This is a genomic window from Acidicapsa acidisoli, assembly GCF_025685625.1.
Taxonomy (GTDB): Bacteria; Acidobacteriota; Terriglobia; order Terriglobales; family Acidobacteriaceae; genus Acidicapsa; species Acidicapsa acidisoli.
Genome location: NZ_JAGSYI010000003.1, coordinates 805,771 through 863,441 on the forward strand (window position 1 = coordinate 805,771; position 57,671 = coordinate 863,441).

Annotated in this window: 45 protein-coding genes and 1 pseudogene (2 of these 46 only partly in view); 19 read left to right on the forward strand and 27 right to left on the reverse strand. The window is 58.2% G+C overall.

The window, feature by feature from the left end; genetic code table 11:
* The 3 genes from OHL23_RS21225 to OHL23_RS21235 form a co-directional block, all read left to right on the forward strand.
* A protein-coding gene (locus OHL23_RS21225; RefSeq protein ID WP_263353967.1) for an AbrB/MazE/SpoVT family DNA-binding domain-containing protein crosses the window boundary here: on the forward strand, window positions 1-263 show its 3' portion. Its footprint begins 31 nt before the window's first position; 263 of the gene's 294 nt are visible here — the last part of the coding sequence; the start codon falls outside the window, past its left edge; its stop codon occupies window positions 261-263.
* Complete coding sequence (locus OHL23_RS21230; RefSeq protein ID WP_263353968.1) at window positions 260-694, forward strand: PIN domain-containing protein; 435 nt, start codon at window positions 260-262, stop codon at window positions 692-694. The genes OHL23_RS21225 and OHL23_RS21230 overlap by 4 nt, the downstream gene beginning before the upstream one ends.
* A 117-nt stretch (window positions 695-811) precedes the next feature.
* Window positions 812-2,434 carry a cellulose synthase family protein gene (locus OHL23_RS21235; RefSeq protein ID WP_263354135.1) on the forward strand — a complete coding sequence of 541 codons (1,623 nt, stop codon included), beginning with the start codon at window positions 812-814 and terminating at the stop codon, window positions 2,432-2,434.
* Window positions 2,435-3,214: 780 nt separating this feature from the next.
* Here the strand turns inward: OHL23_RS21235 and OHL23_RS21240 are convergent.
* On the reverse strand, window positions 3,215-4,645 hold the full coding sequence (locus tag OHL23_RS21240) for an amidase (RefSeq protein WP_263353969.1): 1,431 nt from the start codon (window positions 4,643-4,645) through the stop codon (window positions 3,215-3,217).
* Window positions 4,638-8,093 (reverse strand): FG-GAP-like repeat-containing protein, encoded by a 3,456-nt coding sequence (locus tag OHL23_RS21245; RefSeq protein WP_263353970.1) that lies wholly within the window; start codon window positions 8,091-8,093, stop codon window positions 4,638-4,640. Before OHL23_RS21245 ends, OHL23_RS21240 begins: the two co-directional genes overlap by 8 nt.
* A gap of 160 nt (window positions 8,094-8,253) precedes the next feature.
* Between OHL23_RS21245 and OHL23_RS21250 the strand changes: the two genes are divergently transcribed.
* Genes OHL23_RS21250 through OHL23_RS21260 form a run of 3 tightly spaced genes read left to right on the forward strand, consistent with a single transcriptional unit; the run spans window position 8,254 to window position 11,689 of the window.
* A complete protein-coding gene (locus tag OHL23_RS21250) occupies window positions 8,254-9,387 on the forward strand; it encodes a polysaccharide biosynthesis protein (RefSeq protein WP_263353971.1) in 1,134 nt (377 codons plus the stop codon).
* The gene (gene neuC, locus OHL23_RS21255; RefSeq protein WP_263353972.1) at window positions 9,384-10,553 is read left to right on the forward strand and encodes a UDP-N-acetylglucosamine 2-epimerase; all 1,170 of its coding nucleotides are present in this window, start codon (window positions 9,384-9,386) and stop codon (window positions 10,551-10,553) included. The genes OHL23_RS21250 and neuC overlap by 4 nt, the downstream gene beginning before the upstream one ends.
* The gene (locus tag OHL23_RS21260) at window positions 10,550-11,689 is read left to right on the forward strand and encodes a DegT/DnrJ/EryC1/StrS family aminotransferase (protein WP_263353973.1); all 1,140 of its coding nucleotides are present in this window, start codon (window positions 10,550-10,552) and stop codon (window positions 11,687-11,689) included. The genes neuC and OHL23_RS21260 overlap by 4 nt, the downstream gene beginning before the upstream one ends.
* A 235-nt stretch (window positions 11,690-11,924) precedes the next feature.
* Here OHL23_RS21260 and OHL23_RS21265 read toward each other — a convergent pair whose 3' ends face one another.
* Entirely contained in the window at window positions 11,925-14,555 is a 2,631-nt protein-coding gene (locus OHL23_RS21265; RefSeq protein WP_263353974.1) for an FG-GAP-like repeat-containing protein, read from the reverse strand.
* 175 nt (window positions 14,556-14,730) lie between these two features.
* On the opposite strand from OHL23_RS21265, the gene OHL23_RS21270 reads away from it, so the two are divergent.
* From OHL23_RS21270 to OHL23_RS21280, 3 genes are read left to right on the forward strand one after another with little or no spacing between them, the layout of a single operon-like run.
* Entirely contained in the window at window positions 14,731-16,104 is a 1,374-nt protein-coding gene (locus tag OHL23_RS21270) for an aminopeptidase P N-terminal domain-containing protein (protein ID WP_263353975.1), read from the forward strand.
* Window positions 16,101-16,469 (forward strand): hypothetical protein, encoded by a 369-nt coding sequence (locus OHL23_RS21275; RefSeq protein WP_263353976.1) that lies wholly within the window; start codon window positions 16,101-16,103, stop codon window positions 16,467-16,469. The genes OHL23_RS21270 and OHL23_RS21275 overlap by 4 nt, the downstream gene beginning before the upstream one ends.
* 4 nt (window positions 16,470-16,473) lie before the next feature.
* Window positions 16,474-16,860 carry a hypothetical protein gene (locus OHL23_RS21280; protein WP_263353977.1) on the forward strand — a complete coding sequence of 129 codons (387 nt, stop codon included), beginning with the start codon at window positions 16,474-16,476 and terminating at the stop codon, window positions 16,858-16,860.
* 72 nt (window positions 16,861-16,932) lie between these two features.
* Here OHL23_RS21280 and OHL23_RS21285 read toward each other — a convergent pair whose 3' ends face one another.
* From OHL23_RS21285 to OHL23_RS29210, 12 genes and pseudogenes are all read right to left on the reverse strand, one after another.
* On the reverse strand, window positions 16,933-17,751 hold the full coding sequence (locus tag OHL23_RS21285; RefSeq protein WP_263353978.1) for a porin family protein: 819 nt from the start codon (window positions 17,749-17,751) through the stop codon (window positions 16,933-16,935).
* Window positions 17,752-17,930: 179 nt separating this feature from the next.
* A complete protein-coding gene (locus tag OHL23_RS21290; protein WP_263353979.1) occupies window positions 17,931-18,680 on the reverse strand; it encodes a 3-keto-disaccharide hydrolase in 750 nt (249 codons plus the stop codon).
* Window positions 18,681-18,775: 95 nt separating this feature from the next.
* Window positions 18,776-21,955 (reverse strand): Rne/Rng family ribonuclease, encoded by a 3,180-nt coding sequence (locus OHL23_RS21295; protein WP_263353980.1) that lies wholly within the window; start codon window positions 21,953-21,955, stop codon window positions 18,776-18,778.
* Window positions 21,956-22,531: 576 nt separating this feature from the next.
* Window positions 22,532-23,629, reverse strand: a complete 1,098-nt coding sequence (gene rodA / locus OHL23_RS21300) for a rod shape-determining protein RodA (protein ID WP_263353981.1) — start codon at window positions 23,627-23,629, stop codon at window positions 22,532-22,534.
* Window positions 23,629-25,824 (reverse strand): penicillin-binding protein 2, encoded by a 2,196-nt coding sequence (gene mrdA / locus OHL23_RS21305; protein ID WP_263353982.1) that lies wholly within the window; start codon window positions 25,822-25,824, stop codon window positions 23,629-23,631. The genes rodA and mrdA overlap by 1 nt, the downstream gene beginning before the upstream one ends.
* A gap of 178 nt (window positions 25,825-26,002) precedes the next feature.
* On the reverse strand, window positions 26,003-26,524 hold the full coding sequence (gene mreD, locus OHL23_RS21310) for a rod shape-determining protein MreD (protein ID WP_263353983.1): 522 nt from the start codon (window positions 26,522-26,524) through the stop codon (window positions 26,003-26,005).
* A gap of 2 nt (window positions 26,525-26,526) precedes the next feature.
* Entirely contained in the window at window positions 26,527-27,795 is a 1,269-nt protein-coding gene (gene mreC / locus OHL23_RS21315) for a rod shape-determining protein MreC (protein ID WP_263353984.1), read from the reverse strand.
* A gap of 10 nt (window positions 27,796-27,805) precedes the next feature.
* Window positions 27,806-28,870, reverse strand: a complete 1,065-nt coding sequence (locus tag OHL23_RS21320; protein ID WP_317891713.1) for a rod shape-determining protein — start codon at window positions 28,868-28,870, stop codon at window positions 27,806-27,808.
* A gap of 218 nt (window positions 28,871-29,088) precedes the next feature.
* On the reverse strand, window positions 29,089-33,615 hold the full coding sequence (locus OHL23_RS21325; protein WP_263353985.1) for a choice-of-anchor D domain-containing protein: 4,527 nt from the start codon (window positions 33,613-33,615) through the stop codon (window positions 29,089-29,091).
* A gap of 1,048 nt (window positions 33,616-34,663) precedes the next feature.
* A complete protein-coding gene (locus tag OHL23_RS21330; RefSeq protein ID WP_263353986.1) occupies window positions 34,664-35,326 on the reverse strand; it encodes an outer membrane protein assembly factor BamB family protein in 663 nt (220 codons plus the stop codon).
* A 15-nt stretch (window positions 35,327-35,341) separates the two neighbouring features.
* Window positions 35,342-36,343, reverse strand: a pseudogene (locus OHL23_RS29205) (pyrroloquinoline quinone-dependent dehydrogenase); the annotation flags it as partial.
* Entirely contained in the window at window positions 36,276-36,752 is a 477-nt protein-coding gene (locus tag OHL23_RS29210) for a hypothetical protein (protein WP_449701820.1), read from the reverse strand. The pseudogene OHL23_RS29205 and the gene OHL23_RS29210, both read right to left, overlap by 68 nt.
* 136 nt (window positions 36,753-36,888) lie before the next feature.
* Between OHL23_RS29210 and OHL23_RS21335 the strand changes: the two genes are divergently transcribed.
* The 7 genes from OHL23_RS21335 (at window position 36,889) to OHL23_RS21365 (ending at window position 41,669) form a co-directional block, all read left to right on the forward strand.
* Window positions 36,889-37,080, forward strand: coding sequence for a hypothetical protein (locus OHL23_RS21335; protein ID WP_263353987.1), 192 nt, complete (start codon window positions 36,889-36,891; stop codon window positions 37,078-37,080).
* Between the two features lie 332 nt (window positions 37,081-37,412).
* A complete protein-coding gene (locus tag OHL23_RS21340) occupies window positions 37,413-37,769 on the forward strand; it encodes an ArsR/SmtB family transcription factor (protein WP_263353988.1) in 357 nt (118 codons plus the stop codon).
* Window positions 37,747-38,247: an SRPBCC family protein gene (locus OHL23_RS21345; RefSeq protein WP_263353989.1), complete on the forward strand. Its 501-nt coding sequence runs from the start codon at window positions 37,747-37,749 to the stop codon at window positions 38,245-38,247. The genes OHL23_RS21340 and OHL23_RS21345 overlap by 23 nt, the downstream gene beginning before the upstream one ends.
* A gap of 400 nt (window positions 38,248-38,647) precedes the next feature.
* Entirely contained in the window at window positions 38,648-40,138 is a 1,491-nt protein-coding gene (locus OHL23_RS21350) for an aldehyde dehydrogenase family protein (RefSeq protein WP_263353990.1), read from the forward strand.
* Complete coding sequence (locus OHL23_RS21355; RefSeq protein WP_263353991.1) at window positions 40,072-40,503, forward strand: BrnT family toxin; 432 nt, start codon at window positions 40,072-40,074, stop codon at window positions 40,501-40,503. The genes OHL23_RS21350 and OHL23_RS21355 overlap by 67 nt, the downstream gene beginning before the upstream one ends.
* Entirely contained in the window at window positions 40,475-40,795 is a 321-nt protein-coding gene (locus OHL23_RS21360) for a BrnA antitoxin family protein (protein WP_263353992.1), read from the forward strand. Before OHL23_RS21355 ends, OHL23_RS21360 begins: the two co-directional genes overlap by 29 nt.
* Window positions 40,796-41,018: 223 nt before the next feature.
* A complete protein-coding gene (locus OHL23_RS21365) occupies window positions 41,019-41,669 on the forward strand; it encodes a PadR family transcriptional regulator (RefSeq protein ID WP_263353993.1) in 651 nt (216 codons plus the stop codon).
* 221 nt (window positions 41,670-41,890) lie between these two features.
* Here the strand turns inward: OHL23_RS21365 and OHL23_RS21370 are convergent, their stop codons facing one another.
* From OHL23_RS21370 to OHL23_RS21390, 5 genes are all read right to left on the reverse strand, one after another.
* Entirely contained in the window at window positions 41,891-42,463 is a 573-nt protein-coding gene (locus tag OHL23_RS21370) for a hypothetical protein (RefSeq protein WP_263353994.1), read from the reverse strand.
* Between the two features lie 40 nt (window positions 42,464-42,503).
* Entirely contained in the window at window positions 42,504-43,286 is a 783-nt protein-coding gene (locus OHL23_RS21375; RefSeq protein WP_263353995.1) for an enoyl-CoA hydratase-related protein, read from the reverse strand.
* A 27-nt stretch (window positions 43,287-43,313) separates the two neighbouring features.
* Window positions 43,314-43,736, reverse strand: a complete 423-nt coding sequence (gene nusB, locus OHL23_RS21380; RefSeq protein WP_263353996.1) for a transcription antitermination factor NusB — start codon at window positions 43,734-43,736, stop codon at window positions 43,314-43,316.
* Entirely contained in the window at window positions 43,733-44,629 is an 897-nt protein-coding gene (gene ribH, locus OHL23_RS21385) for a 6,7-dimethyl-8-ribityllumazine synthase (protein WP_263353997.1), read from the reverse strand. The genes nusB and ribH overlap by 4 nt, the downstream gene beginning before the upstream one ends.
* Before the next feature lie 146 nt (window positions 44,630-44,775).
* The gene (locus OHL23_RS21390; RefSeq protein ID WP_263353998.1) at window positions 44,776-47,178 is read right to left on the reverse strand and encodes a hypothetical protein; all 2,403 of its coding nucleotides are present in this window, start codon (window positions 47,176-47,178) and stop codon (window positions 44,776-44,778) included.
* A gap of 332 nt (window positions 47,179-47,510) precedes the next feature.
* Between OHL23_RS21390 and OHL23_RS21395 the strand changes: the two genes are divergently transcribed.
* The gene (locus OHL23_RS21395; RefSeq protein WP_263353999.1) at window positions 47,511-47,726 is read left to right on the forward strand and encodes a hypothetical protein; all 216 of its coding nucleotides are present in this window, start codon (window positions 47,511-47,513) and stop codon (window positions 47,724-47,726) included.
* Between the two features lie 56 nt (window positions 47,727-47,782).
* Entirely contained in the window at window positions 47,783-48,094 is a 312-nt protein-coding gene (locus OHL23_RS21400; RefSeq protein ID WP_263354000.1) for a hypothetical protein, read from the forward strand.
* Window positions 48,095-48,203: 109 nt separating this feature from the next.
* Here OHL23_RS21400 and OHL23_RS21405 read toward each other — a convergent pair whose 3' ends face one another.
* From OHL23_RS21405 to OHL23_RS21425, 5 genes are all read right to left on the reverse strand, one after another.
* Window positions 48,204-50,237 (reverse strand): S9 family peptidase, encoded by a 2,034-nt coding sequence (locus OHL23_RS21405; protein ID WP_263354001.1) that lies wholly within the window; start codon window positions 50,235-50,237, stop codon window positions 48,204-48,206.
* A 154-nt stretch (window positions 50,238-50,391) separates the two neighbouring features.
* Entirely contained in the window at window positions 50,392-51,000 is a 609-nt protein-coding gene (locus tag OHL23_RS21410; RefSeq protein WP_263354002.1) for a hypothetical protein, read from the reverse strand.
* Between the two features lie 127 nt (window positions 51,001-51,127).
* Entirely contained in the window at window positions 51,128-51,943 is an 816-nt protein-coding gene (kdsA, locus tag OHL23_RS21415; RefSeq protein WP_263354003.1) for a 3-deoxy-8-phosphooctulonate synthase, read from the reverse strand.
* Window positions 51,944-52,040: 97 nt separating this feature from the next.
* Window positions 52,041-52,334, reverse strand: coding sequence for a hypothetical protein (locus tag OHL23_RS21420; protein WP_263354004.1), 294 nt, complete (start codon window positions 52,332-52,334; stop codon window positions 52,041-52,043).
* Between the two features lie 234 nt (window positions 52,335-52,568).
* The gene (locus tag OHL23_RS21425) at window positions 52,569-54,233 is read right to left on the reverse strand and encodes a CTP synthase (protein ID WP_263354005.1); all 1,665 of its coding nucleotides are present in this window, start codon (window positions 54,231-54,233) and stop codon (window positions 52,569-52,571) included.
* Window positions 54,234-54,426: 193 nt separating this feature from the next.
* Here OHL23_RS21425 and OHL23_RS21430 point away from each other — a divergent pair, with 193 nt between their 5' ends.
* Window positions 54,427-54,942 (forward strand): O-acetyl-ADP-ribose deacetylase, encoded by a 516-nt coding sequence (locus OHL23_RS21430; protein WP_263354006.1) that lies wholly within the window; start codon window positions 54,427-54,429, stop codon window positions 54,940-54,942.
* A 5-nt stretch (window positions 54,943-54,947) separates the two neighbouring features.
* Here OHL23_RS21430 and OHL23_RS21435 read toward each other — a convergent pair whose 3' ends face one another.
* Together OHL23_RS21435 and OHL23_RS21440 are read right to left on the reverse strand one after the other, a co-directional pair.
* Window positions 54,948-55,736: a hypothetical protein gene (locus tag OHL23_RS21435; protein WP_263354007.1), complete on the reverse strand. Its 789-nt coding sequence runs from the start codon at window positions 55,734-55,736 to the stop codon at window positions 54,948-54,950.
* Between the two features lie 141 nt (window positions 55,737-55,877).
* On the reverse strand, window positions 55,878-57,671 hold the 3' portion of the coding sequence (locus OHL23_RS21440; protein WP_263354008.1) for a TonB-dependent receptor. It continues 975 nt past the right edge of the window; the window shows 1,794 of its 2,769 coding nt (coding positions 976-2,769); the start codon falls outside the window, past its right edge; it ends in the stop codon at window positions 55,878-55,880.

Genomic DNA, 57,671 nt, shown 5'->3' on the forward strand with positions numbered 1-57,671 from the left:
CCGTCGTCATCCCCGCCAAGCTGCGCAAACGGTACAAGCTGGACGAGGGCAGTCCCATGCTCATCGAAGAGCGCGAAGACGGCATCCTCATGCGTCCTGCCATCACCCCCACCATCGAGGTCGAGATCTACACCCCCGAGCGCCTCGCCGAGTTCTTCCTGAACAACGCAATGGATGACGAGGATTATCTCGATGCGCGCAAGGAAGTGGAAGCCATGGGCATCGATCCGGACTCAATTGACCACCTGCGCTGGCCTAGATGAAGCATCCTCACCTGCGTCCCATCCGGTTGTTCCTTGACGCCAACGTCCTGATTTCGGCTTCCTGGAAAGACAACAGCAAGGTCACCAGGCTCTGGCGTATTCCAGACATTGAATTGATAACCTCCGATTACGTCCTCACTGAGTGCAAGCGCAACCTTCATCCCGGCGAGCAACTAGATAGACTCAGCATGCTTCTCAAAAGAGTGAGGATTATCGATTTCCCCAAGACACCGATTCTGGCAGACCCAACGCATCTACCAGAGAAAGATCAGCCTGTGCTTGCCTCTGCCATCCTTGCAAGAGCGGACTTCCTCGTGACAGGGGACCGAAAGCACTTTGGAGTCTGGTATGGCAAAACGATCCTCGGCTTGAGAGTTGAACCGCCAGCAAGATTCCCTGAGGCGCTCGAAGAGGCCGGTAGCAGCGACTGATTCCAGTTGCGCTACTTGCCGTATCATGAACCAGGGGAGAATTTCCGGAGGCCCGTTCTGTTCGCTGCGATCGCAACCAATCTGAACCTCGCCAACAGTCTCTTTTTCCGGCTGCCGATGGCGCTTCATCTGGCCCTGTTCGCCCCCCAGAATGGCTGGCGTCACTTTCTCAGGTCGCAGTACGCCGACCAGACGTTTAAGGGGCTTTACACCTGGAACGCCTTCGACGCCACCCTGCTGATCCCGTATTTCGCCGTGATGATCATCCTGGCCATCTACGGCATCCACCGCTACACGCTGGTGTACCTGTACTACAAGCATAAAAAGGACTACAACCCCAACCCGCCCGGCTACTTCGACGAACTCCCGCGGATCACCGTGCAACTGCCCATCTACAACGAGCAGTTCGTCACCGAACGCCTCATCGAAGCCATCTGCGCCATGCAGTACCCCACCGACAAGCTCGAAATACAGCTTCTCGACGACTCCACCGACGAAACGCAGCAGGTCGCCGCCGATATCGTCGCGCGATACGCCGCCCTCGGTCACCCCATCGTCTACATGCACCGCACCAACCGCCACGGATTCAAAGCCGGCGCGCTCGACGCGGGCCTGAAAGTGGCCAAAGGCGACCTGATCGCCATCTTCGACGCCGATTTCGTTCCGCCCACCGACTGGCTCCTGAAGGTCGTCCACCACTTCACCGACCCAGCCATCGGCATGGTCCAGACCCGCTGGACGCACCTCAATCGCGACTACAGCATGTTGACCCGCATCGAGGCCATCCTCCTCGACGGCCATTTCGTCCTCGAGCACGGCGCGCGCGCCCGCTCCGGCGATTTCTTCAACTTCAACGGCACCGCCGGCATGTGGCGTCGCGCCGCCATCACCGACGCAGGCGGCTGGCAGCACGATACCCTCACCGAAGACACCGATCTCAGCTACCGCTCGCAGCTCGCCGGATGGAAGTTCAAGTACCTGCCCGAAATCGAATGCCCCGCCGAGCTGCCCATCGAGATGACCGCGTTCAAGACTCAGCAGGCGCGCTGGGCCAAGGGCCTCATTCAGACCTCGATCAAGGTCCTGCCGCTTATCTTCCGCTCCAACGTCCCGCGCAAGATCAAAATCGAAGCCGTCTACCACCTCACAGCCAACATCAGCTACCCGCTCATGGTCGTAATGACCGCGCTCCTTATCCCCTCCATGATCGTGCGCTTTTACCAGGGCTGGTTTCAGATGCTGTTCATCGACTTGCCGCTCTTCACGGCATCGACGCTCTCCATCGCAGTCTTCTATGTCGTAAGCCAGCGCGAACTCTTCCCAAAATCCTGGCTCAAGACCTTCCTGTACCTGCCCTTCCTCATGGCCCTCGGAATCGGACTGACCGTAACCAACACAAAAGCAGTCATGGAAGCTCTCTTCGGCATCAAGAGCGCCTTCGCCCGCACGCCCAAATACTCCGTCGCTAAGAAGGGCGAAAAATCCAAGGCCGGCAAGTACCGCAAACGGCTGCTGCTGACGCCCTGGGTAGAGTTGGCCATCGGCTGCTACTTCGCGCTGGCAATCGTGTATACCTTCATGAATAACAACTTCTTCACCGCGCCGTTTCTCGTGCTCTTCGTCATCGGCTACTGGTACACCGGCCTCATGAGCCTCCTGCAAGGCCGCTTCGAACGCTGGAAGTCCGGCAGCACAAACACCGACGAATCCAGCCCCAAACCCTTCCCAGTTGGCGTTTAGCGCGCTTTCACTTAACATTCCAAAAACACTTCGGGTGCCCCACCCTATGTGCACACTTTGCACATTAGGGTGGGAGACCACCACGCAAGCACCAACTTAAGAATCAGTTCCGCTTTGCCGATAAATCAACCGGAATCCGGACTTTGGCTGTTTGCACGAGGTGCTCCGCCCCTGCAAATGTCGGAGGAGAAGCTGGCAAAGAGTCACGTGTTCCACTTCTTCGGTTCTAACGTCGATACGCCTCACCTTATTGAATCTCGATTCGCTCTTGGGTCGGGCAAACCTATCTCCTTGTAGAATGACCGGGCCGGATACCCGGCGTCTCGCCATCGCTCCGCGCGATCTTTGAGTCTCTCGATCCACTCATTTTCAACGTTTTTCAAATTCTCATCTATGGGCCAATTGGGCGCCGTCTCGATCAGATGCAGCAGCGTCCAACCCAGCCCAAAACAACCGTCGATACCAAAGACCTCCGTTAGCACCTTCGCTTCCTCATCAGTCACCGGTTTTTCTATCGACAAAAGCAATTGCTGGTACTTTTCGAGAAGGGGAGACGGATTTTGGATCGACTCTTCCTCGGAGGGAAGCCGTCCCATTCTTGATAGCTCTTTGACTTCATTTCGTACCATATTTGCTCCATACGTTCTACTTCTCGAGCGAGATCCCGAACAGATATAAATCATCAGCCCCGAACGAAAGACATTTCGCCTGGAGGGTCAGCTGCTCGGAACCTACCTCCCAGAAACTGGCCGGAGAGATCACCCTCCGGCTCGCATCCTATCAACTCGTCGTCTGTTTCATCGCCATCGGCGGATGCCGATACCCAAAAGCCTCATCCAGCACCCCCGCAACCGCAAGCGCAACCTCATCCTCATAAGGCCGCGCCACCACCTGCACCCCAATCGGCAACCCCTCCGCCGACCGACCCACCGGCACCACCGCCGCCGGAGCGGCAAGCACATTGAACCACTGCGTATGCCGCACCGCATCGAGATAAGCCACTTCCCTGCCCTCAACCGTCCAGCGTCTCTCCCCATGCCTGAACGCAGGAATACTCGCCACTGGACAAAGCAGGACAGGATATCTCTCCATCTCCCGCAGCGTTCGACTGCGTACAAGGTCAAGCTGAGCCCATCCACTCAGCAAATCAGCCCCGCTCAGATCACCCTCCGCCCGCGCAATCCCGAGAAACTCCCGAAAAATCGGACTCAGCGTACTTTCCTGCCCGTGAATTGTCGGCTGGTAAAAGGTAGCTCCGCAACTCACAAAAAACTTCCACCACAACTCGCGCAGCAGTTCCAGCGTGCGCGGCCGAAACGTCTCTACGCGAAACCCCGCGTCCTTCAACGCACAAACAGAGTCCTGAATTGCCCGGCGCGTCTCAGCCGTCATCGGCACCAGCCCATCGTCTTCAAAATACCCAATCGTCCGCTCGCGCAAATCCGCTAACTTCGGCTTCAGCAACGGCACAGGCGCACTCGCCGGATCGAGAGCATCATGCCCCGCAAGCGTCTCAAACAGCAGCGTCACATCTTCAATCGTTCGCGCCATCGGCCCAACCGCCCCAAGGATCGAAAACGGCCCCACACAAGGCGGCAGATGTCCTCGCCCCGGCACCCGTCCCGGCGTCGGCTTCAGCGAGCAGATACCCGTAAAATGCGCCGGCAGCCGCACCGATCCACCACTGTCGCTGCCCAACCCCGCCGCCGACATGCACGCCGCAATCGCAGCCGATTCCCCGCCACTCGACCCACCCGGCGACCGCTCCAGATCCCATGGATTATTGGTTCGCCCATGCAGCAGATTGTCCGTCTCATACGCCATCAGAAACTCAGGACAATTCGTAGTCCCTAGAATCAGCGCCCCCGCAGCGCGAAGCCTCGATACAACCTCGGCATCTTCCTTCGCCACATCCCCGCGATTGATCGTGCTCCCAATCTCACACAGATAACCCGCCGTCGAGATAGACGACTTGATCGTCACCGGCAGCCCATGCAGCAGACCCATGGCACCATCAGCCCTATCCGCCGCGTCCAGCACCCGCGCCTGCGCGCGCACCCGCTCCGCATCAAAATCCACAATCGCATTCAGCACCGGATTGAGCCGCTCAATCTGCCGAATATGCGCCTCAGCAAGCTCCGCAACCGAAACCCTGCCAGCCCTCAAAGCCTCCAACTGCCGCGCAGCCGAAGCGAGCACCAACTCACTCATGCGCGCCCGCCTTTGTGATTGGCGAAAGCGCAGTATCCGAAGGCGTAGAAGGCCACAACCGATAATCAAACAAGAACGAATGCGCAGGCTCGCCGCTGTCAAAGCGGTCATTCCAATCCAACTGATACTCAATCGCCTTGCGATCCGCCGGATACGACTCACTCTGCGGATACGGATAAGTGCTCATCTGATGAAACGGCAACTGCGAAACCGTAAACGGCGAAGCGTCATAAAAATCCATATCCTTCACATACCCGTTCGCATAGAAGAAATAGTCCCGCTTCCAGTGCGGCGGCAACGGCGGCAAAGCCCCAGCATCAAACTCCGCAGCAATCTCTTCCCCGCTGCCAAAGATCGCAAACTGGTCATCAACAGCATTCAGCAGCGGAGTAACATCGCCCAGCCGCGTATAACTTCCCCGCTGGCGCTGAAATGGCCCAGTCAGACTAACCTCGTCATAGTTGTAACTCAAATCCCCAGGACTCGCGCCCTCAATCTGCCGCGGATACCCATGGAACCTCAGCCGCGCCTGAGCCAGCGGAATCTCCGTCTCATGCACCGCAGCCTTCTGATTCGGCCCATCATCCACCAGTATCTGGTCCCAATAGATCTGCAGATTGGTCATAATTCGAATGCGATGCGCCCCCACCGGCAGCTTACCGCTCAAATCCACAACAATGGTCCGCTCAAGCCCCGCCGGAAAGCCCATCTCCTTATCGATCCGTTGCCAGCTTCCATCCGCCAACTGCGCCTCAACATACGGCGAAACCGGCGCAATCCCCGCCTGCCATGCCGAGTACAAAGAAGTCGCGCTGAAATACTCCACATACCCCGTCAACAGCAATCGCAGCGGCGCATCCCGGCGCACACTCCCTAACTCCAGCTCCAGCGAATGCTCCTTCGCAAAGCCGTCATAAGGTAGCTTCGTAAAATCGCTGACGAACTTATGATCCCGCGCAGCCAGCAAGCTAAGAACATTGCGCCCTTCGCTGTCCCACACGCCCGCAGGCAGACGCGCCGCCCCGCTGACAACCACACCACCAGAGGCAAACGGCGGATCATCCAGAAAGCGCTCATCCGGATAAACCTCAGTCCCCTCCGGATGATCAATCGCCCGCAGCCGCAACTGGTCAATGTAATTCACCTCTTCCATCGGCTCCGCAAAGCGCAGGCTAAGTCGACCATTCGTTTCCGCTAACTGCGAACCCTCCACCTTGATCCACTCATCCGCACGCGGAATGTTACGCCGCTCCGGCGTAAACCAATGCCCCACCACCGCAGCGCCAATCGTATCCGTGACCAACCCATAATGCTTACCATCCCAAGCAAACAACACAGGGCACGAACTCCCGCGGCGATCCGCCTCCGTATAATCCACCACCGGCTTCCGAGCCACATTGATCTCATCCTGAGGCACGCCCGTAGGCCATAACAACCGCAGCAGATCGACTCCATCCGCATCGCCCAATCCGATCAACACCTCAGGCGGTCCCTGACTTAGATACCCCGACGCACCCGCTATCTCCCACTTCTGCCAGTTATCCCGCGAATAAGCCTCTACCTTAACGCCAATCGCCGTCTTGTTATCCGCAAACCCAGTCAGCTTGATCCGCACAGAATGGTTCCGGTTCCCACCTTCATTCTTCAGCCACACCGGCTCACCACTCGCCGAAGTCACAATCAGATCCGCCGCACCATCCCCATTCACATCCATCGCAATCAACGCCCGCGGATCCTTCAACTCAATGTGATCCAAACCAAGCGACTTGCTAACATCCTCAAACCCGCCGTCACCCAGGTTGCGAAAAACGCGCACCTCCGCGCCATGCTTCGTCTCGACAACGGCAGCAAAATCCACCCATCCGTCGTTGTCGAAATCAATCGGCGTCACCCCCCACGCTGCAGTTGCGTCCCGCATCGGCAACGCAACCGGCTCAAAGCTCTTCCCATCTTTGTTGCGCCAGAGACTCAAGCCGGGAGCTATCGATTGCGTCACCACCAAATCCATCCAACCGTCTTTGTCAAAATCAAGCGCCGCCACACCGACCGAATTCGCAGCCCCACCCGCCGCTGCAAACGGCTCCACGTTGAACTTACCCTCGCGCGGATTGAGATAGACCGTCGGCGCCGAACCATCGCCCGCAACCACCAGATCCACCGCCCGATCGTTGTTCACATCTGAGAGCAAAGCTGCTCTCGTATGCCCCCCGCCGCCCAATCCCGCAGACTCCGTCCACTCCGTAAACGTCTTGTTGCCGTTATTGCGCCACAGCACATTCGAGGCCGAGCCAGCCTGCAGCGGCGACCCCGTCACAAACAGGTCCAGATCTCCATCATGGTCATAATCGACGAACGTAATTCCCTCGGGACGATTGCGAGGCGCAATGCCCGCAGCCTGCGTCACATCCTCAAAGCGGCCATGCCCAAGATTGTGAAATAACACCAACCGGTCCTCAAGCGCCACGGCAAGATCCGGCAACCCATCCCCATCAAAATCTCCCACAGCGCACGAAACAGCATGACCCGAAAGCCCCAACCCAGCCTTCTCCGCGGCAAACTCTTCAAAATGCCCATCACCATGGCTGCGCAGTACGCGGATCGCCTGCGGACCGCTCTCCATCAGCACCAGGTCATAGATCCCATCCCCTTCCACATCCATCACACAAGCGCCGCCGCTGCTCCTCTCCGCATCCCGGCTCGCTGCCCCAGCTATAAATAACTGCCGCGTGAAATGAACCGAAATCATCGCAGATTGCGCCTTCCGCTGCTCATTCACTGCAACCGCCGTCGAGTAGCGCCCCTGATCGCCGTAACTCAGTCCCAGAGCCGAAGCAATCTTCGTACTCGTCAGATGCTGAAAGCGCACAAAATGCGGCTTCGCGTCATCAGCACGCCCCGAACGCTGCAATGCTCTCGCCAGAGCGAACTCCGACGAAGCATGTTGCGGATTCCTGTCGAGCGCCTTCGTAAACACAGCAATCGCTTGAGGGAACTGCTTCTGATCCTGCAAACAGACGCCCTCAAAGTAGAGCGAATCCGCATCCGACGGATCAAGCTCCACCGCCCGCTGGAAACTCGCCAGCGCCGCCGACACATCGTTCGCCGCCCTCTGCACCAGCCCAAGGTTGTACCAAACCCTAGGATTGCCCGGCGCAAGCACCTGCGCACGCTTCAGCGCAGCCTCTGCCTCCGTCAGCTTCTGCAGATAAAGCAGTGCAATACCGTCATTCAACGCCGCTTCAGCCAGCGTCTTGTCCTTTGCAAAAGCCTGCGAAAATGCGGCTTCCGCGCGCTCATTCTGCTGCTGATTCATCAGCGCCACGCCATTGTTATTGAGCCGGATAGCCTCGGCATCATGATTCGCGGCCGCCAAAGCCGATCCGCAAAAACCCGCCGCAAACACGAGAGAGAGAGACGCACAGAACAATAGAGAAGAACGAATTCGCATTTCCAGACTTCCTTTAAGAACAAGAGGCACAAACAAGGCTGCACAATGGAAACAACAGTGTCTCAAATCCCAACGGCTTTCGGCATCCCCGAAACCGCCGCACATAGTAACCGTCCTTGCTCACCTGCACCCCGCGCGGCCAAACATCTATACTGAGGCCGTGCCTTCCGTTCCCCACTCAGCTTCCAAAGACACCGCCATCGACTGGTACACCTTCCTTGCGCGGCCTCGCTTGCCATCTCCAGCGCCCGCATCGCTTGCGCCACTCCGAGACACCTCCGTCCTCGTCACCGGAGCAGGCGGTTCCATAGGCTGCGCCCTTAGCCTCGAATTGGCCCGGCTGCAACCGCGGCAACTACTGCTCCTCGACGCCTCCGAACAAGCCCTCCATCGATTGCAGTCCTTGCTCGGCGCTTTCGTCTCCACGTCAAATTGTCATCTCATCCTTGGCAACATCGTTGATCTTCTTCTTCTCGAAGAGCTATTCGAAGCCCATCGACCCGACTTCATTTTTCACGCCGCCGCCCATAAGCACGTATCTCTCCTCGAAGGCCATCCCCTCGAAGCCATCGCCAACAACTCACTCGGCACCCTCACGCTGGCGCAGTGCGCAAAGCATTCCAGCCGCATAGTCCTTCTCTCCACCGACAAAGCCGTCACGCCCATCAGCATCCTCGGAGCAACCAAGCGCATCGCCGAACGAATCACACTAGCAAACAACGGAGTCGTCGTCCGCCTCGGCAACATTCTCGGTAGCGAAGGCAGCGTAAGCGAAACTTTCTTGCGTCAGATCCACACCGGCGGCCCAATTACAGTCACCGACCCCGAAGCACAACGCTACTTCCTCACCCTCGAAGAAGCAGTCGACATACTGCTCACCTCAGCCGTCGCCGCGCCAAGCGGAAGTACGCTCGTCCCTCTCCTCGCCCAACAAAACTCCGTAGCATCCCTCGCCGAGTTCCTCATCGCCGCATCGCCAAACGGCGTAAAGCCAGCCATAAAACACACCGGCCTGCACCCCGGCGAAAAGTTCCGCGAAGCTCTCTGGTCAGACAGCGAGCAACCGTTCCTAACCCAAAGACACGGCTACTTCGAGATCAACGAACCAATGCTCGACCACTCGTCGCTACGACAAGACCTGATACATCTCGCCGAAGTCGTGCAAATGCGCGACCTCCCACGCGCGATCGAGATCGTCCAGAAGCTGGTTCCCGACTACGACCCCAGCGAATCAATCATGCAGCGTATCCTAAACACGACTCAGCGAACATTGCAGCAAGAGACACAATCATGACCCGCCGCATCGCAGTCGTAACAACCTCACGCGCCGACTACAGCCACCTCTACTGGCCTCTCGTCGAACTGCAGCAACATCCTGAAGTCGAACTCGGCGTCATCGCGCTCGGCGCTCATCTCTCCCCGGAATTCGGCAGCACTATCCATGAAATTGAAAAAAATGGCTTCCCCATCCTCGCCCGCATCGAGTGCCTTCTCAGCTCCGATTCAGACACCGGCATGGCCAAGACCATCGGCCTCGCAACACTCAGCCTCGCCGACACGCTTACGGCATGGCGTCCCGATCTGCTGCTCCTCATCGCCGACCGATACGAGATGCTCGCGCCCGCATCCGTCGCGCTCGCCCTGCGCATCCCCATCGCCCACATCGAGGGCGGCGAAGTAAGCCAGGGAGCCATCGACGACGCCGTGCGCAACGCACTAACCAAGCTCGCGCACATCCACTTCACCTCCACCGCAACAGCTCGCAAGCGCGTGATTTCGATGGGTGAAGAGCCATGGCGCGTCCATCACGCCGGAGCGCCGTCGCTCGATCACCTGCGTCGCAGCACATTGCTGAGCCATCAGGCCATCGAGCAGCGCCTTAATATCCATCTGCAATCGCCAACCCTGCTCGTCGCCTACCATCCCGTAACCATCCACCGCGAAACCACACAGGAAGCAGAAGCTCTCTTCAACGCGTTGCAACAAGTGCAAGGCCAGATCCTCTTCGTCTATCCCAACTCTGACGCAGGCAGCCGCCAACTCATCGAGCGCACGCAAAGCTTTGCAGCCGTAAGACCCGATACGCATATCTTCGTCAATCTCGATGCCGTTACCTACTGGAGCCTCCTGCAATGCGTAGACGCGCTCGTCGGCAACTCCTCCAGCGGCATCATGGAAGCCGCGTCCTTCGCGCTCCCCACAGTCAACGTAGGCATGCGCCAGCAGGGCCGCGAACGCGCCCGCAATATTCTTGACGCAGCGCCCGAAACCACCGCGATCCTCGCCGCAATTGAACAGGCGCTCAGTCCCGCCTTTCGCGCATCCCTCGCAGGCATGACCAATCCCTATGGAGACGGCCACGCAGCCAAGCGCATTGTCCAGGTGCTCGCCAACGCGAACCTAGCCAATCTCCTGATCAAAGCTCCGGTGCCCATAACAAACATCGCAGAGGAACAATGAGCCTCCGCATACCGCTCTCATCACCCGACATCACAGAAGTAGAAATCGAAGCAGTAACCAGCGTCCTGCGCACCAACTCCCTCAGCCTCGGACCAAAGCTCGTCGAGTTCGAAGAAGCATTCGCAGCGTTCCACGGCGCGCCTCACGCCATCGCAGTAAGCTCCGGCACAGCCGCGTTGCATCTCGCCATCCGTGCTCTCAACATCGGCGTGGGCGACGAAGTCATCCTCCCATCCTTCACCTTCATCGCCGTCGCAAACGCAATCCGCTATGAAGGCGCAACGCCCGTCTTCGCCGACATCGATCCCATTACGCTGAACATCGACCACGTATCCGTCGAAGCAGCCATCACCACGCGCACCCGCGCCATCCTCGTAGTCCACACCTTCGGTATTCCCGCCGAAATGAACGCATTGATGCAGATCGCCAGCCGTCATCGACTCGCCATCATTGAAGACGCCTGCGAAGCCATCGGATCAACCTATAACGATAAGCTCGTCGGCACATTCGGAGACATAGCTGTCTTCGGCTTCTATCCCAACAAACAAATCACCACCGGCGAGGGCGGTGCAATGCTCGTCCGCGACACCCACTTAGCCAACCGCATCCGCGCCCTGCGCAACCAGGGCCGCTATCCCTCCGGCGACTGGCTTCAGCATGCCGAACTTGGCTATAACTATCGCCTCTCTGAAATCGCCTGCGCGCTCGGCATCGTGCAACTACGCCGTCTTCCCACAATCCTCGCACAGCGTACACGGGTCGCAAGTAGTTATCACGATCTGCTCGCACACCTCGACGGTATCCTTCTTCCACCGCTCTATCTTCAATCCCGCACCGTCAGCTGGTTCGTCTATATCGTTCGTCTCGCCGAACAATCCACATCCGCCGAACGCGACAAAGTTCTCGACGCATTGCTGCAAGCCGGCATCGGCTGCGCACGATACTTCGCGCCCATCCATCTCCAACCCGCCTACCAGCAACTTCCCGCCGCACAGCAGGCAAGGCTACCCGTAACAGAAGCCATTGCAGAACGCACTCTCGCGCTTCCCTTTTTCAATCAACTGTCATTCGCAGACGCAGCGCAAGTCGCAGACACACTCAAAGCCGCAATGGCCGCAATCACCGCTGATCGATAACACTCTGCACAAGGTCCGCAAGCTGCCGCGGCATAAACTGATTGCCCTCCAGATTCGCCGCCTGCTCCCGTTGCGATCCAGCACCACCGTATGCAGCGTATGCGTGATGAGCTCTTCGTTGTTCCAGAAATTCATCCCAAACATCGTGGCCACCCGATGAATCTCATCAACCGGCCCAGTCAGAAATGCCACACCTGCGCATCGTGCTGCCTCGTCCGAGTAACACCATCCGCCTTCACCTCGCCGCAGCTGCCAACTTTTTCGATCCAAGTTGATAAGTATGTCGATCAAGCCGTGTGTATTCGCTGGAAAATTCCTTGATCTCAAGGAACTGATCTTTTCCTACTGCGTTGAACTGCTGTCGGGTCTTCGTCGCAGGCCACCACACTTCGATACGAATGTTACTCGCGCCATGCCCCAGCCCGATAGCCTGCTCCATCGGATTCCCGCCGAAAGAACTCGTCTGGCCAACCGTGCGATAAATCGACCGCGTAGCGCCCTTATCATTCTCAACCGTAACTTTAATCTCCGCACCAATCGCCGCGCGATTACTCTTCACGCCGACAAGACGTACATTGATCCAGTCATTGCCATTCCCCGGATTGCGGAACAACCGCATCACATGCTTGTCCGCAGGCACAGCGCCTCCCATGTTTGCGACAATGTCCTGCTGCCCGTTTCGTTCCAGATCCGCAAAGGCAATGCCATGCCCCTTGTGTATCTCTCCCGTGCCGGAAACCGCCGTCACATCGACAAACCTCTTCCCCTCGACATTCTTTAAGAGCTCATGCGGCATTACAGAAACAAAGGAGGGATCGCCCATGCCAAGATACATGTCCAGATACCCATCATTGTCAATATCGCCAAAGTTCGAGCCCATCGGCAAGTACACCTTGTCCAATCCAACCTTCGCGGTCACATCCTCAAAAGTTCCGTCATGCATGTTCCGATACAGCTTCGGCGTCTCCACCGTAAACGGCATCCCAAGCGCGCTCCGCATAACTTCGTCCACCGAGCTGTAGTAGTCCGTCACAAATAAATCCGGCCATCCATCGTTGTCATAGTCAAAGAACCACGTCGCAAAGCTCTGAAACGGAGCCTGCACGCCGGCCTGCCGCGCGATTTCAGTAAACGTGTTGTCATGATTGTTGTGATAGAGAAAATTGGCGTCGCCCATATTCGAAACATAGAGGTCGACATATCCATCCCTGTCATAATCCGCGGCAACCACGCCCTTGCTGAATGAAGTCTTGTCGATTCCCGCCGCATGCGAGATATCCTCAAACGTACCGTCTCCTCGATTGTGAAATAACTGACTCGGCCCCTTCTCATTCGCAATAAACAAGTCGACATAGCCGTCATTATCGATATCCGCCCACACCGCAGACTGGCTCTCGCTCACGCTATCGCCTAACCCGCTCTGCTCCGTCACATCCGTAAATGTCCCGTCGCAGTTATTCCGCAACAGCGAACGTCGCATGGGAAACTCCCACCCGCCGCGCAACACCAGCAGATCCATACACCCGTCGTTGTTGTAATCAGCCTCCACAATATTGAGTCCACCCAATTGCCCCGTCAATCCAGCCTGCGCGGTGCGGTCGCTAAACGTACCGTCGCCATTGTTATGAAAAAACTGAAGCTGCTCACACATATCGTTGCTCGACGCGATCACGTCGAGCAGTCCATCATTATCGAAGTCATCCACAATGATCCCGCCCGAACTCTTGAACGCATTCAAGCCCGCACCCGGAGCCACATCCGTAAAGCGTCCAATCCCCTGCAAGCCGCCTTCCTTCGGAGCGAAGGCAACCTCTGGAACCAGGTACTTCACCGGCACCCCGGCCGGATACTGTCCCAGCGAAACATACGCGAGATTAAGCAGCCACTTCACCTCCATGTCATCCGGCTTCTGCTCGAGATAACTCTGAAAGTATTGAACCGCCAGCTTTGAATTTTCCTGCTTTTCAAAGTGCTCGTGCTTATCCATCGGCGGGAAGATATCGATGCTGCCCGAATTCCGGTACGCACCGTTCTCCATCTCCGCCAGATGCAGATAACTCACACCCAAGGTCTCCTGAAGATACGGCACCGATCCGGGAAAACTGGCCTGCGCAACCTTGTACGCGCTCTGCCATGCATCAATCGACTCCTGCATATCACCCCGATAAGCCCGCAGCGCAGCCAGCGCCGAGTACCCATCGATCAGGTCGCGCGGTGGCACCTCGCCTGCCGGTTGCGCCGCGGCTTGCGTGAGCAACTGCTCCATACTATGAATCGCCTCCTGCATGGACTTCCTGCGTATCTCGCACGGCACACTCAAGCTGCGTTCCCACCCCTGCGGCTTTGCATATTGCTCAAAGACGGTCTTGGCCTCGCCGTTCCCTGAAACCACAATGCTCTGGCGCACCGCATGTGCCGCGTGCATCGCGGCAAATCGCGTCTTATCCAGATCGGGCCGGTTAGGCGCCTTCGCAAAGACTGTCAAGACCGCGAACCCGCTCGGTATCCGCATCACATCGCTCAGTCCGCCTGGCTTCACTCCGCGCAGCCCATCGCGCAATTCAACCCGCAGCGCCTCTGGATTCATTCGCCCCATGTATCCACCCTCAACCGCCGTGGAGTCGATGGAGTTTTCTTTGGCGATCACGCCAAAATCCATCCCCGCCCGCAATGCCTTCAACGCCTCGCCAGCCTGCTCCTCCGTCTTCGTGACGATGATTCCAATCTCCTTCTCGTTCGAGCCTTGCGTCTGCTGCGCAAAACCAATCGTTGCTGTAACAAGGATCATCCAAAACGCAAACAGCGCGCGCACGGTTCTCTGATTCTTCCACGAGTGCAAATACATCGGGTTCTGAACAAGAAGCATCGGTTCCTCAGAGAATTCGGCGCAAAGATGAATGGAATCCGGGTACGCAGCGAAGGTTAGACAATCGCGGGATGCATTGTCCAGCGCCGAAAGATCGACAAGTGACGCTCCACGCTTTGTACCAGCTTGTTTGTCCAGGCTTGACACGCGCCAGCTACTTGGAGAGTCTTATCGCATGTGTCAACTTACCCGGAACACTCTCCAGCATCGCGTTTCACTGCTTGCCTTCCTGATTCTCATCCTGGCTGCGCCACTCGCACACGCTCTTGAGAAGCAACCTGTCTCCGTCTACCACACGCGGCGCGTAGCTCTCGCTGAGAAGCTGCAAGGCGGAGTTACAGTCCTGTTTGCGGCCGAAGAGCCATTGCTTGATTTCATGCCCTACCGCCAGGACGAAGACTTCTACTACCTCACCGGCTGGAACGAGCCCGGCGCTGCACTGATGATCGTGGCCGACGCACCAACAGCAGCTCAGCCGCGCAGCTATCATGAAGTGCTCTTCCTGCCGACGCGCAATCTGCGCATGGAAAAGTACACCGGAATCAAGCTGGACGCGGCCACGCCAAACGCTGCCAAGACAGCGGGCGTCGACGAAGTGCTGCCCATGACCGACCTGCCCATCCAGCTCAACAAGCTCATTTCAGCCGACCGACGCCTTGGATCCAACATCTGGACCCAGCCCGATGCCGCGCAGGCCAAGGCATTGATGGGATGGACCGCAGCAACACTGGGCGACGCGACCACACCTGCTGCGCACGACGTCACCAGTCTTACCATGCAACTGCGCGTTGTCAAAGACGCAGGCGAACTCGCGCTTCTAAAGAAAGCCGCCGACGCCTCCATCGCCGCGCAGCGAGTGATGATGCGCAGCACCAAACCCGGCGTCACCGAGCGCGCCATCGCCGGCAAGATCCTTGCGAAGCTCATGGAAGACGGCTGCGAACGTCCATCCTATGCGCCAATCGTAGGCGCAGGCATCAACTCCACTACGCTGCACTACTCCGACAACTCAGCCACGCTTGCCGACGGCGATATCATGGTCGTCGACGCAGCCGGCGAATACAGCATGTACGCCTCCGACATCACGCGCACCGTTCCCGTAAACGGGCACTTCACCGCCCGCCAGCGCGAGGTCTACGACGTCGTCCTCGGCGCGCAGCGCGCAGCCGCCGCAGCCTTCGTCGCCGGCAAGTCCACCATCAACGACCCCTACCATCGCGACCCCAACTCCCTCGACACCGTCGCCTGGAACTACATAAACACCCACGGCAAAGGACTGCATGGCGAGCCGCTTTCCGATTACTGGATCCACGGGCTCGGCCACATGGTCGGCATCAACGTGCACGATCCCTCCAATTATCCCGCAGTGCTCAAACCCGGCATGGTCTTCACCATCGAGCCTGGTGTCTACATCCCTGAGGAGAAGATCGGCGTTCGAATTGAAGATGTATTCGTCGTCGGAGAAGACGGCAAACTCATCGATCTCATCGCATCGCTTCCGCACACCGCCGACGACGTGGAAGCGGCAATGCGGTCCGACAACAAGTGAGCGGAAGCATGTTCTTTGAGGATGAAACCGCCCCCGGGTCATTCGAATCCAGCCCAATCGAGCCCTTGCAGCGCGCCTTTCGTGACCAGCTTTTAAGCTGCCTCGAAGAGTGCGCCGCAGGGCGTTGCGGCTTATTCTCCGACTACGAACACCTGACCGAAGAATCTGCCCCAAACAAGGCATGGCCAGAAGCAGCACGCCTCCGCGAACTGGCCTTCGCATTGCAATCCGTCCTCGCGCAATCCGGCGAATCCGACCAGCTCTGCGATCAGTTCCTCGATCTCTGTTCCATTCACGGCGAGAGCGATCCCGGCGAGCCAAGACTGGCGCGAGCCTTTCTGAACGAAATCGAAGGGCGCAACTAATTCGATGCTGATCCTTCGAGCATTCCTCGCCCTGCTGTCCGGCTTCGTTTCCATGGCTGTGCTTGTCGGCGTAGCAACCGCCGTATTGATGAAGTTAGCGCCAGCATGGGTTGGCACGCCGGGAAATCCGCGCCCCGCATATATCGTTGTCAACCTCTGCTATTCCCTCGCCGCGGCCGCAGTCGGCGGATATGTGACCGCTTGGGCCGCGCAAGACAATCCCCTGTACCACGCACTCGCGCTGGCCATCATTGTGTTGTTATTGAGCGCATTGAGTGCGTTGCAACAGCGAGGCAAGCAACCGATCTGGTATCAATTGCTCTTAATCGCAATCACGCCCGTCGGAGTACTTCTCGGCGGTCTGCTGCGATTGAAAGTCGCGGGAATCTAACATCGTCATGGAATAAAAAGAAAAGCCCACCCGCTCGGAACGGGTGGGCCATCGAAAAGAATAGCCCGCAGCTTACCAGCGAACTCCAAACGTGACAGGAAGAAGCTCCGTCGTACCCAAGCCATCCGTGCTCCCGATCCCAGGCGTATTCAGCCATAGATAGCGCACTTCTGCATAGGCCTTCAGGTTGTTGTCGCTGCCCAGCTTGTGCGTAATGCCAACGCCTACATTGAGGCCGCCCTGATTGCTGGAGAAGTGACTGACAACTACATTTTCAGTACCGATCGTGCAGAAGTAGAAGCATTCCTCCACGGCTTCCGGATCGGTGAAGCTCGTAACCTTGCGATAGAATCCGCCGCCGCCCGTGACATAGACACTATTCTTGCGGTTGGGCAGCAGATCGATCACCGGATCGAGCGTCAGTGACCAGATATGCGCGTGGCCGCCCTGTGCGCCCGCGTCTGCAATCAATCCGCCAGGCAGTTTGTCGTCCATGAATTGATACTCGGCAAGCAGACTCACTCGCTTGCTGAATTTGTATCCGCCACCTACCGTGAAGTTACCGCCCCATGTAATGAATGGCTGATCGTTACCAATCGGCGCATTGAATCCACCGCCGGCTTCAAAAGCCAGACGGCTCGTCAAACTGTGATCATGGTAGCCATACGATCCGCTCGCCTGACCGCCCGCAGCGGCAAGCGAAGGAGAAGGTATAGGAGCTGCGAGATCGGAGTTATCCGCAATAAGGGATTGAGTGGAACTTGCAAACTGATCGGGGGATTGTGCGCTGGCTGTCGCCATTGAAAAAGCTGCAAAGGTAAAGGCCAATGCTGCGACAGGAGCGCAGATCATCGCGCGCCGCCGAAGCGGCGAAACACTGCGTATAGACATAGATGGACCTCAAATTGAATTCGTTGAATTCGCTTGCTTGCAAGAGTCGTGCATTGCTCCCGCTAATGGGTTAGACACGAACTATTGGGAAGAGTTGCTCATCGTTACCAGAATGTGAAAAGGGCCAGCGCTCGCGCCAGCCCTCGCAGCTCACTGATTCTCCGGGTTCTCTGTCAATTTTAGTTAAGCGGATAGAGCTTGATATTGCGAAAATAGACCTCCGCGCCTTCCGATTGAAACAGTATTTTCCCGCTGGATGGAAATGCGTCAGTTCCTTCATTAGCGAGCTTGCCGTTCACGTATTGCTTCACGTGCCCATCCTGATTCACCAGTTCGACCACGTTCCATTGGCCGTGCGGCTTTTCCACTTCGTTCACCGGGTCGCGATAGCCGACCTCGTTCTTCCACGGCCCTTTATTGAAGCGGTCGATCTTCTTCGCACTGCCATCCGGCCCGGTCACGCGCACTCCATCCTTGCCGGTAAGAGCAGCACCATCCGTCATCCAGAAATCGCCAGTACATCCTTCATTGATCTGAAACTCCACCGAGCGCGGCCACACCTTATCCGGTCCCTGAATGTTGTAAAGAATGCCGCTGTCTCTTGCCTGTCCGGCACGCGGCGCAAACGTGCCCTCGCCCCATTTGAACTCCGCGCGCAGATAGTAGTTCTTGTAATCCTGCTTGGTAATGATGTAGCCCATCTCCTTGCCCGAAACGTGAATCATCCCCTTCTCAACCGTAAAGATATGTCCAGGATCGGAATTCAGCCCAGTGCTCTTGATAAATGTGTTGAACTGGTTCAGGTCCTTGCCATCAAACAGAACCTCCTCAGGTCCATGTTTAGGTATGTCCTTGGCCCCTGCTCCCGCAAACGCCGAAGACGAGAGCCCAATCAAAGCTGCAATTACGAGATATCTATCAACCCGCATATCTACTCCATTCTCCCATCCATTATTTAATTCAACAGAAAAGCCCATCCGAAAATGGGCTTTCCTGTTGCATCCAAACTAGCATAGAACCCGCATCAGCCCTGAATATCGAACTGCTCCGGATGTAGCGTCGCATCGCTCTTGACCAGCACATTCTTGGCCGCCAGGTCTTCCAGCTCTGTCAGCCATTTCGCATTGTTGGCCTTCAGCGCCTTCGCCGTCTCCGGATTCACGCGCAGCAACACTTCGCTCTGATCGAAATGCTTCCGCATCTTGCGCATTTCGATGTAGATCTCGTTAGCCACCGTAGCAGCGCTCTTTACCATGCCAGTTGCCTGGCAGACTGGGCAAGGCACAGAGAGCGTCCGCTCTAGCGACTGCTTCACCCGCTTGCGCGTAATCGCCACGAGTCCGAAATCGTTAAACTGCAGCACCTTCGTCGGAGCGCGATCCTGCTTGAGCGCCTCTTCCAGCGCCGCCATTACACGCGTCCGATTCTTGCGCTCATCCATATCGATGAAGTCGATTACGATGATGCCGCCCAGATCACGCAGCCGGATCTGCCGCACAATCTCCGGAATCGCATCCAGATTGGTCTTCAGAATCGTGTCTTCCAGCCGCGCCGTCTTGCCCACGAACTTGCCGGTGTTGATATCGATCGCCACCAGCGCTTCAGTCTGGTTGATGACAATGGAACCGCCGCTCTTGAGCCAGACCTTCGAGCGGAGCGCCTTCGAAATCTCATCCTGAATGCCGAAGTGCTCAAATAGCGGCACTTCCTTCGTATACAGCTTCACGCGCCGCACCAGTTCCGGCGAGAAGCGGTTCAGGAAGCGAACGATCCGCTCATAATCGGCTTCCGAATCGACCCAGATATGCGAGAAGTTGTCGCTGATCTGGTCGCGCAAAATCCGCTCAATCAGGTTCAGATCGTGATAAATCAACGCCGGCGGCTTCGAACTGTCCGCGCGCTGCTTGATATCCGCCCACAGATTAATCAGGAAACGCAAATCCGCGCGAAGCTCCTCTTCCGTAGCTCCCTCCGCGGCCGTGCGAACGATGAATCCGCCCGTTGCGTCTCCCTTTTCGCTCACCAGCACCCGCTTCAGCCGCTGCCGCTCCTCGTCCGAAGCGATCTTGCGGCTCACACCAACGTGGCTCACCGTGGGCATGAAAACCAGGAAGCGCCCCGGAAGCGCGATGTGGCTCGTGATACGCGCACCCTTCTTGGCAATCGGTTCCTTGGCAATCTGCACCAGAATTTCCTGCCCCGGCTTCAACAAATCGCTGATAATCGGCAGATCCGAAGTCTGCGCCGATCGCCTCGACTGTCCCGGCGATCCCGAACCGCCGCGACGGCTGTCACTTCCGCCCGATCCGCCATTGCGTCCACGACGACCGCGCCCGCCCCGCTCTCCTGACCGTTCACCAGTCCGTTCACGCCCCGGCGCACCCGCAGGCGCAGCCCCGCGTCCGCCAGCCGGAGCGCCTATCGCGTCGTCCTCATCCTCGTCCGGATCAGACTCATCCTCATCCACCGACTCAAGCTGGATGCGATGATCCAGGTGCGCCTCTTGCAACATCTCGCCCAGAGCTCCCGAGCGAATCTGCTGCTGCAGCGTCTCCTCTTCCAGCTCTTCAAGATCGTGTTCGTCGCCGTGATGCGCCTTGAGCGGAGTAAATTCGTACTCCTCTTCCTCGATGACTTCTTCTTCCACCAGGCCTTCGCCCGGCGCATAGGCAGAAACCGTCGGCACAGTCCTCGGTGCCGGAACAGCAGCCGAAACAGGGGCCGCAACCTCCGGCTCCTCTTCCTTCTTGCGTCCGCCAAAGAGATCCTTCAGCCGGAAACTGCTCGGCGGCAGCGGATCGACATTGTGACTGGCCGAAGCATCGTGAATTTCCTCGTGCTCAATCTCTGCCGCTGCTTCCGGCTCATGCGCCGCGAGATGCTCATCCTGTGCGGAAACTTCTGCGACAGGCTCGGCCACAGCTTCCACTTCCGCGGGAACGGCAACCGCGTGCTCCTCCGATTCCTCATGCACCGCCTCCGGAACAGCTTCCGCAGCAGTTTCATACAGAGGCAGCACTTCCTCTTCGAATTCCTCAAATTCCTGATGCGAATGATGCACCGGCGCCGACGAGATTTCCTCCGAAAACTCAAAGGTCGCAGGCTCCGCCACAACACCCTCGTGCGAAATGGCCTCGCGGCCCTCGGCGGATTCCTCAGTATGGTGTGCAGCAAAAACACCCGTCGGCTCCGCATCCACCGTGGCAGACGGCGTAGTTTCCGGCGACTGCGCGGCTTGCCGATGCTTCGCGATAGACTCGCCAGGGAACAATCCCTTGCCATCCCAGACAATCTCATCCTCGACCAGCGTCGACGGCTTCGCGACCGTGCGCTCCGGCAGCGGATCGGAGGTATCCGGCGGCAATTCGCTGAGAATCAGCCGGCTCGGCGCGGGCTTTTGAATCTCAGCCGCCCCATACTTCGAAAGCGATTCGCCCGGCAGCAGAAATGGCGTCGAAGGCGCAGCCGGACGTGGTTCCGCTGCTACCGGCGCTTCGGGATGCGCTGCCGCAGCTCCGTAAGACTGCTCCAGCGACTGCGAAGCCGAAGCTTCAAAGTGCAACGCCGGAGCCTCGGTCTCTTCCAATTCGATCTCGTTCGATTCCGCTTGGCTCTCCGGAGCGCCAGCCTGCCCGGCATCTTCCCGGCCACGGCCGCCACGCCGGCGACGCCGGCCGCGCCAGCGACGCGCGCCCTGTTCATCGGTCTCGTCCTGCTGCCCTACTGCATCCGCAACCGAAGCCGGAATTACAGAGGACTCGATAGGGGCAGAAGGAACCGGAACCACCGGAAACTGCCCCTGCGGCTCAGCTTCTACGGGAGCTTGACGGCCATCCCGTCCATCCCGGCGCGGGCGCTGTTCCCGGTCCCCATTGCGATCCCCGCGCTGCTGTGCCTGCACAGGCGCTGGCTGCTGCCGAACCGTATTTCCCTGCGAAGCCGCTCGCTCTACCTCGTCCGTATCTTCCTGGTCTTCCATCTCCAGAAAGTCCGTAACGTAGAGAAACGCATCCCGCTCTAGGCCAATGTCCACAAATGCGGACTGCATGCCTGGCAAAACCCTTGTTACGCGGCCCTTGTAAACCGAACCCGCGAGTGTATATTCATTCTCCCGCTCGTAGTAAATCTCTGCGAGCTGATCATCTTCCAGAATCGCAAGCCGCGTTTCGTGCGGCGTACTGGAAATACAAATTTCCTTGGCCATGTTGCCTTTCTGTCCCACGGCATAAGCCTGCTGGAACCTGCGGCAAGGCCGACTGCGTCACACGAGCGGAAAACTGTTCCAGCTCGAAAGCACCGAATAGGAGGGGAGAAGTTGGAGGAAGCTGTTCGGGAAGATTTCCGGGCCACGTTAACCGAGGCGCTGGAGAAGAACCATTTGTACCGGCCTCATCGTCGAGGAACCCGCACGCGGTGTTCAAGGATACCCATTCACAGCAACTACTGAAGCTCAGAGAGTTTGTGGCCAACTCGAACCTCCCATACCGAGGGCGGGAGGACGATGCCGTTAAACCGCATGCAACGCTCCGAAACTGCTGCATCGAAACCGTTCCGCCAACGCCAGACGGCGAAGGGATTGCGGTTCCGGCGAGTTCCGTACCAACTTTTTCCGTGTTGGCAAAGCGCTGTACGTGGACTACCCGTCTCTGCGTGCTCATTCACCCAATCCTGCCGGGGCTGTTTGCAATCGAAACCTGCCGGCGAAGTGATTGATAATACTTGTCTTCCTGATTCAAACCGCGAACCGGAAGGAAAAACCTGATACAACCTGTGGAAATACCTAGTTCACAAAACGGCGCATGCGGACGTTCATAACCACACCCAGCGCCAGAAAGGTGAACAACACCGAAGACCCGCCGTAACTCATTAACGGTAAAGGAATTCCGGTGACTGGCATAAAACCGATGACCATGCCTACGTTGACCGCAATTTGAAAGGTCAACACGGCTACGACTCCCATAACCAGAAGCGAGCCGGACATGTCTGCGGCAGTTTGAGCGTTCTGAATCAAACGCATCAATATCACGAAGTATAGCAGCAGAACCAGAAACGCGCCGGTGAAGCCGTGCTCCTCGCTGAACGCGGCGAAAATGAAGTCCGCGTGAGGGATAGGCAGAAAATCCCCCTGCGTCTGCGAGCCCTGTTCCGCGCCCTTGCCCCACACCCCGCCCGACCCAACCGCGATCAGCGACTGGCGAATCTGGTATCCCGATCCGCGCGGATCATTATCCGGATTGATGAAGCTCGTCAGCCGGGCCTTCTGGTACGGCTTCAGAATCTTCCCGCTCGACCAGACCCCGACAATCGCCAGCAGACCCACCGTTCCCAGGATCGCGGCCTGCTTCCACTGAATCCCACCCAGAAAAAGCCCCGCCAGCAGAATCGGCGTATACGTCAGCGCAGTTCCAAGATCCGGCTGCATCAGCACCAGCACCATCGGCAATCCCACCAGCGCTATTGCCTTGAAAATCTCCGGCCAGCTCAGCCGTTTTCCGCCCAGATTGGCAAAGTACAGCGCCATCAGCACAATCAGCACCAGCTTGAACCACTCCGAAGGCTGAAAGCTGATCGGCCCCAGCTTCAACCATCGCTTCCCACCCAAAGCCCTGTGCCCAAAGAGTTTAACCGCCACCAGCGCCAGCAGGAAAAACCCGTAGAGATACCAAACGATATCCAGCAGCTTGTGGTAATCGATTTTCGCCATGATGAACATGGCGACGAGCCCGCCCGTAATCCAATAGAGCTGTTTGGTATGAAATCCCACATACCGCGTATGCAGCGTCGCCGAATAAATCTCAAACACCGAGATCGTGCACAGAACCAGCACCATGCCCAGCAACGGCCAGTCGAAATCCCGAAAGCTCAGGTACCGCCGCATCAGCGAATCACCCCGCGAAACCGCTCCGGCAGCCCTACCTCAGACTCCTGAAGCTTTCGCTCACCCGGCCCATTTCCAGAACCATCGCCTGATTGAATGAAGGGTACGGGCTTCAGCCCGTACATCAGATCAGCAGAAGCAACCGGGGCTTTAGCCCCTGAGGTCTGCGTTGCCTTCCCCGGCCCGCGATCTGGAAAAATTGAGTCACTCTCCTGCTGCAACCCCGTTCGCTGACTCGGCGTAATCTCAAACCGCCCGGCAGCCATCCGCGGTTCTCCGGATCCGTCACCTTTTCGCCCAGACTGCGTCTGCGGCACAGACCACACCGCCCCTACCTCGACCGGCGCGGTCGGTTTATTCGCCTGCAGCAGAAGATTCCCCTCCTGCCGACGCTTCTTGTTCACATACGCCGTAATCACCTGAGCCGCCAGCTTCGCCGACCCCGAACCCCAGTCGCCATGCTCCTGCAAAACGACAACTGCAATTTCCGGGTTACGCCGCGGAGCCATCCCCACAAACCAGGCATTCGGAGTCTTCGCTCCGCCCTTGTTGTGCGTGTCCCCGCCCGCAACTACCTGCGCCGTGCCCGTCTTGCCGGCGAAATCGATTCCCTCCAGATGCGCGCCCTCGGCCGTATGGTAAAGACCAGGTTGCGTTGCCTGCGCCATACCCTCCGTAACCGTCGTCCACGTATCGGGAGCCAATTCGACCTGTTTGTCGCCGGAACCGGGATACGTCTCCTGAACCGCCTGCTGAAATTGCGCCGGAACCTGCCCCGGCATCACCACACGCGGCCTCACCAGATGCCCATCCGAAGCAATCCCGCTCAGCGCCCTCAGCAGCTGAATCGGCGTAACATCCACCGCGCCCTGGCCAATTCCCACCGAGATCACCTCGCCCGCATACCATTTCTCATGGAAGGTCTTCATCTTCCACTGCGTCGAGGGCATCACACCCATCATCTCGCCCGGCAAATCGATCCCCGTCTTCGAGCCAATCCCCAGCGCAGTCGCATACTTGGCAATCGTGTCGATGCCGAGCCTCTGCGCCAGCGTATAAAAATACGTGTCGCACGACTCCGGAATCGCCTCATGGATACTCAAAAGCCCGTGGTGATGATCGCACTTGAAGAAATGCCCGTAAAAATCCGCGCCGCCCGAGCAGTTCACCTTCAGATTCTGCGCAATCCCCTCCTCAAGCCCGGCCACCGACATAATCACTTTGAACGTAGACCCCGGCGCAAGCTGATCCTGAATCGCCTTGTTCATCAGCGGATGATTCGGATCGGTAATCAGCTTGTTCCAGTCAGACCGGCCAATCCGGACCGCAAAAGCATTCGGATCGAAGCTCGGATGCGAAACCATCGCCAGAATCTCGCCATTGCGCGGATCCATCGCCACCAAAGCTCCATTGGCATCGCCCAGCGCCAGTTCCGCCGCCCGCTGAATATCAATATCGATGGTCAGCTTCAGATCCTGCCCCGGGGTCGCCAACTGAATGCCGCGCCGCCCCACCTCGCGGCCATGACTGTCCACAATCACGTCCATCGAGCCATCCTGCCCGCGCAGCAGCTCGTCGTAAGTCTCTTCGACACCAGCCTTGCCGACCACGTCCCCGGGCTCGTAGTAAGCAAACTTGGGATTATTCAGATCCTCTTCGCTCACCTCGCCCACGTACCCGATCAGGTGCGAAGCAAACCCATCCCGCGGATACAGCCGCCGCTCCTCGTCAATCGTTTCCAGCTCCGGAAGTTCGTTGCTGTGCGCCGCAATGAAAGCCTGCTCGTCCGGAGAAATATCCTGTTTGATCGGAATCGGCTGATACCCCGGCGCCAGCCGAAAGTGATGCAGCGTCGCCTGCAACTGCTCCAGGTCCAGATTCAACCCCTTTGCAATCAGCGGCAGATCGGCATCGATATCCCGGTTCTGCTCCCGCACAAGAAAGCACGAGACGGAAGGGTAGTTGTCGACCACCAGCCGCCCCTCGCGATCCAGCAGTTTGCCCCGCGCCGCCAGCACCGGCACCTTGCGGATACGATTCTGCTCCGCCAGCACCCTCCAACTATCGCCGCCCAGCACCTGCAAGCGCCACAATCCACCCACCAGCACCAGCATCATGATTAAAATGCCGTACTGCACCGCGGTCAGTTTCAGCGCCGGCAGCTTCTCATCGCGATTCACCTTGTCAATTGCCATAAAACCCAGCTTTCAGCCACTAGCCGCCAGCTACTAGCTTATCTGCTTCGGCGCCCCAACACTGTTGACTCCGCAGTTGCCTTTTCGTTGGCTCGTAGCCAGAAGCCGGGTGCCCTACCCTCGCCGAGTCGTTGTTTTTCCGGCTAGAGTGGGGGACCCGCAAAATCCAGCCGCCAACCTAATCCCGCATCTGCGTCCGGTCCAGCAAGGGAAACAGCACCAGCCCGATCACACCATTGCCCGCCGCCCGCAACACCTCTTCCAGCCAATTCGACTGCCAGTCCAACCCCAACAAAATATGGACGACAAACAGAACCAGCGCGCTCGAAAGCAGCGTAAAGGCAAAATTCAGCACCATCCGGATGAAATTGTTCTCCACCACGATCCGGATGCCGATCGAAGCCGCCAGAAAACCCACCACCGTATTCGCGATCCCATGAATCCCGATCGCACCCTGCGTCAGGCCATCCTGCGCCATGCCCAAAACCGCGCCCAGCAGCGTCCCGTGAATCGGACTCCTCCGGTTGAGCGCAAAGTAGATGGTCACCAGCAGCGGCAGATCCATATACGCAAAGCGCCCGAGCACCCGCGGTAGCCAGGCCTGAAGCACCAGCGCCACCAGCGGCACCAGCAAATAAACGAGCAGCGGATAGCGCCGAATCTCCAGATCGCGCCGATAACCAGGGATAAGACCTTGCACGCCTATTGGGTCCTCCCCGAATTCTGCGGCGTCTTGGATGCCTGCTTCGGCTTGGAACCAGACGTCCCGTTATCTTCCCCAGAAGCACCCGAATTCGTGTCCTGATTCGTATCCGAACCAGCCGCTCCCGGCGTAAACCGATCCGGATGCGCCGCCGGCAAAGGCTTCGCAGTCGCCGGAACCGTCGGCGTCGGCGCAACCGGCTTCCCATCCGGCCCCACCTTCGGAGCCGCAGCCGCAGGCGCATTCGGGTCCTGCAACCCCGGCAGCCGCTCTTCCATCTCCGCCGCGGCCTTCTTGCGCTCCGCTTCCGCAGCAGCCTCCGCCGCCACTACCGCGCCCTTCAGATCCTCGCTCGTCGCCAGATCCGCCTTCTGCTGCGCCGAAAGATGCGCATCCAACGAAGTAATCACCAGCACCTCGTCCAGATGCTGCAAATTCGCCGCCGGAGTCACGATCACATTGATGAACGCACCCCGCTCCGCATCGCGCACTACCTTTTCGACCACCCCAACCGGCAGCCCGCGCGGAAAAATCTGATCCCCGCCCGCCGTCAGCACCCGCTCACCCGGCTGAATCCGCGAATCCGCCAATATATTGATCACCTGCGGCTGCCCCATCGCATTGCCGCGCAAAATGCCGCGAATCCGCGTCTTTTCCAGCACCACTCCAGCCCCGCTCGTCTGGTCGTTGATCACCAGCACCTGCGCCGAGTGCGGAAAAACATCGCGCACCTTGCCGACAATCCCGTCGCCCGTGATCACCGCCATATCCGGCGCCAGCCCGTCCGCCGAACCCTTGTCCAGATAGATCACATGCGACTGCATGCTCCCGCTCGTCCCAATCACCTGCGCCGCAACCGTCGCGTACGCATAGCTCTCGCGAAACTTCACCAGTTCCTGCAGCCGCTGCCCCTGCAAGGCATCCTCATGCAGCTCCGCCTGCTCCAGCCGCAGCCGGTCAATCGTCTGCAGTAGCTGCCTGTTCTCATCCCTGGTATGGCGCAGGTCAACATACTCGTTCCACAGCCCGCCCAAACCCTCCGACGAACCATGCATCAGCCGCTCAAACGGCGTCACCATCCCTGCCGCCCACAGCCGAATCACCAACACTCCGCGCCCATCCTTCGCCGAATGCACCGCCGGGCCACCCGGCACATTCGCCGCCACCGGCACAGGCCTGCGCACCTGCACCGCAAGCCCCATCATCTGCAGCAGCAAAGCCGCCAGCAGCACGATCAGGTTGCGATACCGGCTGAAAAACGATTCCATAGAGTCGTTCTTAATCGATTTTGATCTTGCGCAGCAGCCGGAAGTCGGACAGCATCTTGCCCGTTCCCAGCACCACCGAGGCCAGCGGATCGTCCGCCACCGAAACCGGAAGCCCGGTCTCCTCGCGAATCCTCTTGTCGAGGTTCTTAATCAACGCTCCGCCGCCCGTCAGCACAATCCCGCGGTCCGAAATATCCGCCGAAAGCTCCGGCGGCGTCCGCTCCAGCGCCACGCGAATCGCATTCACAATCACCGAAATGCATTCCGCCAGCGATTCGCGAATCTCGGTATCGTCAATCGTGATCGTCTTCGGCACGCCCTCAATCAGATTGCGCCCCTTGATCTCCATCGTCAGCGGCTTGTCCAGCACATACGCCGACCCGATCTCGATCTTGATCTGCTCCGCCGTCCGCTCGCCAATCAGCAGATTGTATTTCCGCTTCAGATAATTGGTGATCGCCTCGTCCATCTGGTTCCCGGCCATTCGGACCGACCGCGAATACACAATGCCCGACAGCGAAATCACCGCAATGTCGCTGGTCCCGCCGCCAATGTCGACGACCATGTTCCCGTAGGCCTCGGTAATCGGCAACCCCGCGCCAATCGCCGCCACCATCGCCTGCTCCACGAGATAAACCTCGCTGGCCTTCGCGCGATACGCCGAATCCTCCACCGCGCGCTTTTCCACCTGCGTAATCTCCGAAGGCACGCCAATCACAATCCGCGGATGCACCAGCATCTTCCGGTTATGCGCCTTCTGGATGAAGTAGTTCAGCATCTTCTCGGTGACCTTGAAGTCGGCAATGACGCCGTCCTTCATCGGCTTGATGGCCACAATATTGCCAGGCGTCCGGCCCAGCATGTCCTTGGCCTCTTTGCCCACGGCCTCCACCTCGCCGGTGTTCTTGTTGATGGCCACTATGGAGGGCTCATTGACAACAATGCCCTTGCCGGCGGCGTACACCAGTGTGTTGGCAGTGCCAAGATCGATCGCCAGGTCGCTCGAAAACATGCTGAACAGGGAGCGAAGACCGTGCGAACGCGAAGGACGCGAGGGATAACCGTTCGATGACATTCTTGAATAAACTCTCTACGCCTTATTGTACGGCCATAAAGTCATCAGCGCGGACGGTGGAAAATCATACCAAATCGCGGTAACCAATCCACCAACTCCACCCTCCCAACCAGACCAATCGCGGGAACAAAGCCCGACGCCCAAAACCAGAGCGGCGGAAACCCATCAGAGTAGGTTCCCGCCTGCCCGGTTGTTGGTTGTTGGCAATGACCGATTTCTTAGTTGCCCGTACCCGCCAGCGTTACCGATTGCGGAGACAAAGCTCCACTATCGGAAATGCTCAGAGTAGCCTTGTAAGCTGCTGCTGCCGCCGGGTGAAAGGCCACATACACCACGCAACTCGCCGCCGGAGCCAGCGTCGCGCCGCAGGTATTCAGCTCCTCAAAGTCCGTCGGATTGGTCCCCGTCAGCGTAATTGAGGTCAAGGTCAACGTAGCCGTTCCGCCATTGGTCAGCGTCACAGCCTGCGCCGCGGAAGTGGTTCCGTGAGTCGTCGTCGGGAAGCTCAGGCTGGTCGTACTCAGCTTGACCGAGGGTGCCGTGGTTCCAGTTCCCGTCAGCGTCACCTTCTGCGGAGAGCCGGTGGCATTGTCCGTCACGCTGAGAGTTCCCGAAAGTGCCGCCGCCGAAACCGGCTTGAACGCCACATACAGCGAACAGGAAGCGCCAGCCGCCAGCGATGTGCCGCAAGTGCCGATCTCCTCAAAGGAGCTCGCGTTTGTTCCACCAAGCGCGATCGAGCTGACCGTAACCGCCACCGTTCCCGTGTTCTTCAGCGTCACAATCTGGGCGTCGCTCGTCACTCCCACAACCGTTGCCGGGAAAGCAATCGTAGTCGGCGTCAGCGTAACCGTCGGCGTCGAAGCGGCTACCCCAGTCCCGCTCAGCGCAACCTTCTGCGGTGAGCCCGTCGCATTGTCCGCAACCGCTAGCGAAGCCGTCAGGGCACCCGTCGCCACCGGTTTGAACTCCACCGAAACCGTGCATGTTGCGCTCACCGCCAGAGAAGTTCCGCAGGTTTTGGCCGAAATCACAAACGAAGTCGGGTCAGTTCCGGTCAAAGTCTCCGAAGTCAGCGTAAGAGCCGCCGTCCCGGAATTCTTCACCGTCACCACCTGCGCCGCGGTCGTCACTCCTACCGTCGTCGAAGCAAACGTCAGACTCGTAGGCGACAGCGTCACCGCAGGTACCCCCACTCCCGTTCCACTCAGCGCAACCGCCTGCGGAGAACCAGTTGCGTTGTCCACAACCGAAAGTGAAGCCGTCAAAGCACCCGCCGCCAGAGGCTTGAACTCCACCGAAACCGTGCAAGTCGCACCCACCGCCAGCGAAGTTCCGCAAGTCGTCGCCGATTTGAGGAACGAAGTAGCGCCCGTCCCGGTAATCGTCTCCGAAGACAGCGTCAAAGCCGCCGTCCCCGAATTCTTCACCGTCACCACCTGCGCCGCTGTTGTCACTCCCACCGTCGTCGAAGCAAACGTCAGGCTCGTAGGCGACAGCGTCACCGCAGGTACCCCCACTCCCGTTCCACTTAGCGCGACCGCCTGTGGAGAACCAGTAGCGTTGTCCGCAACCGAAAGCGAAGCCGTCAGCGCGCCCGCCGCCAGGGGCTTGAACTCCACCGAAACAGTGCAAGTCGCACCCACCGCCAACGAAGTACCGCAAGTCGTCGCTGACTTCACAAACGAAGTGGCCCCAGTCCCTGTCAAAGTCTCCGAAGTCAGCGTAAGAGCCGCCGTCCCGGAATTCTTCACCGTCACCACCTGCGCCGCTGTTGTCGCTCCCACCGTGGTCGAAGCAAACGTCAGACTCGTAGGCGACAGCGTCACCGTCGGTACACCCACCCCCGTTCCACTCAGCGCGACCGCCTGCGGAGAACCAGTAGCGTTATCCGCAATCGCAAGCGAAGCCGTCAGAGCACCCGCCGCCAGCGGTTTGAACTCTACCGAAACCGTGCAAGTCGCACCCACCGCCAGCGAAGTCCCGCAAGTCGTCGCCGACTTCAGGAACGAAGTAGCGCCCGTCCCAGTGATCGTCTCCGAACTCAGCGCAAGAGCCGCCGTCCCGGAATTCTTCACCGTCACCACCTGCGCCGCCGTCGTCACCCCTACCGTGGTCGAAGCAAATGTAAGACTCGTCGGCGAAAGCGTCGCCAAAGGCACACCCACCCCGGTTCCACTCAGCGCAACCGCCTGTGGAGAACCAGTAGCGTTGTCCGCAACCGAAAGCGAAGCAGTCAGTGTTCCGGTCGCCGTTGGCTTGAATTCGATGGAGACGGTGCAGGTGGCTCCGGCGGCCAGGGTGGTGGAGCAGGTCTTCGCCGAGATCAAGTACGAGCTCGGGTCGGCTCCGGTGAGGGTTTCCGAGGACAGCGTTATGGTGCTGGTGCCGGTGTTCTTCAAGGTCACCGACTGTGTGGCACTGGTTACGCCAACTGTGGTGGATGGGAAGGTGAGGCTGGTCGGAGTAAGCGTGACGGAGGTAGTTCCGACGACGGAGGACCAGTTGTTGACCAGGTTCGTCACGTTCAGCGTGCCCAGGCCGGTTGCGTCGTCATAACCCGTGCCCGCCGCAAAACCGCTCAGGATGCCGAGTGGATCGCCGCTCGTATTGGTCACGCAGTTGGGGTCGCCGGTGATGCAGACCTGCGCATTCGTGCCCTGCGTCACGTCATAGAAGATGCACGAGTTGCCGTTGGCCACGGTGGAAGAGTTGCAATTGGTTCCCGCCGATTTCTGATTGGCATAAAGCTTATAGAAGGCGGGGTTCGCCAGCCCCTGGAAGGCGCCGGTCTTCTGCACCACCAGCGCCATGACGCCGGCCATCAGCGGAGACGAAGCCGATGTGCCGCCCACCTGCTGCGCTTCAATGCCGCTCGCCGAAGTGTAACTGCAGGCCGCGGCCCCCGCCGAGTCGCAGAGCAGGATCGCGCTGCCATTGACCGTCGAGGGGAATCCTCCCGAGGCAAACAACGAAACGTCCGGTACGTCGCGGTTGGTACTGGAGCTTCCATAACCGGTCTGCCAGGAAGGCTTCGCATAACCGCCCGCGCAAGTGGAGGATGTCGTCCCTGTGGGCTGTGTGCAATGGCTGATGCCGCCGCTGCCGCCCGTGATCACGATCAGGCCATCAAAGAAGCCGCTGTCGTAGTTGATCAGCCCGTTGCAAAGCTGCTCCGGATTCGCCGCCCCGAATAATCCATCAAGCAACGGATTGGTGCAGGTCGAGTTCCACGGTACTTCGGGCATAATGCCCTTTGCCGTCTGGAACTGAGGCCCATCGGTCGAGTTCCAGTAGGTCGAAGTACCGTTGGCCACAAAGCTCCAGGTGAAGTCTGTTCCACCCACCGCGGTCACAAACGGGCTGGAAGCCATGCCGTTCACCTGCAAGCCGATTTTGTCGGCGTTCGGGCCCTGCTGATCGGAGCTGGTGCAGCCTGCCGATCCCTGGTCGCCCGCCGACTCAAAGATGCTGATGCCTTCCGTCGCGCCCTGCTGCCATACCGTGTTGTAAGCCGAGTTGCCGGCGGTGCCGAGTTCCAACTCGCACTCGCCATAGCTCGCGCTCATGATGTGCGCCACTTCGTTGTCGATGATGTACTCATCGGAGAGCATGTCTGCGCCGGTCGTCGCCGTCGATGACGATACCACCATCACAATCTGCGCGCCCGGCGCCGTCGCACCGGACATCTCCACATCCAGCGAATTCTCGAGCTGGCCGCCGTCGCCGTCGGCTCCGGGATCGGTGCCATTCACAATGGTCTTCAGCGTCATCGCCGGCAGTCCGAAGGTCGAGCGGAAGTTGGTCACGTCCGCCTGCGAGATGTCGCTCACGCCGGAGATGGCAATCGTCACGCCTTTGCCGTTGATCGGCGAGCTGGCCGTCCACAGCGGCAAAATGTTGTAAATGGTGGCAAAGTCGTACGGCGTCAGATCTTCGTAATTGTCGCCATTGGCTGCATACGTCAACTGCGGCGCCACTCCTCCGCGCAGCACAGCCGCCGCATTCTTCACCTCCGGATGCGCGATCGGATACACCTTATCTGGCGTACCCGGCTGCGGGTCAACCAGGGTTTCCTTGCCGGTCTTGGGATCGAGCCTGACATACTTACCCACCACATGCTGCGGTTTGCCAAAGAAGTCATGCAGAGAGGCAATGCCGGTCACCACTGGAGCCAGCGCTTCGGGAATCGAAGGGTCGCGGTCGTTGGCAATGTGCGCTTCGCCGTTCACCTGGTAGCGGTGCATTTCCACCTGGAAGGCTTCCTGGACCTGCGCCGCCGTGCCCGAGAACTGGATCATCGTCCGGCCCTTGTTCACGTCGTAGATCTCGAACCCATGGTTTTGCAGCCAGCTCGTCACCGCCGTCACGTCCGCATCGGAAGGCCCATACAGCCGGCCAAACTCCTCCGCATGAAGCCAGTGATGAAAATCCGCGGACTTCGGGTCATATTGCCGCTCATTGAACGCCGCCAGCGCCGCTTCCTGCTCCGGACTGCGCTTCAGCACCAGAACCACCCGCTCCAGCAGCTTCCCAGGCTCGACCCGGCCTTTATCAAACTCCTTCCGCGCCATCGGATGCACATTGCCGGCCAGCGTCACCACCTTCGCATCCTCCACATGCTCCACCACACGCGATGGAACCGCCAGGCTATCCGAGCCCGCACTCTGCGCCGTTGCCGGAACCACCATCCCGATTCCGATCACCAGAAAAGCCAGAACGTGAGTGAGATTGAAAACTCGCATGATTCTCTTCCTCTTTGGCTCGGCGCAGAATCTCGCGATTCCCGCAGCTTCACAGAACAAACCCATCCACACTTAAAGCGAGATGAGAAAGACGATTGAAAGAATTTGCTGGTGCAGAACGGTTTGAATCTGGGGAGGGCGACTCGAAGACAGGGGAAATAAGCACGCGCTGTACTGGATTTGAACTAGATCGGTTAACCCATGAATTCGGACCACACCTTTCCCACCCCGCCCAGGACCAAAGACAGTCTGCGGTCGAAATCTAAGAGTCTGAAATTCTCGTGGGGAGAGCCTGTTACCTGATACTGCGAGAAAGAAGCAGAAATCCCGTCATCCAAACACGTCACCAGCGCAGATTTTTATCTTTATCTATCCCAACCACAAAAATCAGCCCAATTCCCGCCGTTGCCGGGTGCCCCATTCTTGACGCGCACTTTGCGTCAAGGGTGGGAAACCGCAAAAGCCAGCCCCGTTCTTGCCTTTGCCGTTGCCTTTCTGTCTGTCATTCCCGAAGGGAATCTGCTGTTCTCAGGCCGCGAAATCCACCCGCAAATTGAGCGCCTACCCAAGACCAAGCGCCAACGGCGCGCACCATCCCAGCCCAGGCCATCGGCCTGGGTCCGAAAGCCAAATAGAAATCAAGGGCTGAAGGCCCGGCTTACCCTGATCTTAGGTTTCTGCTGGCAGGCTCGTTACTATGACTTCGACGTATTGACACACACCCCAGGCATGTAGAGAAGCTGAAATACAGGCACCGCAATCCCGTAAAACGCGAGCTGGCAAAGAAGCCGGAAGACTGGCCCTGGTCCAGTTGCACACACTATTTAACAGGCCAATCAGGCATCGTTGAGATCGAGTCGTGGTGGACGACGACCGAAAGAGAATCAGGCTTGACCGAAACCCAGGTCTCAAAGACGAAACCTAGGGCACCCTCACCTTCCGCTGCCACCTGCGAGGAAGAATAAGATCTGGGTCACCTGGCCAGTCGAAGCCCCTGCGTGAGCGGAGCTTCTTTGGCGCGTCATGGCTAACTGAGCCGTGAAAGTCTCTAATCTGTGGTGAATGCAACGACGGCGTCCCCCGTCTTAGTCCCCCACATACCATGCCCCCCTGCTGCTATAACTACAAATTGCCGACCATTTACTTCGTATGTCATCGGCGTCGATTGTGCCGGAGCTGGAAGATTTCCCTTCCAGAGTTCCTCTCCCGAAGAAGAATCATATGCTCGCAGCAGAGGTTCTCGCGTTCCTGCGGCGAACACCAATCCACCAGCGGTCACGATCACACCGCCAAGGCTTAAAGACCCAGCCTCAACTCCTTCTTCCTGTCTGCCATGTGGCCGCTCCCAAACAATTTTTCCAGTCTGCAGATTCAATGCTGTGACAGTACCCCACAAGCCAGGTGTGCAAGGCATTCCCTCGTGATCGCGAATAGGATGCCGATACAGACTATATGGAGCCTTACTCTGAGGAGACCGATCATCGCCAAAGCCAGCTTGGACAGTTTGCATCAACAATTGTTCTGCTTGCTTCTGCTGGCCGCGCCAAAGGAAAACCGAAATGAGCACAAGCAGCACCAATCCAAGAAGCTTCCATCGATCTCTCAATTTTGTCCCGAACAATAGAACAAGTGCTGAAACAATTGCCAGGACTAAAAGCGCGAAAAAGCGAAGACGATAGGTAATTCCCGCGATGCTGACGATTTTCCGCAATCCAGTATCGCTGGGAATCAATTGAACGGCATAGGGAAGCCGATTCGTGTTTGCGAAGAGAACTCCGCTGGCCGGGTCAAATGCCGCTGACCCCCAATTTACACCGCCAACGCTTCCGGGAAATACCAAAGTCCCCTTCAGCGAAGGAGGTGTGTAGATTCCGTCATATCGAAGCTTGGAAATCTGAATCTTGCAGAATTCATCTTCTGGACCTGATCGGCCGGGTGCGCCTCCGCTTGGCAATTTAAGGGGCGAAAGAGGCGGAAGTACCGAGAAGGGCTGCGTCTTCGAAACAACTTCGCCAGGCACATCGCTTTCTGGTACCGGTCGCTCTTCAACCGGGAACAATGGCCGTCCCGTTCTTCGATCCAGTACAAAGACCATACCCATCTTTGTAGTGATCGCTATTGCTGGAGTATTTCTGCGCCATGTGAACAGGAGCGGTTCGCTGGCCACGTCGTAATCCCACAAATTGTGGTGAACGACCTGAAATGCCCAAACCTTCTTTCCCGTCGCAGCTTCAATTGCAACAACAGAATCAGCATCACGTCCATCTCCGGGCCGCATACCGCCGTAGTAGTCCGGGGAAGCACTTCCTGTTGGGACATAGAGCAAGCCTAAGCTTTCATCCGCCGCAATCGTGCTCCAGGAATTGGCGGCTCCGGTCGGCACAGATTGAGTTGCGCCCCATGGTATTGGTTCCCAGGTCCACAGCGGTTGGCCGGATATGACATCGTATGCTCTTACGGTTCCCTTAGCCTGATCTACTGCTTGGTTATCCGGAATGGAAGATCCCACGACGATAACATTTCCCAATATTGTCGGTGCGGAGGTCACATGAAAATCTCGATCATTGCCCTTTAGACCAGCTTTCAGGTCAACCCTCCCGTGCATTCCAAAGTGTTCGCACGGCTGGCCAGTTGTTGCATCCAGACCAAGTAGTTGCCCGTCAAGGGTGCCGACAAATATTCTGTTCGAACATGGATTCTGCCCCCCCCCCCCCGCTCCACGCAGCAACGCCTCTCGAAGTAATGATGTCGCCTTCGTTCAATTGACTCAGTTGCGGTTGATATCTCCAACGCTCGCTCCCCGTCAAAGGATCCAGCGCAATAACCTCGTCAAATGGCGTACTTAAGTACAAAAGGCTGCGGAATAGAATCGGCGTTGCTTCAAAAGCTGCAGAGAGGCTTCCTGACCGCCCCGAATCCAGAGCGCGAGAGTGATAAACCCAGGCCGAATGCAAATGTTTGACATTGCTCTTATTGATCTGGTCCGCGATCGAATATCTTTGTCCACCGATGTCCCCTCCATAGGCAGGCCACCCTGCGGACAGGGTCTGGGCGCCTCCATCGGGAAGGAAACTCACGACCAAGACGACGCAGCAGGCGACAGCCCTGCCAAAACTGAAGATCCCCGGTAATTGCATTCAGCTTCCGTCCCTCAAAAACTCCCGCCGAACCGCGACCATTGACAGCGCAAGGGCCGGACACCACAACGCCCACCCCGGTTCTTCCTGTTGACAGCCATCCAAAGATGGACCATCTTTCCAATAGAGGCAGGGCATGACTCCGATCAACCTCACCGCCGCCCTCAAGGACGCTCCCATAGGCGAGTGGCTGGCCCTGTCCTACGCCCGCGACCGCATCGTAGCACATGCCCCAAATCTCTCAGACGCCAAAGAAGCCGCTCACAAGCTCGGGGAAGCAATGCCCATTATGATGAAGGTCCCCCCGCCTCACGCGCTGATCCTATAGTCCGTCCAAAAATTGGTTTTCCGAAATGCCCGCCGGTAACTCAGTTCACCCAGAGCTGTCTTATAACTGTGGAACAAAGCCAAATCCCCATTCGCTGTAACAAGGCACAAAATACCATAATTCCCGGCAACCGCAACCCCAACAAAACAATCCGCCTGCAACAAACCCAGACAAGCCCCTCCCCATTCAACTTTGAATGCTCTACGTGGAACAATTCCACGCTCCCGCACCCAACTCGCGAATTCGTAGCCAGAATTCGAAAAATGCCCTTGACAATCCATCCGATCACGCAGTAATTTGCCGTTAGGTTAATTAACCTTTTGGCAAATTAAATGACCGATCCCCTCAGCGCCACCTTCGCAGCACTCTCCGACCCCACTCGCCGAGCGATTCTGGCTCGCCTGGCCCTCGGCGAAACCTCGGTGAAGGAGCTCGCTCAGCCCTTCTCAATCAGTCCACCCTCCATCACCAAGCACCTCAAAGTCCTCGAGCGCGCTGGACTCATCCGGCGAAGCCGCGACGCACAATGGCGTCCCTGCCGCCTCGAAGCCGCACCGCTCAAGGACGTATCCGAGTGGGTCGAGCGCTATCGCTCCCAATGGGAGCACAGCCTCAACCGACTCGACGACTATCTATCCGCACTCGAACCAAAGGAGACAATGAAACATGCTCGCAACCGCAAATCATGAAGTCACCGTAGCCCTCCCATCCGACCGGGAGATCGAATTCACCCGCACCTTCGCCCGCCCGCGCCACCTGCTCTTCGACGCCTGGACCCAGCCCGAGCACCTGCGCCAGTGGATGGGCTGCGAGGGTTCTTCGCTCACGCTCTGCGAAATCGACCTTCGCCCCGGCGGCCAATGGCGTCGCGTAATGCGCATGCCCGACGGCAGCGAACATCCCTTCCACGGTGTCTATCGCGAGATCGTGCCCAATGAGCGCCTTGTCTACACCGAGTGCTACGACATGCCCGCCATCGGAAGTCCCGAGTGGCTGACGACAGTCCTGTTCGAAGAAGTCGACGGACTGACAAAACTCACCCACTCGATTCTTCACAAGTCGCGGGAAGTTCGGGACGCCCATCTCCAGGCAGGAATGGAAGCAGGCACAATTCAGATCCTGAATCGCCTTGACGCCCATGTCGCCTCGATCACAAACCCTGCGTAACAAGTGGGTCAGAACCCCAACCGAGGTAGTTGGCCCGTACGCTCAAGCGAAACTGCCTCGGTAAACATCTTCGACCTTGCACAAAATTATCCCCTCGCGGCGCATACTGAAATGAGTGCACATTTTGTATCTGCTTCCACCAGCGCCGAGCACAAAAAAGCAGCTCAAAAAAGCGTCATAAAACGCCCCAAAAGCGCACTTTAATGCACCTGAATCTTCCTTTAACCCATTTGGAATAAGCAAGATATACGCAAAAATCAGGTACCCCCTACCCCCTCCCTCGGGAAAACACGCCAGATTCACTATTTCTTCGCCTTCCGGATTTGCGATAAGCTGAGAGGTTGGCCTTTGCCGCGCGGCATCGGCAATCAATCTCAGACGAGCAAAGCGAGGAATCTCCGTGGCAGGCAAGCTTTATCACAATCTCATCGGCGGCGAATGGATGGCCTCCAAAAGCGGTCAAACCCTCCAGAACATCAACCCCGCCGACCGCTCCGACATAGTAGGCATCTTCCCCGCCTCCAACGCGGAAGACGTAGCCCTCGCCGTAGCCGCCGCGAAAAAGGCCTTCGCCACCTGGCGCCTCGTTCCCGCACCCAAGCGCGCCGAAATCCTATACAAAACAGGTCAGTTGCTGGCTGAACGCAAAGAGCAGTTCGCCCGCGAAATGACCCGCGAAATGGGCAAAGTCCTCGCCGAAACCCGAGGCGACGTGCAGGAAGCCATCGATGAAGCCTACTACGTAGCCGGAGAAGGCCGCCGTCTCTTCGGCGTCACCGTCCCATCCGAACTTGCCAATAAGTTCGCCATGTCCGTCCGCATGCCGGTCGGTGTTATCGGCATGATCGCCCCATGGAACTTCCCCATGGCCATCCCGTCCTGGAAGCTCTTCCCCGCACTGGTCGCCGGCAACACCTGCGTTATCAAACCCGCCGAAGACACCCCGCTCTCCACTTACAACCTCGTCCAGACCCTGATCGACGCAGGCCTGCCGCCGGGAGTGGTCAACATAGTCTCAGGCTACGGTCCCGAAGCCGGAGCACCCCTTGTAGAGCACCCGGATGTTCGCGCCATCAGCTTCACTGGCTCCAGCGCTGTTGGATCGCATGTGGCCCAGCGCGCTGCAGCAAACTTTAAACCGGTTTCGCTGGAGATGGGTGGCAAAAACGCCATGATCGTGATGGACGACGCCAACCTAGAATTGGCCCTCGAAGGCGCGCTCTGGGGAGCTTTTGGCACCACCGGACAGCGCTGCACGGCCACCAGCCGAATTCTTCTTCACGAATCGATTGCCGCTACATTTACCCAGCGTCTGGTCGCTCGCGCTGAGGCGCTTAGTGTCGGCAACGGCCTCGATGACGGAATTGAAGTCGGCCCGCAGGTGAACGAGCAGCAGATAGAAACCAGCACTAGGTATTGCGAAATTGCTGTCGCGGAAGGGGCAAAGCTGCTCACCGGCGGCAAGCGCCTGATCGACGGCCCCTACGCCAAAGGCACTTTCTTCGCGCCTACGGTCTTTGGTTCAGTCACGCCTGCGATGCGTATCGCCCGCGAAGAGGTTTTCGGCCCCGTCGTTTCGCTGATCGAGTTCTCGACCTTTGAGGAAGCCATCGAGATTGCCAATTCCATCGACTACGGACTCTCCACTGCGCTCTACACCAAGGACATCAACCGTGCCTTCACGGCGATTCGCGACCTCGAAGCCGGCATTACTTACATCAATGCCCCGACGATCGGCGCGGAAGTCCACCTGCCCTTTGGCGGAGTCAAGCAGACCGGGAATGGCCACCGCGAAGGCCTAGGCGCGCTCGACTTCTACACGACATGGAAGTCGGTATACATCGACTCCAGCAATACCTTGCAGCGCGCGCAGATCGACAACGCGGAATAACACCCCCAAATGCTTGCAGCATTGACGCGCCCTCTGTATATTGCAAAAATATACAGAGGGCGTTCTTGCACTACATTGGGTTTGATTGGGACGAGGGAAACGCAAGGAAGAATGAGAAGCACGGCGTGTCCACCTCAGAAGTTGAGCAGGTGTTCTTGAATACGCCGTTGCTGCTCGCTCCGGAGGTGAAACACAGCCAGAAAGAGGCTCGGCTACACGCTCTCGGCAGAACGGACCAGAACCGTTGGTTACATATCACCTTCACCGAACGCAGCAATGGCGAAATGATCCGCCCAATATCAGCACGGTCGATGAATCGAAAGGAAAGGGCAGTTTATGAAAAAGCCACTCAAGCCCATACCTGAGTTCGCGAACGAGGCCGAGGAACGCGCATTTTGGGAATCGCCGGAGAACGACAGCACCGAATACGTTGACTGGAGCAAGGCAAGATTGGTGTCGTTTCCCAAGCTCCACCCCTCGACAGAGACGATCTCGCTTCGCATGCCCGAGGATCTCTTGAACACCATTCGAAACCACGCGCGTAGGCTCGACGTTCCCTACCAGTCGCTCATCAAGCTGTGGTGTGCTGAAAAGGCTGCTGAGTTGACACACATATCTGGGAATGCAAGCCGTACCACCAAGCCCGTACGCTCATAAGCGACGGCATCGGCTCCGTAAGACTCTGCGTCGATGCCAACTACACTCATCAACACGTCCAGATCGATAACGCGGAGTAATTTCGGCTCGCATGAGCCGAAATTCTGTTCGAAGCTTCCATAATTTTCTTGAATCGAATCGCTAGTAGGATTATCTTAGATATATCTTAAGATATATCGTGAGTCGTTCGCCCGATATATCGGGAACACCAAGGAGGAACACCATGTTTGGAAGAGACAAGTTTGGAAAGTTTGCAGAAGGACGATTTGCGGAATCTCAGTTTACTGAGGGCAGGCCGGAATCGAGGCAGGAAGGGCGTTGCGGGCATCACCGCGAGGAGCGCCATCACGGCCGTTATGGGCGGGAGATGTTTGAGGGATTCATGGGCCGTCATGGGCGTGGATTTGGCGGCGACCGGGAACGGTTGTTCGATAGCGGAGAGTTGCGGCTTGTGATCCTACAGCTTGTCGCCGAGAAGCCCAGCTATGGCTACGAAATCATCAAAGCCATTGAAGAGCGGCTTTCCGGCGGCTATGCGCCGAGCCCTGGAGTCGTCTACCCAACGCTGACGCTGCTCGAAGAAGAGGGTTATGCCACTTCCTCGGCGGAGGGCAACAAGAAGCTGTACACCGTAACTGAGTTGGGTACGGAGTATCTCAAAACCAACAAGGCGACGATCAAGGCGATCTTCGGCCGAATGGAACAGGCCAGTGATGTGTTTGGGCGGGGGCGTTCGCCGCAGATCATGCGCGCCTTCATGAACCTGAAATTCGCAATGAAGATGCGCGCCGCGCAGGGCGATCTCACGCCTGAGCAGACGCGCAAGATCGCGGAAGCCATTGATGCAGCGGCAAGGGTGATCGGTGAGGTTTGAGGCTGTCCTTGCGTCTCATGCACCTCATGGTCTCCCGTCGTATGCCACAACAACAGAGTGGGCCAAAAATGGGCCAGAGCCCCCGGAGACAACTACGATGCAGGAAGAGATACAGGCGCTGGAGGCGCAACGCAAAAGCTTGCAGCTTCTGGTCGGCGAATTGTTGATTGCCAACCAGAAGCTGCGATTGGAGATCGCGAAATTAACGAAGGTGAGTGAGACTAGCGGGCAGGCCACTCATCCACAACCACGCCTAGATCATTGAGCTGCTGGATTGCAGCCTCGATCTGGCGGCGGATAGCAGGCCGCTGTTTCTTGTCCGCCAGCGGAGACTCTTCGATGGCGACGACGCGTCCATAGGGCCACGCGCTTTCGGGCAGCGCAATCAGCGCTTCCACCAGATCCTGCTGGCGAATCTGCACCTCCTGGCGTCGCGCTGCAGATGGCCGGAGCAGGCCGCCCTTGCCGAGTTGACTGGGATTGGCGTCCCCCTGGATGATGCGGAGATTGATCATTTGCGCGTCGAAGCTGAGGAAGGGATTGGCCCACTGCCCCGGCTCATGCACATCGACGTATCGGCTCTTGGTCGGGAGAGCGATGCGGGCCAGTTGCGCTCGCTGCTGGTCTTTTTGGGCGGACGCAGCTTGTGCCTTATGCTCGGCGGCTTCGGCGGTGCTGGCGACTTTGCTGACTGCCTGCTCTTCCTTGCGGCAACCGGAGAGAAGAGTGGTGATCGTGAGGAAAACTACGGCAAATGCCCTTAATCGAGAAGAGGATGTCACAGGAATCAGCATATCAATTCTGTCTTAGCCCGTCTGTAGAACCCGGACATTCCTACTTCCCGGTCCATGTTGCGGGGCGTTTGGCCAGGAACGCCGTAGTGCCTTCCGCTTTGTCTTGAGTCGCGCAGCATTGCCCAAAATGCCGGGCTTCCTCGGCCAGGCCGTCCTCAAGGGAACGATCGAGGCCGGAGTCGACAGCCAGCAACGTTCGCTCGATCGCAATCGGGGCGTTGCCTGCAATTTCATTCGCCAGTTCTTCAGCGCGGGCCATCAACTTGTCTGACGGAAGCACTTCATCGACAAGGCCGATTCGCAAGGCCTCTGAGGCGGGAATAATCGCGCCGGTCAGCAGCAACTTCAAGGCTGCGCTTGGGCCGACCAGGCGCGGCAGCCGTTGTGTGCCGCCGAAGCCGGCGATCACGCCCAGCTTCACTTCCGGTTGCCCGAGCTTTGCCGTCTCGCTCGCCAGCCGCAAGGTGCAGGCCATGGCCAGTTCGCAGCCACCGCCGAGCGCGAAGCCGTTGATGCAAGCGATCACCGGCTTACCCAGCGTCTCGATGCAACGGAACACTTCCTGGCCTCGTCGTGCATAGGCCCGTCCCGTCTCGGCGTCGAGACCGGCGAGTTCGGAAATATCCGCGCCAGCGACAAAGGCCCTTTCGCCTGCTCCGGTCAGCAGGATCACGCGGACCTCGGGGTCTGCTGCGGCATCTTCCAGCGCCGCGGAAAGCTCTTCCAACGTCGCAGCGTTGATTGCATTCAACACCTTTGGGCGATGGATGGTGATCACCGCGAGGGGAGCACGTTTTTCGAGCAGAACATTTTCAAACTCCATGTCGGTCTCCTCATGAGATGCCGGGAATCAGATCCGCTTGATGAGATCTTTGGCCATCGCATCCAATACGCCGTTCAGGAAGCTCACGGACTCCGGTGCGGAATATCGCCGCGCAATCTCAAGCGCCTCATTGATGACGATTGGGAAGGGAGTGCCTTTGAAGCCGAGCATTTCGGCAGCAGCCAGCCGGAGAACATTCCTGTCCACCCCTGGCATTCGCTCAAGACGCCAATTGACGAGGTGCTGCACGATGAGCGCATCAATCTCGTCAGAGCGCACGGTGGCCATGCGGTAGAGGTCTTCGGCGAAGCTGCGCACCTCAGCATCCGACTCTTCGCGAGCCAGCCAGAAGGTTTTGCGCACCTGCTCGGGCGTCTGCTTGCCGAGGTCGCCCTGGAAGAGCATCTGCATCGCCAGTTCGCGGGACTTGCGCCGCGTTCCGGTTGTCATGCACCCTCGCTGTTTTCGCGGTCCACGAGCTTGCGATGCAAAGAGACCATCTCGATGGCCGCGATGGCCGCTTCAAAGCCCTTGTTGCCGGCTTTTACGCCGGCGCGGTTGAGGGCCTGTTCGAGGGTTTCGCAGGTGAGTACACCAAAGGCGTGAGGGATGCCGGTTTCCTGTTGCGACTGACCGATTCCCCGCGCGACTTCGTTATAGATCGCCTCATAGTGCGCGGTTTCGCCGCGGATCAGGCAACCGAGGGTAATGATCGCGTCGACGGAGCCGGGGCCTCCAAAGGTGGGTGACCGATCGGCGATGGTTCGGGCTGCGGCTGCAACCTCCCATGCGCCCGGCACGCGCACGATTTCGATGTCCCGGCGCGCCGCTCCGCTGCGCAAAAGGGCGTCGAGAGCACCGTCAAGAAGCCGGTCGGTGATGACCGCGTTCCAGCGTGCTGCGACGATGGCAAAACGCATCCCTTCGGCGGATAGGTCGCCCTCGACGGCAATCGGCTTGCCGCGGAGCGGGTCAGCCCACTCCCAGAAGGCGAAGACGTGGCCTGAGACGGGTTCCGCAGTGAAGATACGGGATTTCCAATCCGTCTCAGCGACCGGCGAAATGTGTCCGGCTGTCTCTTCGCCCTGGCCGCGAAACCACATGATCGCGGCTTCGCGGACTGCGTCTAACTGCGTTACTTCTATGAGAACGTCGGTAACCGAGGGCATCGTGCCGTCTACAATTTCGAGATTTCCCAGTGGCGCGAGAAAGGACGCGCCGCGGCTGGAGTCTTCGTTCCAACCGCTTCCGGGAGTAAAGCCCAGGACAGAAAAAAAGCTCGCCAACCGTTCGTAGGTGTTGGCTGTTGCCGCTGGGCGCAAAATGGAAATGCCCTTAATCATAGTTCCGATTCTATCTCGCCTGATTGGCGTGGCTGCGGAGATACGGCAGAGCTTGCGGTGGGTTTCGTGGCGCAACGAGAAGCCCGCTGCGCGGCAAATTGCGTTTGCGCGAGCGGGCTTTCCCTTGCAATGGAGCGAGTGTTGGTTTAGGTTGTGGGGCGCGGCTTCACGGCAATAAAGGTTGCCGGAACGGGCTGACCGACTGTGCAGGGGTTGGTTGTAACCGGGTTGCCCTCCGTGCAGGTCAGTCCGGGGTTAATCTGCTGGGTATCCAGCAAGGAGCCCACATTGATGTAGTGAACCAGATCGTCTCCTGCGGTCGAGATGAAGAACATCGTGTCGTCGAGGCTGAAGGCTCCGGTTAATGGCGCAGTCGCAGGAGTCGTGGTTCCGGAAGGCTCGACAAATGTGACTTGTCCGACCGTTCCCAGGGTTCCGTTGGTGGTGGGTTGATAGTACGGCAAGGTAGCCGCAGCCGTGGCGCCGGTGGTCGGGGTATACGTTACAAATGCCAGATTGGAAGCCGGGGAGGCCACGACCTGGTTGATCGCGGAGGCGGTGAAGCCCAGCGCGCCTGAAGGAGTCGTTAAGGCCTGGGTTACCGGCGAAGCGGTAATAGATGTGCTGCTGCCATTAGTGGCTCTCGGGCAGGCTCCGTTGAGCAGGCTGTTGGCGAAGTTTACGTTGATGTCAGACAGGGTCGGAGAGGTTCCCCCGTCCAAACCGACGCCGAGGATATGTCGCCCGTCCGTGGTGGCGGCCAGAACATCGGTCCACGGCAGTTGTCCTGCGGGGATCTCGGGATATGCCTGCTGAATTGTGTTGGTTGAGCTCAATTGTGGGCACCATCCGTAGGCGACCGTCGGATCACCGCTCAGGAACGAAGCAACCCCCGGAATTGCAACAGCGAGGCTGCTTGCGGGAGTCGTCTGAGGAACTGGTTCGCCGGTGGTGAGGGGATAGGTGGTCCACCCTGTATTGACGTTGTAGACGAAGAGAGTCGGAACCTTGGTGCCGCTGGCGTTGGTGATATAGCCCGTAATATAGAGCGTCTTGGAATCCGGGGTCCACTGAGCTGCTGTTCCGACGCCGCTGTAGGTCGAGTAGGTCGCAGCGCTCGGTGCATACACATAGAAGACCTGGCGGATCGGGTCGTTGATCAGGATGGTCTGGTTGTTGGGAGCGGCCGCGAGAACGACGCCCGGCACGTTCGGATCTTCCTTGGTCAGTGCGTTGCTCGCTGTAGCGTAGATCATGAGTTCGTGAGCGGTGCCGAAGTAGAGGTTCGTTCCCGTCTGGTCCATAACCATGGAGTTCGGGAAGTACGGCATTTTGACCGTTGAACCGAGTGTTCCGCTGACCAATTCGATTGGGACGAAGTTTTGCGAATATGGACTCGCAAGCCAGATGTAATCGCTGGCCTGGCCGGGCGTGTTGATCGTCACCGGATTACTGGTGATCGATGTGCCGGTCAGGTTAATACCCACCTTGTCGATAGGGGACGGATTGCAGGTGGTTGGCTGGCAGACTGCGTAAACCGAGGCTTCGCCCGCAAAATTGGCCGTGATGGCGCCGCCGGTACCCACGGTGATGTCGAGAGGATTGGTCGATTGATAATCGAGCGTCAGTCCCTGGATGGTGTTGCCGTTGGTATCGGTAATAGTGGTCACCAGGTTTTGCGTGACTCCCTGGGTGACGGTGCCGGTGGTGGCGCCGTTGAGCGTCACGTTGATATTAGCCGGCGGGCAGGTGGAGAAGTATCCGGCTGACGATCCGGAGCCCGCCACCGATGCGGTGATGTAGGTGGTGCCTGGGAGGACGGCGGTGATGACGCCGGTCTCATTGATGGTCGCGATCGTGGAATTCTGCGAGGTATAGCTCAGGTTACCGATCGCCGTCGAGCAGCTTGGAACAGAGGTAGAGTTTGGCGCGCACAAAAGAGTCTGTGTGCCATTCAATGTGTAATAGGCCTGAGAATCCAGTTGCGCGGTCTGGGTCTGTGACAGGCATCCATTGATCGTCTGCGTGGGGTTGCCTACCGGCTCCAGCACAAGAGAAACGGCTGTCACCTGAGGATGCGTGTATACCGTGACCTGATTCGATGTGATACCGGAGCCGGTTGCCGTTACGAATGCTGTACCGTAGGGCGATCCGCCGGTGGACGGAAGCGGGGACGGATAATTGCAGATCGTATAGTTGGGAATGCCGCCGCCGCTGTTCCGGTTCCAAGTGCCAGCGCAGAGGTTTCCCGAGGGCGAAACGTCCACGATCTGATTGTTCGTTGTGCCATAGGTGTAGGCGCTGACGCTCGCCGTGTTTCCTTTGCAGGTCTTGGCGGTCGGCGAGGCCAACTGCTGTGTTTGGCCGTAGGCCAGAGAGATTCCTGTCGTCTGGGGCTGAAGAGTGACGGTCGCCACCGAGGTCAGCTTCAGTCCATACCCTTCGCCATTGCAGTAATTTCCGGCGGGATTGCGCGTGCAACCGGAGATCGAAATGCCGGCCGGAATTGCCAGGCACAGCAGAAAAACAAGCGTCAGCAACCGCTGCATGAAACCTCCCCGTTCCACCTTCGAAGCAGCAGAACGGTCAATCACAACGTCTAGAATCCGAAAGGAATCCGAATGAAAAGTGTATCAGGACGCGGCTGCCCTTCGCTTGGGGAAGAAGCAGTCGCCTGGAACACATGCCTGATGGACGAATTGCAGGGCGAAACGAAAGCCGAGTGGGAACTATGGGTATCGGACGCTTCAGTTCTCCAGAGAAAGTAATTTCTGGCGATTGTGCGATGCCTGACATGGAACTCGTGAGACACCCCTTCCGCCGTTCCCTGCATCGCAGTATCCAGATTGGAGTATCAAATCGCAGTATCCAGGAGAGCACGATGACCAATCCCCTTGCACCAAATCCGGAGACGGGTATCGACAGCCCCGAAATCCACAAGCATCAGGTCCCAATCGTGAATATCGACGACACAGACCAGAAGACTTTGGAACATGAGCCGCCAGAGAAGATGGAAGAAGACCTTCTCATATTCGATGAAGCGGATGCGCTCTTCGGCAAACGTGGTGGGGTCAAAGATAGTCATCACCGGTATTGAACTGAACGAAAAGCCGCCGAATTCATTTCCTGCATCCCACCTGCCAGGAGAACAGGATGACCACGAATCTCTTCGCTCCCGATCCCCTCGATTCTCTGGCCTATATTGATGGCCCTCCGGTTCTTGAACCCGACTACAACGAGCCTGTCAAAGACCCGAGGAGCGACCCGGGGAGCGACCCGGACAGTGGAGAACTGCCGGAAGATGAACCGGAGGACGAAATGCCGGAGGAAGATCCTGACGACGAACCGCTCGCCGAGGAGGATGACGCAGTGCTCGGAGAGCCCATAGGAGAAAGGGATGTCGAGATGGATGACGAGATATTTCGTCAACGTCATGCCGACGCGGAAGCAGGTCTAGCACAATAGAATTGAAAGACCGTCTGCGCCGTCCATGGTGCGACAGGCGGCCTTTCCCCGACACTTACCTCCACCCGTGGGTTTTTCTCCATTCCTCATCGTTCAGCAACACAGCGGGCTACTCGCCTGCCGGCATGTACTTGGCGAACCAGTTGAGTGTTCTCACCAGGACATCGGTGCGATGGTCCGGATTCGCGAAGCCATGGCCCTCATTGGGATACACGACGAGTTGCGTCGGAACGTGCTCATCGCGCAAGGCATGCCAGAACTCGAAGGACTGGGGCGCGGGACATTCGCCGTCGCGGTCGCCGACCACGGCAAGCGTGGGGGTGCGCACCTTGTCGATGAAGTCGATTGCCGAGCTTTTGGCGTATACGGCTGGGTCTTTGTATACGGAGGCTCCAAAGTAGGGCGTCATCCATTGGTCGATTGAGTTTTCGCCGTAGTAGCTCTTCCAGTCGGAGATACCTGCCCCGGCAACCGCCGCTTTGAACCGCTGCGTCTGCGTTACTGCGAACATGGTCATAAATCCGCCATAGCTCCAGCCGGTGAGGCCTACGCGATGCGGATCGACTGCGGGAATCTTTGTTGTGACTGCATCGACGCCGGCGAGAATGTCGCGCAGGTCGCCGTAACCGAAGTCCTTACGGTTGGCGGCGGTGAAGGCCTCGCCCTGGCCGTAGCTGCCGCGCGGATTCGGCTCGAGCACAAAGTAGTCCATCGCCGAAAAAGCCGGTGCGCTCAGGCTGCCGCGCCCACCCCAGGACGATCCGGCCGCCGCCGCCGGTCCGCCGTGCACGAGCACGATCAGGCCGTATTTCTTTGCCGGATCGAAGTGCGCCGGATACAGGAGCCACCCCTGAACGTCGAATCCCTCATTCTTCCAAGTGAGCGATTCAGCTTTTCCCCAGGTTGGCTGGATTCCGTCGTTGACGTGGGTCAGTTGATGGAGTTCGGCGAGGGAGGTGGCCGCCTGGCCGGTCTTTGCGGCGTAGACCTCGGCAGGGTGATCAAGGGAGTTTGCCGTGAAGACGAAGGTCGAGCGGTCTTTGGTTGCGGAGAGGCTCATCATCATTCGCCCATCCCCGACCGACGCTGGAATGCTGAAGACCGGTTGGGACGCGATGGCTTCGCCGCCAGAGCCGGGAACCTGAAGCGAGACAAGCTGGCTGTTGCCTGCCGACTGTTCGCTGACAAACAACGAGGAGTCACCCCAGGCAATCCAGGCGGCGCTGGTCTTGCGGTCCGGCGTCAGATTTCTGGGCTCTCCACCATTGGAGGGGATCAGCCAGACATCGCCGCCGGTCGATCCTTGATCGCTCATGAGGCCGCCGATGAAGGCAATCGACTGCCCGTCGGGCGACCAGCGGGGAACGGCAATCTGCAGTCCGTGCAGCGCGCCAGTGGACTCGGAGGGAGCGAAGATTGACTTCGGCTCCGCGTCCAGAGCCTGGGTGTAGAGCTTAGCTACCCACCAATTGTTTTCGCCCGGCGGATCGGCCGCGACGTATGCGAGCGATTTTGAGTCCGGGGACCAGTCGAATTCATAGACATGCAGTTTCGCGGGGGTCGCGAAGGTGGGCGCGGCTGACTTGTGTTCGTTTGCATCCACGAGACCGACCCGCTGGATTTCTATGCCATCCTCGCCAATCACGCCTGCCCATGGCTTCATTGCAGCCAAGGCGCCTGCGGCACGGGTGGCTCCCTCGACGTAGAGGAATGCTATCCGGGAGCCATCCGGCGAAAACTCCGGATAGCCCACTTCGCCTTTGGCCTCGGTCAGGCGCTGAATCTCAATCTTTGGCTTGCCGCCGGTCAAATCTCCGCTGATTGCCGCCACGAAGACATCTTGCTGGCCGTCGCTCTGGCAATCGCTCAAGAAAGCCAGCCGCCGCGAATCCGCGGCCCAGGCAGGATCGGTGTCGCCGCATGGTGCACCCTCCTTCTTAGCGGCAGTAATCCGCGTGGTCCTAGCGGGGTCGCTGAATGGAGCAAGCACCAGTTCCGAGCCGGTTTTGCTGCGGCGAACGTATGCCAGCAGAGCGCCATCGGGCGAGATGGCCACGGGGCCGAGGCCATGGCTGCGGCCCAGACCTTTCAGAACTTCCTCGACCTGCGCCCTGGCTGCCCCATTCTGGGCCGGTAAGCGCAAGGGAAATCCTGCGGCAAGAATCGCAAACGAAGCAAAGGCGCACACCAAAGTACGCCGCGTGAAAGAGCGGTTCAGCATTCCAGACATAGCGAAATGCTAACAGCCGGCGTTGGGATTTTGTCTTATTGTCCCGAGGAGTTGATTTGCTCGGCCACTAAGCCGGTGGAGGACCTTGTTGGCGGTCTCTGGCTGAGGTCTGAGCTAGGGTCTGGTCGAGACTGTTCATGAATTCCTGTCTGCTGGGCTGAATTCCACCGGACAAGACCTGCTCCACCTGAGCGTCCCTCTTCCGTTCGTTCAATTCCAGGACGAAGCCCAGAATCACGCCTACGGAAACGAAGCCGCCGAGACACAAATAGAGCATCACTCCCCGCTGATCGCGGTCGACTTTGTCCCGAAATTCCATCAGGCTATTCGTTTTTGGGTCCTGCGGATCGAAATATACGATGGATTGAAATGCTGGCTGGCCGCTGCTATAGGCGGATCGCATTGCCTGCTCGATTGCATCCGGGGTGCAAACTCCACGCCCGTTATAGATCGAGCCATTGGCTATGAAAGAGTACGAACAGGCGGCGCCTCTTTGAGAGCGGGAGGAAACTCCCAGGGAGTTCTCCTCGATCGTTCCGTGGGCGACCGCTGTTTGCTCCCTATCCGCGACGGCTGAATCATTGTGGGATTGAACGACTCGCATGGCTCCGCGAGTAAGCGATAGAACCGCGCACAGAATCAATGCGGCGTTGGCGGCGTTTCGGCCTCGGCTCATACGTGCTCGCAATCTCAATGCAATGGATATTGGGACGAAGTATATAGAGAGTTGCGCAGTTCAATTCTGCAACTTTCCGGCCACCTCTTCGATTTCGCCGGCTGACTTCGGTGTGCGAGAAGATCAATTATCCGCGAGCGGCGTGATGAATCGCGAGCAGCGTTTCGAGAAGCGGCTTCAGTTTATTCAGATTCAGGGCGTTGGCGCCGTCTGACTTGGCGTTGGCCGGGTCGTCGTGGACTTCCAGAAAGAGGCCGTCCACGCCTGCGGCGACGGCTGCGCGCGCCAACAGAGGAATGAATTCCGGCTGACCGCCGCTAACTCCGCCTGCGGCTGAGGGCTGCTGGACCGAGTGTGTGCCGTCAAAGACGACTGGCGCGAAGCTTCGCAGGACCGGCAGGGAGCGGTAATCCACCACCAACGTGTTGTAGCCGAAGCTGGCGCCGCGCTCGGTCAGAAACACCCGCTCATTGCCGGTCGACCGCATCTTTTCCACCGGGTACTGCATATCCCAGGGCGCGACAAACTGGCCTTTTTTAATGTTGACGGCGCGGCCGGTTTTGCCTGCGGCGACCAGAAGATCGGTTTGGCGGCATAGAAAGGCTGGAATCTGGAGGACGTCGACGGCTTCTGCGGCGATTTCGCAGTGTCCTGGCTCGTGCACGTCTGTCAGTACCGGGAGACCGGTCGCTTTGGCCAGCGCGCCAAGAATCCGCGTGCCCTCTACGAGCCCCGGTCCACGGAAGCTCTTGACCGAGGTGCGATTGGCCTTGTCGTAGCTGGCTTTGAAGATGTATGGAATCCCGAGGTCGGAGGTGATCCGCTGGATCGCGTCCGCCATGGTACGCACATGGATTTCTGACTCAATCACGCAGGGGCCGGCGATGAGGAACAACTTCCCTGCCCCAACCTGCACCGGCCCGATTTCAAACGTATGGCTCACAGTAAAGATTGTATCGTTTTGACTTGTGAGCCTTTGGCAGGCTGCGGATCGCGCTCCGAAATTGCGACCTTAGCTGCTTCGCCGATCGTGTCGAAAGCTAGTTAGACCTGGCGTTGGCAGCCGCCATCGCCCTGCTCTCGGCACGAGCAGAACGCCATAGCTGATACTCCTCTTGCATGGAGAGCCCTGGCTTCCTGTAGGTGCGCAGAGCCTGACCTAGATATTTAAGCCATTCTTTCTCGTCGCTCGCATGATAGGTTTCCATGTCCATTGGCTTTGAATGGATTCCTACCTGGTGAACTTCAGACGGGTTGCGATTCAATCCCGCAGCGGAACTCGACTGTGAATTCGACGTGGCTTTTCTGGATACAAATAAATTCAAGATACCCATTCTCTTCTCCGGAAGCCAAGCATCTTACTCGATTGAGTTAGCAATCTGGCCGCTCCTCAATTGGTCTGGCTTGCGGTAAGGCTAACAGTGCAGGTGGGCTTTCGCCTTGACCCAGAGGTGGGATGGGTGCGGAACTATCGGATGATTACTACGTCCGGCGAGGAAACAAATGCTTGCCCAGCCGGACGTATTTTATGCGATCGCGGAGTTCCCTAGTGCCGCCGCGTGGGAGCGCTATTTCGTCTCTGAAACCAATGCCTCGGATGAGACTGATTTCCCCTGAGCGATCCGGTTCCGATAACTTGCCGCCACAAAGTCGCGGAAGAGCGGATGCGGCTCCAGCGGCTTGGACTTGAATTCTGGATGGAACTGGCAGCCAAGGAAAAAGGGATGATCGGGGATTTCGACGATCTCAACGTAGGTTGAATCAGGAGTCGTGCCCGTGAGGCGCAGGCCGCCGCCGGAGAGCAGGGCCTCGTATTCGCGGTTGAACTCATAACGGTGCCGATGGCGCTCGCTGATCTCAGTCGCGCTGTAGGCTTTGGATGCGAGCGAACCCGGTTCCAGTATGCAGTCCCACGCGCCGAGGCGCATCGTTCCGCCCATCTCTTCAACGCCGAGCAGTTCGCGCAGCTTGTAAATGACACGATGTTCGGCGGCTGGGTCGAATTCGCTGGAATTGGCGGCTTTGAGCCCGCAGACATTGCGCGCAAACTCGATGCACGCGGTCTGCATTCCGAGGCAGATGCCGAAGTACGGGACTTTGTTTTCGCGAGCGTAGCGGATGGCGTTCAGCATTCCCTCGATGCCTCGTTTGCCGAAGCCCCCGGGGACGAGGATTCCATCGAAACCGGCAAGCTGCTGCTCGTAGCTGCGGTCGCCGGGCTCTTTCGATTCAAGGCCCTCGGCTTCGATCCATGTGACCTGGAGTTTGAGATTGTGGGCAAGCGCGCCGTGCACGAGGGCTTCTTTCAGAGACTTGTAGCTGTCTTCGTATTCGACGTACTTGCCGACAATCGCGATCGAAACATTGTCCTTGGGGTTGTAGGCCCGGTCGACGATGTCCTTCCATTTGCTCAGGTCCGGCTCTCTGGCATCAAGGTGGAGATATTTCAGAGCCAGGGCATCGACGCCTTCCTGGGCGAAGACGAGCGGGCATTCGTAGATGGACTCCACGTCCTTGGCCGTGACCACGGCTCGCTCTTCGACGTTGCAGAAGGCGGCGATTTTGGACTTCATCTCCCGCGCGAGGTAGCGGTCAGTTCGGCAGAGGAGGATGTCGGCCTGGATGCCGATGGAGAGCAGTTCCTTGACTGAATGCTGGGTTGGCTTGGTCTTCAACTCCTGCGCGGCGGCGATCCACGGGACGAGTGTTACATGAACGAAGACGGTATTTTCGCGGCCCAGTTCCTGGCGCATCTGGCGGATGGCTTCGAGAAACGGCAGCGATTCGATATCGCCGACGGTGCCGCCGATTTCGACGATGACGACGTCCGCGCCATGCGAGGCGACCTTGCGCATGGCGTTTTTGATCTCGTTGGTAACGTGGGGGATGACCTGGACGGTCTTGCCGAGGTAGTCGCCGCGCCGCTCCTTGAGGATGATCTGTTCGTAGATGCGGCCTGTGGTCAGGTTGTTTTCGCGGCTAAGGTGAGCGTGAGTAAACCGTTCATAATGACCGAGATCCAGGTCGGTTTCCGCGCCGTCGTCGGTGACGAAGACTTCGCCGTGCTGGAAGGGCGACATGGTGCCGGGATCGACGTTCAGGTAGGGGTCAAACTTCATCAGGTTGACCTTCAAACCGCGGCTTTCGAGCAGGCAACCGATGGAGGCTGCGGCCAGCCCCTTGCCTAAACTGGACACGACTCCGCCCGTAACAAAGATGTACTTTGCCGACATGGGTGCGACCTCTTGATTGGAATGTTGGGATTGGACGTACCGGGTGGGCACAATCAAGTATGACAGATTGGCTATTTGAAATAAAGCCGGAAAATAGGCCAATGTCCGTCTGGCTTGGGGCTGCGGGCGGGACTAGACTTTTATTTGGGATAAAGTGCTGATTGCAAAGCGCGGGCATCCGTGGCGGCCCACCATGATCGAAAACATCACGATTCTGAAGACCGATATCACCACCCTGGCTGTGGACGCGATCGTCAACGCGGCCAACAGTTCCCTGCTTGGTGGGGGCGGCGTGGACGGAGCCATCCATCGAGCGGCAGGACCGGATTTGCTTCACGAGTGCAGGCTGCTCGGCGGCTGCAAGACGGGGCAGGCCAAGCTCACCAAAGGCTATCTCCTTCCCGCCAGATATGTGATCCACACGGTCGGTCCGGTTTGGCGAGGCGGAGACGATCGGGAGCCGGAGTTGCTGGCGAGCTGCTACAGGGCCTGTTTTGCAATCGCACGCGAGCGCGGCTTACGCAGTCTTGCGTTTCCGGCGATCAGTTGCGGGATTTACGGCTACCCGGTCGATCTGGCGACGGAGATCGCCGTGCGCGAGACGGTCGCTGAACTGAACGCGAATCGCGAAATCGAGCGCGTGATCTTTGCCTGTTTTGGCGACGTGGTCTACGAAACTTACCAGCGAATCGTGGGCCGCATGCTGTGATTGGATTATTGGGCGTGGTAGCTATCCTTGCCCCATGGAATCTCGACGGTAGCCGTGCATCCTTTCGTCGCTACTGAGACCTTCAAGATCCCGGCAGCTTTACTCACAACAAAGGGCAGATCGACGGCGGCTGCATGTCCGCGTGGGTTGGTGTGAAAGATGGAGGCGTGCGATTCGCCTTCCGAGATTTCCTGGAAGGGCACGTCGGCTTTCGGTGCGAGTCCGTCAACGTAGATGAGCACTGCTTCGGCGTCCGGCATTCCGAGTCTTGCTTCGAGACGGCAATTTCCGTCCTTGCTCTCGATTGGATAAGGGACTACGGTGCCGGGAACGAGCAGCTTTCCGTCAGCGGTTGTGAGCACATACCGGACTGGTTCGCCGCGCGCTGCTTCAAGGGAGAGTTCTATCTCGTCCTGGCTGTCGACCGCATCCTTGTCCTGCTGGTCTGGACGAGGCTTATGAAGCATCAGCAAACCTTTTGCATTGACGTAGACCTGATCGTAGATCGTCTGTACTTCCGACCCGATCTTCCAGCTTGACAGCGAATAGACCTGATCCGCTGGCGCACCGGGGGCAAAGGCCCGATAACGCGCGACGTGATGAACCAGGTTGTACGAGACAAAGGCATCTGTGTCGATCAAAGTGAAGCTCATGCGCAGACCGGATGGGTTTTGTGCACTGGGCACGGCATCGTCCCAGCCAACCTGAAGATTGAGCATGGTCAACTCTTCCGGAGGAAGGCTCCTGGCCGCAGACTGGGCCGCTGGCTGGGCGGCGGACTGGGCAGGAGACAAGATCTCGCCACTGCTAAAAACCGCTGCAAAGAGAAGCGACAAAAGAAAAATGCGGGCGGGAACCATAAAGGCAGTTTGCGCCTTCGGGTTCACGCCCGCAAGTGATGGTCCTGGTTAGTTGGCCCTGGTTAGTTGTCGTGACTAAAAGTGGAATCCGATCTCGGCCGTCAACGCGCGCGGAGTCAGGTAATGCGTACCGCTGAAGGTGGAGAGGAAGTTATACAGAGCGTATTTGTTAGAGATGTTGACCGCTGACAAGCGCAGGCTCCATTTGTCCTTATCGCCGTGGAAGAGGTTGTCCTCACCAATCGATGCGTCGAAGACATTACGGGGCGCGATGCGCTGCGGGTTCTTATCGTTGTCGCCCGTGTTTGGCGCAGGGATGCTGATCAGGCTCGAAGTGAACTGCGTGGCCGGGCAGACGTTTGGAAGCGCGAGGTACGGAGTGGCCTTTACGCCATTGCAGGCGAAGCCAGCCTCAAACTCCTGATCGGCGGTGAGCGGAATGCCCAACGCATTCACCATTTGGATACCAGGCTGGCCATCTTGCGTCGTAGTGGAAGAAAGTGCACAGGGGGTGTTTGGGTCGTTGGCTGCGGTTCCATAGCACGGAGCGCTACCGGCGACCAGACCGCTGTCATAGCGCCAGTTAAAGCTGATCCAGGGAGCGGCAGTGCGCCCGATGCTGAAGGGCAGCTGATATTGGACGTGAGTCGTTTCATTGTACTTTTCGTCGTGGTCAATACGGAATGGATATCCCGTCTGGCCCACCGTCGCGCCTGCGCCGGCTACCTGCGGCGGGAAGAACCGCGCCGCCACCGAAGACATGACGACAAAAGCCGTAAAGTTGTGGAAGTTGGGCACGTCGGCGCGAAGATCAAATCCCGGGATCTTCGAGTTGTGCCAGTCGATGGGGAAAGTAATCGGCGTGTTGCCGAGCACGCTGAAGTCGAATGCGTTGTGAGTGTACTTCCAGATGTAGTCCCCGCTGAGCACCAGGTTCTTGCCGAAGGCCTGTTGCAGACCGGCGTGGAACTCATTGCGGAATCCCGGTTGCAACGTACCGGTGCCACCTTGGCAGGCCAACAGCGGAGAGAGCACAGCATTCGAGCATCCCTGGCTGGAGAGCACCAGATTCTCATTGAAGGGAGACTCCAGCGTCCTTGCATACGAAACCCGCAACACACTGCTGGTGGGCTTAACCTTGTACGACATTCCGACTCGTGGCTCTGCCTGACGTGCGACAGCCAAACCGTTGTACAGATCGCCGCGGATACCGGCGTTGAAGAGCCAGTTGCCCAACTGAATCTGGTCCTGCGCGTAGAGTGCAATCTCCTTCACATCGGTGTGGCCGGCAAAGTTGTACAGCATTCCACCGCGTGTCAGATCGTACGGCGCCAGAACAGGAATATAGCTGGGATTCGGCGCGTTGTCTCCGCAGGTATCCGGACTGGCATAACCTGCAAGAGGATTGCCGTTTGCATCCACGCATGGAGCGTTGTAGAGAGGATTGACGACTCCCAGGGCGTCGTTCTCATTCAGAAAAGTCTGCGAGTAGTTCGCGCCGATCTTGACCGTGTTGATTCCCCGCGAATACGAAAGGTCTGTGTGCACGCCCGCGTTCGTCAACGTTCGATACTGGCCGATCGAGGATGTCTGCAAGTCGAGCGCGCCACGATCCGCGAGTGGATTGTTGCTCGGATAGTAGTTGTATGCATCTCTGCGCACGTACGGGCCAAAGTTGAAGACGGCGTAGTTGTTAATTACCCGCGTGTAGGTGGGAGCAATATCGAAGGTTCCGATCTGCGACCGCTGGTCGGTGTTGCCCACGCTGCCGATGACTGGATTGGCGCTCGTCCCATCCGCCATCGGATTGAGCACATTCTGAACATTGATGTTGTCGTAGCTATTCGGCGTCTGGAACCAGGACCGGCT

Coding starts and splice junctions, on each gene's coding strand:
- OHL23_RS21230 (WP_263353968.1), top strand. CDS start 260: ATGAAGCATCCTCACCTGCGTCCCATCCGGTTGTTCCTTGACGCCAAC.
- OHL23_RS21235 (WP_263354135.1), top strand. CDS start 812: ATGGCGCTTCATCTGGCCCTGTTCGCCCCCCAGAATGGCTGGCGTCAC.
- OHL23_RS21240 (WP_263353969.1), bottom strand. CDS start 4,645: ATGAGTGAGTTGGTGCTCGCTTCGGCTGCGCGGCAGTTGGAGGCTTTG.
- OHL23_RS21245 (WP_263353970.1), bottom strand. CDS start 8,093: ATGCGAATTCGTTCTTCTCTATTGTTCTGTGCGTCTCTCTCTCTCGTG.
- neuC (WP_263353972.1), top strand. CDS start 9,384: ATGACCCGCCGCATCGCAGTCGTAACAACCTCACGCGCCGACTACAGC.
- OHL23_RS21260 (WP_263353973.1), top strand. CDS start 10,550: ATGAGCCTCCGCATACCGCTCTCATCACCCGACATCACAGAAGTAGAA.
- OHL23_RS21265 (WP_263353974.1), bottom strand. CDS start 14,555: ATGCTTCTTGTTCAGAACCCGATGTATTTGCACTCGTGGAAGAATCAG.
- OHL23_RS21270 (WP_263353975.1), top strand. CDS start 14,731: ATGTGTCAACTTACCCGGAACACTCTCCAGCATCGCGTTTCACTGCTT.
- OHL23_RS21280 (WP_263353977.1), top strand. CDS start 16,474: ATGCTGATCCTTCGAGCATTCCTCGCCCTGCTGTCCGGCTTCGTTTCC.
- OHL23_RS21285 (WP_263353978.1), bottom strand. CDS start 17,751: ATGTCTATACGCAGTGTTTCGCCGCTTCGGCGGCGCGCGATGATCTGC.
- OHL23_RS21290 (WP_263353979.1), bottom strand. CDS start 18,680: ATGCGGGTTGATAGATATCTCGTAATTGCAGCTTTGATTGGGCTCTCG.
- OHL23_RS21295 (WP_263353980.1), bottom strand. CDS start 21,955: ATGGCCAAGGAAATTTGTATTTCCAGTACGCCGCACGAAACGCGGCTT.
- rodA (WP_263353981.1), bottom strand. CDS start 23,629: ATGCGGCGGTACCTGAGCTTTCGGGATTTCGACTGGCCGTTGCTGGGC.
- mrdA (WP_263353982.1), bottom strand. CDS start 25,824: ATGGCAATTGACAAGGTGAATCGCGATGAGAAGCTGCCGGCGCTGAAA.
- mreC (WP_263353984.1), bottom strand. CDS start 27,795: ATGGAATCGTTTTTCAGCCGGTATCGCAACCTGATCGTGCTGCTGGCG.
- OHL23_RS21320 (WP_317891713.1), bottom strand. CDS start 28,870: ATGTCATCGAACGGTTATCCCTCGCGTCCTTCGCGTTCGCACGGTCTT.
- OHL23_RS21325 (WP_263353985.1), bottom strand. CDS start 33,615: ATGCGAGTTTTCAATCTCACTCACGTTCTGGCTTTTCTGGTGATCGGA.
- OHL23_RS29210 (WP_449701820.1), bottom strand. CDS start 36,752: ATGCAATTACCGGGGATCTTCAGTTTTGGCAGGGCTGTCGCCTGCTGC.
- OHL23_RS21335 (WP_263353987.1), top strand. CDS start 36,889: ATGACTCCGATCAACCTCACCGCCGCCCTCAAGGACGCTCCCATAGGC.
- OHL23_RS21340 (WP_263353988.1), top strand. CDS start 37,413: ATGACCGATCCCCTCAGCGCCACCTTCGCAGCACTCTCCGACCCCACT.
- OHL23_RS21345 (WP_263353989.1), top strand. CDS start 37,747: ATGCTCGCAACCGCAAATCATGAAGTCACCGTAGCCCTCCCATCCGAC.
- OHL23_RS21355 (WP_263353991.1), top strand. CDS start 40,072: ATGGAAGTCGGTATACATCGACTCCAGCAATACCTTGCAGCGCGCGCA.
- OHL23_RS21360 (WP_263353992.1), top strand. CDS start 40,475: ATGAAAAAGCCACTCAAGCCCATACCTGAGTTCGCGAACGAGGCCGAG.
- OHL23_RS21365 (WP_263353993.1), top strand. CDS start 41,019: ATGTTTGGAAGAGACAAGTTTGGAAAGTTTGCAGAAGGACGATTTGCG.
- OHL23_RS21370 (WP_263353994.1), bottom strand. CDS start 42,463: ATGCTGATTCCTGTGACATCCTCTTCTCGATTAAGGGCATTTGCCGTA.
- OHL23_RS21375 (WP_263353995.1), bottom strand. CDS start 43,286: ATGGAGTTTGAAAATGTTCTGCTCGAAAAACGTGCTCCCCTCGCGGTG.
- nusB (WP_263353996.1), bottom strand. CDS start 43,736: ATGACAACCGGAACGCGGCGCAAGTCCCGCGAACTGGCGATGCAGATG.
- ribH (WP_263353997.1), bottom strand. CDS start 44,629: ATGATTAAGGGCATTTCCATTTTGCGCCCAGCGGCAACAGCCAACACC.
- OHL23_RS21390 (WP_263353998.1), bottom strand. CDS start 47,178: ATGCAGCGGTTGCTGACGCTTGTTTTTCTGCTGTGCCTGGCAATTCCG.
- OHL23_RS21395 (WP_263353999.1), top strand. CDS start 47,511: ATGACCAATCCCCTTGCACCAAATCCGGAGACGGGTATCGACAGCCCC.
- OHL23_RS21400 (WP_263354000.1), top strand. CDS start 47,783: ATGACCACGAATCTCTTCGCTCCCGATCCCCTCGATTCTCTGGCCTAT.
- OHL23_RS21410 (WP_263354002.1), bottom strand. CDS start 51,000: ATGAGCCGAGGCCGAAACGCCGCCAACGCCGCATTGATTCTGTGCGCG.
- OHL23_RS21420 (WP_263354004.1), bottom strand. CDS start 52,334: ATGGGTATCTTGAATTTATTTGTATCCAGAAAAGCCACGTCGAATTCA.
- OHL23_RS21425 (WP_263354005.1), bottom strand. CDS start 54,233: ATGTCGGCAAAGTACATCTTTGTTACGGGCGGAGTCGTGTCCAGTTTA.
- OHL23_RS21430 (WP_263354006.1), top strand. CDS start 54,427: ATGATCGAAAACATCACGATTCTGAAGACCGATATCACCACCCTGGCT.